This window comes from Sinorhizobium sp. M4_45, assembly GCF_002885915.1.
GTDB lineage: Bacteria > Pseudomonadota > Alphaproteobacteria > Rhizobiales > Rhizobiaceae > Sinorhizobium > Sinorhizobium meliloti_A.
Genome location: NZ_NWVE01000011.1, coordinates 171,035 through 225,490 on the forward strand (window position 1 = coordinate 171,035; position 54,456 = coordinate 225,490).

Sequence of the window (54,456 nt, forward strand, 5' to 3'; positions counted from 1 at the left end):
TCTTCTTCGATTCGAGCCGTTCCCGCTCGAGCATGTTGAGAAAGTCGGTATTGCCGCCGAAATTGAGCTGGTAGGTCCGATCTATGCGCACCCCCCGGTCGCGAAAGAGGTTGGCAAGCAACCGATGCACGATGGTCGCGCCGACCTGGCTCTTTATGTCGTCGCCGATGAGCGGCAGGCCGCGCTCGGCGAATTTGCGCTGCCACGCCTTGTCCGAGGCGATGAAAACGGGAATGCAGTTGACGAAACCGCAGCCGGCGGCAAGCGCCTGCTCCGCATACCAGCGCGTGGCGACTTCGGAACCGACCGGAAGATAGGAGACGAGCACGTCCGTCTCGGTCCGCCGCAGGACCTCCGCGACGTCGGCGGCGGGCGCATCGGATTCCTCGATCTCCTCGCGCAGATAGCGGCCGATGCCGTCGAGCGTCCTGCCGCGCTCGACGAGCACGCCGGTGGCGGGAACATCCGCAAAGCGGAACGTGTTGTTGGGAGCGGCGAAGATGGCCTCCGCGACATCGCGCCCGACCTTCGAAGCGGTGACGTCGAAGGCCGCGGAGACCTCGATATCACCGACGTGGTATCCGCCGAGACTGGTATGCATCAGCCCCGGAACCGGCTCGTCCTCCTTCGCGTCGCGATAGAATGTCAGCCCTTGGACGAGGGAGGACGCGCAATTGCCGACGCCGACCAGCCCGACCCGAATGGAGTTCGATCGCATCTCACCACTACTCCTGCGCAGTATCTACAATGCTTGCCAAACCCGCGCGCAACCGATTGGTTCCTTCTTCTTTCTCCCGTTTCTCGCGCATCGCGGATCGAATTCAGCCGCAGCGCGTTGAAGGGGCGGACAGGAAAGTGAGCGAGACTTCATGCTCGTATATGGTGACGCAAAGCGCCTGGAGCGCGCCGACACGCTATGCGCAGAGATCGCCTCGCGCCTGCATACGGCCCAACACCAGCCGCCGGGCATCGCCCGCCACACCGAGCTCGTCGCCATCCTGCTCAGGGCCGGGGAACTGGTGCAGGGGCTTGCCGACCTGGAACTGGCGCGGATGGGAGCCGACGACATCTCCGCATCGCGCCAGACCGGCGAGTGCCTCCTCCTCGACCTTGCCGGGCTCGTCGCCCGGTCCTGGCGCCAGGGCTTCGCCGGCCCGGTGGTCGTGCCGGCCCGTGTCGCAAGGTCGCTGGCGGACAGCCAGGCACCGCTTTCCCTCAGCATTCGCGAGCCGGAAGGCTATGCCTTCTATGCTCTTTACCCGGAGAGCTATCTCGAGGCCGCGGCAGGTTCCGGGCTTGCTGCCGACACGGTGGTGATCGGCCTGCGCAGCATCGGGACCACGCTCTCGGCGATTGTCGCGGCTTCCATCGGTGCGGCGCCTCCCATCACACTGCGGCCGGTCGGCGATCCGTTCCGAAGGCGGCTTGCAGTCGCGCCGCAACTTGCGGAACGGCTGCTGCGCGACTGGGCGGCGGATTTCGCGATCGTGGACGAAGGACCCGGCCTTTCCGGCAGCTCGTTCGGATGCGTCGCGGATTGGCTGGAGGATCACGGCGTCAGCGCCAACCGCATTCACTTCTTCCCCGGCCACAAGGGCGGACTTGGGCCGCAATCCTGCGGCCGCCATCGCGAGCGCTGGGCGGAAAGGCCGCGCCATGTCATCGACGTCGACGATCTCCTGATCAAGCCGTCGCACTCTGCCCGCCACCTCGCCGATTGGGTCGCCCATCTCGTCGGCCCGCTCGAGAAGCCGCTCGAAGACGTCTCAGCCGGCCTATGGCGCAAGAAGCTTCCCGGCGATCGCTGGCCTCCCGCAGACGGCAGGTTCGAACGCCGGAAATTCCTGGCGCACACCGCCGGCGGCCCGTGGCTCGTCAAGTTTGCGGGACTCGGCGAAGCCGGGCAGCGCAAGCTCGTCAAGGCGCGTCTTCTTGCCGAGGCAGGCTTCACGCCACCGGTCGCCGGATTATGCCATGGCTTTCTGGTTCAGAAATGGGTTTCGGCGAAGCCGATGGCGCCGCCGGAATTCCGCCGGCCGGCCTTCATCGCCCATCTCGGCCGCTACCTGTCCTTCCGGGCGCACAGCCTGCCGCCGCCTGCGGCGCAAGGGGCATCCATGGCCAAACTTTGCGAGATGGCAGTGATCAACACCGAAGAGGCATTGGGCAGAGCGGCAGCGTCGCGGCTGAAGAGCCGCCTCGGCGATGCGGAACGATACGATTCGACGATCGTGCCGGTCGATACGGACAACCGGCTTCACCGGTGGGAATGGCTGGTCGCAGGAGAGCGACACATTCTCAAGACCGATGCGTTCGACCACAGCAGCGCCCATGACCTCGTCGGCTGTCAGGACATCGGCTGGGACATTGCGGGCGCGAGCATAGAATTCGACCTCACGGGCGAGGAGCGGGCGGCGCTGCGCGCGGCCGTATCCGAAGGCTGCTCGCGCATTCCGGATGCCGGGCTGCTGGAACTCTTCGAACTCTCCTATCTCGCCTTCCAGCTGGGCATGTGGATGTCGGCAAAGGCCGTGGCCACCCCCGATGAAGTCCCCCGGCTGGAGGCCGCAGCCGCCCGCTATGCAAGGTTCCTTCGGCGCCGGATCGAGGATTAGGATAGGAGCCGCAGCGGACGGCGCGCCGCCCTACCGCCCATAAATCCTGTCCAGCACATCCGCCACTGTGACCAGATATTCGTTGTCGGGATCGAAGCCCGCGCCTGCGGCCAGCCTCTCGGCCCAGCCCGCCGCCGCGCGTCCGCCCCAGGCATCGGGGGGAACCGCAAGCACCTCGCGCTGCGTGCCGCGATACCGTTCGGCCGTGAAGTCCAGATAAGAACCGTTGACGTTTCTCAGGCTGGCGCCGCCTTCGGTGCCATAGAAGTCGGCGCTGATCACCGCATCGCATCCGGCCTGCAAATGCCATGAGCATGCGATCCTGGCGAGAGCGCCGTTCGCCAGTTCGACCGTAGCGACGGCGTAATCCTCGACCTCGTCGCCGTCGCGGCGGATGGGCAGACCTTTGGCGAAGAGCCTGCTTTCCACGCGGGCGACGTCCGGGAACCCGAGGACCCAGAGAAGGAGGTCGACCAGGTGCACGCCGAGATCTATGACGCAGCCGCCGCCGGAAAGCGCCTTGTCGTAGAACCACGGCTTGCTCGGCCCGTAGGCATTGTGGAAGGTGAGGTCCACGGCGAACACGGTGCCGAGTTCGCCCGACGCGATCAGGTCGCGAATCTGCCGCATGCCGTCGGTGTAGCGATAGGAGAGATCGACGCTCAAAAGCCTGTCGACGTGCCGGGCGGTTTCGACCACCGCCGCGGTCTCGTCGCGCGTGCGGCCGAGCGGCTTCTGGCAGAAAACCGCCACGCCCTGCTCCAGTGCCACGATCGATTGGGCGGCGTGGAGCGCGCTCGGCGAGGCGATCACGATGCCGTCGAGCTCCTGGTCGAGCAGTGCCTCGAGCGAGTTCACGACGGAGGCCTCGGGGGTCAGCTCGCGGGCCGCCGCCGCCATTTCCGGCGAAGGATCGAAGATCGCGACGGTTTCGACGGATCCGGTTTCGACCACCGCCTTCATCCGGTGGAAGCCGATTCTTCCGACGCCGAGAAAGCCGACGCGGGGGCGAATGACGGCCTTCGGGCTCGTTGAAAGCTGCATTGCGTCACTCATGGCAGATCACCAGCGCTTTGATGAAACCTTCCGGCCGGTCGCGCGTCATGTCGAGCGCGGCGCCGAGTTCTTCGAGCGGAAACCGATGGGTGTAGAGCCGCGAGGGAGAAAAACCACCCGCTGCCGTCGCTTCGATCGCCTCGTTCATGCCGCGCATATAAACGGCGGGATCGCGTTCATGCGCGTTGATCACGTCCAGGCCGCGCCAGTTCCAGAGCTGCATGTTCACCTGCCGGGGGCCGTCCTGGTGGTAGCCTGCGACGACGAGCCTGCCGCGCTCCTTCGTCAGTTCGCCGGCAAGATCGAGCGGCCATTGCTTGCCGACCGCCTCGATGACGCAATCGCAGAAACGCCCGTCGGTCAGTTGCTTCACCTCTTCGATGATCCGCCAGTGATCGTCCATGGGAATCACTTCGCTTGCACCGGCCTGCTTGGCCGCGGCGAGCGAAGACGGCCTGCGCGATATCGCTATCACCCGCGCGCCGGCAGCGCTTGCGAGCTCGGTCAGAAGAATCCCGAGAAAGCCGATACCGACGATCGCCACAGTCTCTCCCGGACTGATCGCGCTGCGCCGGAAGATGTTGAAGGCACAGCCGAGCGGTTCGCCGGGAAAGGGCTGATCTGCAAGAGACGCCGGCAAGGGCGCGATCGCGCTCTGATCGGCGATGTCGTGCGTGGCATAGGCATGGTAGGAAAGTGCCGCCACGCGATCGCCCGGCGCGAAACCCTGCACGCCCTCGCCGACCGCGTCGACAATGCCCCAGCCCTCGTGTCCGAGCGCGCCGGGTTCCGTCGGAAACTGCATCCATTCCGGACCCGCCCAGGGAACGAGATTTGAGGCGCAGACGCCGCAGCCTTCGAGCCTGATCCGCACCTGGCCGCGACCCGGTTGCGGCAACGGCAACGTCTCTATGCGCACCGCGCCCGGCCCGGTGACGATAGCGGCGGACATCGTGTCCGTCCGCTGAGATATGCTGATGTTCATGTCAGCTCCTTCCCTCGGTGGCGACCTGTCCGGCAGCCCGAAAAGGGTGTCGCGAGGTCCGCCGGACCCGCCCCTGCCCCCGGCCCAAGAAAGCTCTGAGCAATGTTCAAGAGCCTCCCGCCCTTAACTTGATGTTGCAGCTTTTGTTCCTGATGCCCGCAGTTCGCGTGGAACACTCCCGCGAAAGAGAGGTTTGTACCTTGGCACGGGGCGACGCCCCCGGGGGATCAAAGAAGAACATCAAAGAAGAAGAAGTCAAAGAAGAAGGAACATTTGCGACGCACGTTTGTTGGAGGTTTGTCTCTATCTCTGATTGGTCATCATCAGGTGCATTATGACAAAAGTACTTGTTACCGGCGGCTGCGGCTTCATAGGGCGGCATGTTGTCGAAGAGCTTCTTTCAAGGAACTACGACCTGCGCGTCCTCGATGCGTTGAACGATCAGGTCCATGCGGATGCGCAGGTCACGCTGCCACCGGAAGTAGACATGCGGCGCGCCGACATATGCGACGCAGACGCGGTGAAAAGCGCGCTGAAGGACGTCGATCACGTCATTCATCTCGCCGCGGAAGTCGGCGTCGGCCAATCGATGTACGAGATTTCCCGCTATGTCGGCGTCAACGACCTGGGCACCGCCGTCCTGCTCGAGGCGATGATCGGCATGCCGATCCGGCGGATCGTCGTCGCCTCTTCCATGAGCGTTTACGGCGAAGGCTTGTACGAGACGACGGCCGGCGAGCGTCGTGCACATATCCGGCGATCCCCCGCCGAGATCAAAGCCGGTGCCTGGAACCCGTCCGGTCCTGCCGGCGAACGCCTGAGGCCAATCGCCACCGACGAGAACAAGCCGGTCGACCTCGCTTCCATCTACGCGCTCACCAAATATGCACAGGAGCGTCAGGTCCTTATATTCGGGGAAGCCTATGGGACGGACGCGGTGGCGCTGCGGCTCTTCAACGTCTACGGCGCCGGCCAGGCGCTTTCCAACCCTTATACGGGCGTGCTTGCCAACTTCGCCTCCCGCCTTGCCAACGCGCAATCGCCGATGGTCTTCGAGGACGGCCGGCAGAAACGCGACTTCGTGCATGTCCGCGATGTGGCGCGTGCCTTCCGGCTGGCGCTCGAACAGCCGCACGCCGCCGGCCACGTCATCAATATAGGCAGCGGCAACGCCTACGCCATTGCGGACATCGCCTCGCTGCTTGCCGAAGCGATGGATGTACCGGAGATCGAGCCGGAGATCATGAACAAGGCCCGCTCAGGCGATATCCGCAATTGCTTCGCCGATATCGCCAAGGCACGCGACCTTCTCGGCTTCGAACCGGCCCACCGGCTCGAGGATTCTCTTGCGGACTTCGCCCAATGGGTCCGCAGCGCCGGCGCGATCGACCGCGGCGCCGAGATGAAACGCCATCTGGAAGCACGGGGGCTGGTCCTATGAGCGGCCGGACGGTCGGTACGGACCGGCATCTGGCGGCGCCCGCTCTTTCCGGCAAGACGGCGCCGATCCTGGTCGTTGGCGGCAGCGGCTTTCTCGGCAGCAATCTGGCCGACAGCTTTCTGCGCGACGGCGAGCACGTGATCGTTCTCGACAATCTCAGCCGTCCCGGCGTCGAGCGAAACCTCGAATGGCTGGTGGACGGCCACGGCCGTGCCGTCGAGGCATTGATCGCGGATATCCGCGACCTCGGCGCGATCGAACCCGCCTTCAGAGAAGCCAAGGCAGTGTTTCACTTTGCGGCCCAGACGGCGGTTACCACCAGCCTCGAGCAGCCGACGGACGATTTCGAGACGAATGCCCGCGGCACGCTCAACGTGCTCGAAGCCGCACGCCTGGCCGGGCGCCGTGCGCCCGTCATCTTCGCCAGCACAAACAAGGTCTATGGCGCGCTCGGGCACATGGCGATGCAGGAGATGCGGGGCCGTTACATGCCGGCCGACGAGGCGACACGCGAGCATGGCGTCGGCGAGGCCCAACCGCTGGATTTCTGTACGCCCTACGGCTGCTCGAAGGGCGTCGCCGACCAGTATGTGCTGGATTATGCCCGCTCCTTTGGCTTGCCGACGGCCGTGCTCAGGATGAGCTGCGTCTATGGGCCGAGGCAGTTCGGCACCGAAGACCAGGGCTGGGTCGCCCATTTCCTCATTCGCGCACTCGCCGGCGAGCCTGTTTCGATCTATGGCGACGGCAAGCAGGTCCGCGACATTCTTCATGTCACCGATGCGGTCGCGGCCTATAGGGCGCTCCTGAATTCGATCGACCGCCTGAAGGGGCGCGCTTTCAATCTTGGAGGCGGACCCGCCAATGCCGTCAGCATTATGGACGTGCTGAGCGAGATCGAGCTTTTGACCGGCCGCACGCTCTCGAAGGCAAAAAGCGATTGGCGCGCAGGCGACCAATTGTACTTCGTCGCCGATACGCGCGCGATCGCCGATGCGCTTGGCTGGAAGGCCGCAATGCCCTGGCGCGAGGGCTTGCGCGACCTCTACGCCTGGCTTCACGACGATCGGGGTGCGGTCAGCAGGATCCGGCGCCAACCGCGGAGGGTCACCGCATGAGCCTTCCCGCCGTTTCCGCCGCTCGATTTGACGGCCGCCGCAGGGCCCCGGGCCCACTGCCGCGGCGGGTGTTGATGACCGTCGATGCCGTCGGCGGCGTCTGGCGCTATGCGATGGATCTCGCCGCGGCCATGCGCGATTGCGGCGTGGAGCCGCTGATCGTCGGCCTCGGCCCGCAACCTTCCCCGGAGCAACGGCGCGAGGCAAACGGCATCGGCCGGCTCGAATGGACGGCTCAGCCGCTCGACTGGATGGTCGAAGACGAGAGCGAGCTCGACCGCGTGCCGCACCTCCTGTCCGAACTCGCGCTCAGGCATTCCGTCGATCTCCTCCATTTCAACCTGCCGTCCCAGGCGGCGCGAATGACGGCGGAACTACCGCTCGTCACCATGTCGCATTCCTGCGTCGCCTCCTGGTTCGCTGCGGTGCGCGGGTCCGGTTTGCCGGAAGCCTGGGCCTGGCAGAAGCGATTGAACCGGTTGGGATTCGACCGCGCCGACCTGGTGCTCGCGCCGAGCCGAAGCCATGCCGCGACCCTGACGCGCACTTACGGCGCAATCCCCGATCTCGCAGTCGTCTACAATGCGAGCCGGAATGCATGCTCCGTCAGCACCAAGGAAAACTTCGTCTTTGCCGCCGGTCGCTGGTGGGACGAAGGCAAGAACGGCGCCGTGCTCGACAGGGCCGCCGCCGACATAGGCTGGCCGGTCGTGATGGCCGGCGCCTGCGAAGGCCCTAACGGGCAGCACCTGGCGATCATGCATGCCGATCACGAAGGTGAACTCAGCCACGACCGGACGATGAGGCTGATGTCGAAGGCCGCTATCGTCGTCTCTCCATCGGTCTATGAACCCTTCGGCCTGGTGGCGCTGGAAGCCGCGCGTGCGGGCGCCGCACTGGTCCTCGCCGACATCGAAACCTATCGCGAGCTCTGGGAGGGCGTCGCCCTGTTCGCCGACCCCGGTGATCCCGCCGCCTTCGCCGAAGCCGTCAACCGGCTGACGGAGGATGAAGGGCTCAGGGCCGACCTTGGCCGGCGGGCGCAGCTGCGCTCAGCCGATTTCACGGTCGAGGCTCAGCGCGACGCGGTGCTCGCCGCCTACCGGCGGGTGATGAGCGGGTCCGATCAATTGACGGCAGCGGAGTGAGCGGATGCGATTTCTCTTCTACACCCACTCATTGGTGTCCGACTGGAACCACGGCAATGCGCATTTTCTGCGCGGTGTCATGCGCGAACTCATCCGGCGAGGCCACGAGGCCGTAGCGCTCGAGCCCGGCGATTCCTGGAGCCGGCTCAATCTCGTCGCAGATCAGGGTAACGGAGCGATCGCTGCCTTCCGCAAGACCTTCCCCGATTTGAGGGTCGGTATCTACGGTTCCGATTTCGAGCATGAAGCGGCGGCCTGCGAGGCCGACATGGTCATCGTGCATGAGTGGACCGATCCCGCCCTCGTCGCCGAGCTCGGCCGTATTCGCCTGAAGGGCGGCCGCTTCACGCTCGCTTTCCACGATACCCATCACCGCGCCGTCAGCGCCGAGCGGGACATCGCCCGGCTCGACCTTTCCGGATACGACTTCGTTCTGGCCTTCGGTGAGGCGCTGCGGGAGCGTTATCTGCAGGCGGGCTGGGGAAGGCATGTCCATACCTGGCACGAGGCTGCGGATACTTCGCTGTTCCACCCGATGCCGGACGTGGAAAAGCGGGGCGAGCTCATCTGGATCGGCAATTGGGGCGACGACGAGCGCAGCAGCGAGATCATGTCCTTCCTGGTCGAACCGGCGAAAAAGCTGAAGCTCAGGACCACCGTCCGCGGCGTGCGATATCCCGAGACCGCGCTCAGGGCTTTACGGTCCGCGAAAATCGACTATGGCGGCTGGCTCGCCAATGCCGCTGTTCCGCGGGCTTTCGCCGAGCATCGGGTCACCGTGCACATTCCGCGCCGGCCTTATGTCGAGGCCCTGCCGGGCATACCGACGATCCGCGTCTTCGAGGCGCTTGCCTGCGGCATTCCGCTGATTTCGGCGCCTTGGACCGATGCCGAAGGACTTTTCCGGCCGGGCAGGGATTTTTGCATTGCCAAGGACGGCAAGGAGATGACGCGCCTTCTGCGCCAGTTGCTCGCCGAACCGGACTTCGCCGCGGAGATGACCGCCGCCGGGTTGGAGACGATCCGGGCGCGCCACACATGCAGCCATCGCGTCGACGAGCTGCTCGCCATCGTGGCCTCCTACAGGCCGCGCTCCGGCGCGCGACAGATCATTTCGGAGGAGGTCGAGGTATGAGGCTGGCATTTTACGGATCGAGTCTCGTTTCGGCCTACTGGAACGGCGCGGCCACCTACTATCGCGGCCTGCTCCGGGCGCTTGCCGAACGGGGATATCAAATCACCTTCTACGAGCCCGATGTCTACGATCGGCAAAAGCACCGCGATATCGATCCGCCCTCTTGGTGCAGGGTCGTCGTCTATGACGGGACCGTCGAGGCGTTGAAGCGAGTGGCGCGGGAAGCAGCCAAAGCGGACATCGTCGTCAAGGCAAGCGGCGTCGGCTTCGAGGACGACCTGCTGCTCGCCGAGGTGATGGCCGCGGCGGACCCGGCGGCGCTGAAAATCTTCTGGGATGTCGATGCACCCGCCACTCTGGCCGATCTCAGGGCCGCGCCCGACCACCCGCTTCGCCGCGCGCTTTCCTCCCTGGATCTCGTGCTGACCTATGGCGGCGGCGATCCCGTGGTCGAAGCCTATCGCGCGCTGGGCGCCCGCGATTGCGTTCCGATCTACAATGCCGTCGATCCCGAGACACACCACCCGGTGCCGCCGGATCCGCGCTTTGCCGCCGATCTCGCCTTTCTCGGCAACCGCCTGCCGGACCGGGAGGAGCGCGTGGAGGCCTTCTTCCTCGAGCCGGCGCAAAAGCTCTGGCAAGGGCGTTTCCTGCTCGGCGGATCCGGATGGCACGATAAGTCTCTGTCCCCGAATGTCGCCTATATCGGGCACGTACCGACCGCCGACCACAATGCCTTCAACACGACGCCGAATGCCGTCCTGAATATTTCACGCGCCAGCATGGCCGAAAACGGCTTCTCGCCGGCAACCCGCGTCTTCGAGGCCGCGGGCGCCGGCGCCTGCCTGATCACCGACTACTGGGAGGGCATCGAGCTCTTCCTGAAACCCGGAGAAGAAGTGCTGGTCGCCAGAGACGGCCGCGACGTCGCCGAACTGATGCAGCAGCTGACGGCGGCCGGCGCCCGTGAGATCGGCGAGCGGGCGCTCCGCCGCGTTCTCGCCGAGCATACCTATGCGCATCGTGCCGAGGAGGTGGACCGCGTCCTGCGGCAGGCGCGCCGCATGGAGGCTGCCGAATGAAGCGACCGCTCGACATCGTCATTCTCGGTCTCTCGCTGTCCTCCTCGTGGGGCAACGGTCATGCGACGACCTATCGCGCTTTGCTTCGCGCGCTCGACGCTGCCGGGCACAAGGTGACGTTCCTGGAACGGGACGTGCCCTGGTATGCGAGCAACCGCGATCTGGCCGCGCCGGATTTCTGCGACCTCGTGTTCTACTCGAACCCGGACGAACTCGTCTCCAGGCATGCGCACCGGCTGGCCGGCGCGGATGCCGTCGTCATCGGCTCCTACGTGCCTGATGGCGTGGAGGTCATCGACGCGGTTGCGGATCTCGCACCGAAACGTCTGTTCTTCTACGACATCGACACGCCTGTGACGCTCGCCAAGCTCGAGCGCGGCGACGAGGAGTTTCTGGCGCGAAGACAGGTTGCGGCCTTTGACATTTATTTTTCCTTCTCCGGCGGCAGAACGCTCGACCGGCTGCGGGACGAGTTCGCGGCGCGGCGGCCGGTGCCCCTCTATTGCGCCGTCGACCTCGACGCCTATCGCGATACCGGTGCGGCCACCGAGTGGGACCTCGGCTATCTCGGCACCTTCAGCCACGACAGGCAACCCGCGCTCGAACGCCTGTTGATCGAGCCGGCGCGGCGCTTGCCGCACATGCGCTTCGTCGTGGCCGGGCCGAGCTATCCTGAGGACATCGACTGGCCGGAAAACGTCGCGCGCATCGAACATCTGCCGCCCGGCCAACATGCCGAGTTCTACAGCCGCCAGCGATTCACCCTGAACGTAACGCGGGCCGACATGGTGGCCGCCGGCTGGTCCCCGAGCGTTCGCCTCTTCGAGGCCGCCGCGTGCCGCACGCCACTCATCAGCGACTGGTGGGAGGGGATCGAAAGCTTCTTCCCGGCCGGCGAGGCCGTGATCATCGCGCGAAACAGCAGCGATGTCGTCACGGCATTGACGCGGCTCGACGAAGAACAACGCAAAGCACTTGCCGATTGCGCCTATCGACGCGTCGCCGCCGCGCACAGTTCCGCGGCGCGCGCACGGACCTTTGTCGAGGCAATCGAAAGCGTCGCCGCCAGGGCCGGTCTCGCCACAAGGCGTTCCGAGCGGCGGCTTCCGGTTTAACCCGAAAGGAGAACGGCCGATGGCTAAAAGAAACAAAGCAAGCCGAGGAAAGATCATCCTGGTTGCCGGCGGCGCCGGCTTTGTCGGGTCGCACCTTTGTACAGCACTTCTAGGCTCCGGCAACCGGGTGATCTGCCTCGACAGCTATCTCACCGGCTCCCCTGCCAATCTCGTCGGCCTGCAGGACGACCCCTATTTCGCAATGGTTGAACAGGACGTCTGCGAGGAAATCGACATAGATGAACCGATCGACCAGATCTACAATCTGGCCTGCCCCGCCTCGCCGCCCTCCTACCAGGCCGATCCCATCCACACGATGATGACAAGCGTGACCGGGACGGGAAACCTCCTCCGGCTTGCCGAAAGGCACGGGGCCACGTTGCTGCAGGCCTCCACGAGCGAGATCTACGGCGATCCCGAGGAGCATCCGCAGCAGGAGAACTACTGGGGCCACGTCAATTGCACCGGGCCGCGGGCCTGCTACGACGAAGGCAAACGCGCGGCCGAAGCCCTCTGCTTCGACAGTCTGAGGGCGGGAAGCGTCGACACGCGGGTCGCCCGCATCTTCAATACCTACGGTCCGCATATGCGCCCCAATGACGGCCGGATCGTATCGAACTTCATCGTCCAGGCGCTGAGGAACGAGCCGCTCACCGTTTACGGCAGTGGCGAGCAGACGCGCTCCTTCTGCTACGTGTCCGATCTCGTGGACGGACTGATCCGGCTGATGAACCGCGAGGAGAATCCTGCCGTGCCGGTGAACCTCGGCAATCCCGGAGAATTCACCGTCATCGAACTGGCGGAACTGGTCCTCTCCAGGATCGAGACGGCCTCGACGATCGTCCATGAGCCGCTGCCGGCGGACGATCCGCAGCGTCGCCGTCCCGATATCGCGCGCGCCAGGAAGCTTCTCGGCTGGGAGCCGAAAGTTCCTCTGGAGGACGGGTTGACCCATACGATCGCCTGGTTCCAGAGCGCACTTGCCGAAAGCCGCGCTGAACGCCGGTCCGGCCGCACCCGGCGCCGGCCGCAACTTTCCGTCGTCACTCAGGATCTGTGATCATGGTTCAGCAGACGAAAGACCGAACGGTCATCGCGCAAGAGATTGCGGCGCTCGGTCCCTGGTTCCACAACATGCGGATCGGAGGCATCGAGACGGCGCCCGGTCACTTCCTAGGCGACTATCCCGCGGTGAAATGGAAGGCCTTCAGGCATGTGGTGCCGGAGGACCTCGAAGGAAGGAGCGTCCTCGACATCGGCTGCAATGCAGGGTTCTACGCGCAGGAGATGAAACGCCGCAATGCCGGACGCGTACTCGGCATCGACTCGGACCCGCACTATCTGCGGCAGGCGAAGTTTGCCGCGGAGCAAGCGGGGGTCGACATCGAGTACAGGCTGATGTCGGTCTACGACGCAGCACGGCTGCGCGAGAGATTCGATCTGGTCATCTTCATGGGCGTTCTCTATCACCTGCGCCATCCGCTGCTGGCACTCGACCTCCTCTACGAGCATGTCGTCGGCGACCAGATGCTCTTCCAGTGTATGCAGCGCGGGTCGGAATCCGTGGCAACTCTCAAGGGTGATTACGATTTCCGGGAGTGGGAGATCTTCGACCGGCCCGACTATCCGAAGCTGTTCTTCGTGGAACACCGCTTCGCGGATGACCCCACCAACTGGTTCATCCCCAACCGCGCCGGCGTCGAAGCGATGCTGCGAAGCGCCGGCTTCGTCATCGAAGCCAATCCCGAGCGGGAAGTCTATCTCCTGCGGCGCGGCGAGCGCCCGTATCTGGACGAGCCGACCTTGAGGATCCTCGGAAATTCAGCAGATATCGGGAACTAGTGGCTGCGGCGAACCTCCGGCCTGCAGGCCAGAGGGGCAATTCACCGTCGCCTTGGCGTTGACGGTCCGTCGCTCACGGACCTCATCCGAAGCGGCGCAGCTGCGCAGCTTCCTTCTCGAGCAGGTCGGCGACTTCCTGAAGCGTCATGTGCGTCACGCAGAGATGAATCGCACATTCGAGAAAGCGCGTCGACGAGCGCCGCAAATACATGGCTTCTTCGCGAGCGGCGAGTTCCGATAGAGGATCTTTCGATGGGCGTCGGCGGTCAGGCATTTGGAGACTCCTTCGATTCGCTTGTTTGAAGAACCGCTTTCACGGCGAGAGAAGCCCGCCGGCGTAGATCAAGGCGCCTATCACGACGGCCATGGCTATGATGGCCAGGCTCAGCCCCAGCCGTTGCCTGTTCGGTGCGGCGGTCTCCGCCGCTGCAAGCGGCCGCATCGCGTCGTTGTACTCGGTAGAGGTATCGGCCGGCCTCCCCGCGGCCTGCCCGGCCCTGGCGTTTCGAACCGCTTCACTGCCGGGCGGCATACCGCCTGCTTCGTCGTCGGTCTCGAGCGGCGCCGCCGCGGGGTCGAAGCCGCGCCTCTTGTCGCCCGTCCTTCCATGCTGGATGTCGCCGCGCACCTGCGCAGAATTGCTTGCCGGCTTGGACATGGTCGCTCCTTTCCGCTTCGCGACTCAACCGGCTTTCAGGATATTTGTTCCCTGCTCCTCCGCGGCGTCGGGGCTGACGTGATCGTCGCCTTCCGCTACGGCGATGCGAAGCGTTCCGGACGAAATGTGGCGAGCATCGGATGCTCAGCACCGGTTGCGATCTCATAAGCCAGAAGCTCACCAACGATAAGGCCAAGCGTCGCACCGCTGTGGCTGAAGGCGACGTAGTAGCCGGGAATGGCCTTGAGCGCTCCCAGCACCGGTTCGCCGTCGCCTGGGATGGGTTTGCCGCCAACGCCGATGGAGGCGATCTCGAGCTTCGGATTCCCCTCCATCACCTTTGACGCCTCGGCCAGGAGGGCATCTACGACCGCCGCATCGATGTCGCGACAACCGTCCTCGTGCATCTTCACGCCTTCATCCGCCGCCCAATCGGCATCCAGCGAGAAGGTGCCGCCCGGCGCGGGGCGGACGGCGACACGCGGCGTGTTCAAGACGGCGCGCAAAGGATGGGCAAGCGGCTTCGTTCGCACCAGAAGCGCGACCGGCGTTGCATCGTCGATGGTCTCGCCGGCTTGCTCCACCATCTTCGGCACGGCTGAGCCGGTGGCCAGCAGAACGGCATCCCCCAGGAAGCGATTGCCCGCGGCCGTTTCGGTGCCGACCGCCCTACCGCCTTCGACAACAACCCTTGCCGCACCCTCATCGGTCACGAGCGTGCCGCCGAGCTTGGCAAACTCTTCGATAAGCAGGTTGATCAGGATCGGCAGATCGACCCACCCTTCACCCGGATTGAAGATCGCGCCCTGAGGCGTGATCGCGCGCGCGTCGAGACCTGGCGTCACTGCCGCGACTTCGCCCGGCGCGAGGCGCTTTGCATCATAGCCGAGCGAGACTTCATGGCGATAGGCTGCGTCGATGCCGTTGCTCGAGTCATCGGCATCCCAGGTCAGGCCACCGTCGAAGCGAAGCCAGTCCGCATCGGGGAAGCGAGCCGAGAGCGTGCGGTAGCGATCGATGCCCGCCATGCGCAGCCGGTGATAGGGTTCGGAGCGAATACGCGACGAGTTCAACCAGGAGAGCGACCGGCCGGAAGCGCCGCCGGCCGGCGGGCCATCGTTCAGGATGGTCACGCGAATGCCCCGCCGGGCAAGCTGCACGCCCGTTGAGACGCCGAAAATGCCGGCCCCGATGATGATCGCCGAAGTGATGATGTTATCCGTCATGGTTAATTGTCTTTCGATCCGTTGGACAGGTCAGGTGATGCGAGGATGGGCCCTCATCGTCGTCTTCTCCCCTTGCCTTCAGAGCACTTCGGCAAGGAAACGCTGAAGGCGTGGGCTCTGCGGATAGTCGAAGATCGCCTCGGGCGTGCCTGCCTCGACGATGCGCCCCTCGTCCATGAAAACGACCTGGTCGGCGACACGTCGGGCAAAGCCCATCTCGTGCGTGACAACGACCATGGTCATGCCGCCTTTACCGAGATCGGCCATGAGGTTGAGCACACCCTTAACGAGCTCGGGGTCCAGCGCACTCGTCACCTCGTCGAATAGGATGACTTCGGGTTCCATGGCCAGCGCCCGGGCTATCGCGACGCGCTGCTGCTGTCCGCCGGAGAGACCACCGGGGCGATGATGCTGGCGGCTGGCGAGACCGACATCGGCAAGCCGCACCTTGGCGATGCGTTCCGCTTCGGCCCTCGGCAGACCCTTTATCTTCGTCAGCGACAGCATGACGTTTTCGAGAGCCGTGTGATCCGGAAAGAGATTGAAGTGCTGGAAGACCATACCCACCCGGCGGCGGAGCCGCTCCGGCTTCATTGTGAGAATGCTGTCGCCGTCGAGCAGGATGTCGCCGCACTTCGGCTCCACCAGACGGTTGAGGCAGCGCAGAAGCGTCGACTTGCCCGAACCGGAAGGGCCGATGATGCAGGTGACGCTGCCGGACCTCACCGAGAGGTCGACGCCCTTCAGCACGTCGAGCTCGCCATAGGCCATGCCGAGATCGCGGACTTCCAAACTGCCGCCCTTGAAGGCGATCTGCGAGGCGTGATCGGCGCGATCGAGTTCGCTAACCTCCTCCAGCCCGCTCGTAATGGCCGCCGATTGCTGCTTGCCAAGCCTGAGACGGCTGTCGATGGCGTTGACGAAATGCGTGAGCGGCACCGTGACGAAGAGATAGAAGACGCCCGCGAGAAGGAGCGGCGAGAGATTGCCGGTCACCACGGCCTGATCCTGGCCAACGCGGAAAATCTCGCGTTCGGAAGCCAGCAGGCCGAGGAAATAGACGAGGCTCGAATCTTTCACGTTGCCGATGAATTGGTTTACCAGTGCTGGGAGGACCCGACGCACGCCCTGCGGCACGACGATAAGGCGCATGCCCTGGCCGTAGCTCATACTGAGCGCCCGGCACGCCTCCATCTGGCCGCGTTCGACGCTCTGGATGCCTGAACGGAAGATCTCGCCGATATAGGCGCCCGCTATGAGGCTGAGCGCGAGAACGCCGAGAGGATAAGGCGACGGGCCGAACAGTTCGCGGCCGATGCGCGCAAAGCCCTGTCCGATCAGCAGGATGGTGACGATGGCCGGCAGACCGCGGAAGATGTCCGTATAGATGCGGGCCGGGATACGCAGCCAGGGCGACCGCGAAATGCCCATGATGGCGAGCACCATGCCGATGACGATGCCCAGTACCGTCGAGGCGGCCGCCAGGATCAACGTGTTTTTCAGCCCGACCGTGATCATGGTCGGCAGGACTTCGGCCATCGCGCCCCAATCGAGGAAGCTGCGGCGAAGGTTTTCAAGCCAGTTCATCAGGCGGCCCCCTGAAGGAAAGGCCGGTCCGACCGACGACGATCGGACCGGAAAGCGGGATTAGGGCTTCGGGAGATAATCGGCTGGCATCGGCGTGCCGGGGAACCATTTTTCGTGCAGGGTCTTCCAGGTTCCATCCTGCATCGCGGCCTGCAAAGCCTTGTTCAGTGCCTCCCGCAGGGCATCGTTGCCCTTGCGGATGACGAAACCGGCCGGCGCGTCGAAGCTTGGTATATTCACCGCCACTTTCAGGTTCTCATACCGGCCGGCATAGTCTTTTGCCGCCTCGTAATCGAGGAAATGCGCATCGATCGTGCCGTTGTTCAGTCCGGATACGGCAGAGTTATTGTCTGGGAATTTGACAAGATCGGTGCCCGTGAAGTTCTTCTGTGCATAGATCTCCTGGAGCGTGCCTTGCACGACCCCAAGCCGCTTGCCCTTTAGGCCTTCGGCGCCGGTGATATCCGCGTCCGCGGTGAGCACGGAAAGGTAGCCTGCCAGATAGCCGTCGGAAAAGTCGACCGTTTCCTTTCGCTTTTCTGTCGTTCCGATCGCGGCCGCCGCCACGTCGAATCGGCCGTTGGCGACCGAGGGCATGAGGGCCGAGAAATCCTGTCCGGTGAAGATCACCTGTTCCCTCTCGAAGCCGATCCGCTTGGCCACGTCGAGCAGGAGTTCGATGTCGAAGCCGGTGAAATTGCCGTCAGCAGTTGAGAACGCGTATGGCTTGGCATCACCCATCGTACCGACGCTGATGGTTGTCGGGTCGATCAGACCAAAGGGATTGTCCTGAGCGGCGGCCGGTGCCAGGGCACCTGCCGCAAGGCCAAAGACTATCGCAGCGATGGCCGCGCCCAATCTGGCGAGCGGCACATACAAGACTTGGAATGAGTTCATCGGTTTTTCTCCTCTGGTGGTGTTTTTGCAATGTTGAAAGGACAAGGCCCTCCCCGCACGGCCGGATCACCCGCGCGTTCGGTAGCTGCCATCGCATGCCCCTATTAGGAGCTTTTTGTTCTTGGAGACCGGTCTCACTCCCGCTGAGACCGGTCTCATTTCTTGTTGCAATTGTTATCTTCGTGTTTGCCAGTCGTCAATATGTCTTGTAAGGCTAGCGATTATGGACCAGAATCCGTCCCGACCCACCTCCGTCACCGTTGCCGACGTCGCGCGTCGAGCCGGCGTCTCAAAGGCGACGGCAGCACGCGTTCTGGGCGGCTACGGAACGGTCAGCGATCGGGTGCGCGAAGCCGTGACCGCCGCCGCCCGTTCGCTCGATTACCGGCCGAACGAGCTTGCCCGAAGCATGACGACGGGCCGATCGGGCACGATCGGCGTCGTGGTCGGCGACATCGAAAACCCGTTCTTCAGCCTGGCCGTGCGGGGCATCGCCGACGTCGCCCGGCAAGCGGGCTTTACCGTCATCCTAATAAACTCGGGCGAGGACGTCGCCGCGGAGAAGGCGGCGATCCGTACCCTGCTTGCCAAACGGGTGGACGGCCTGATCGTGTCACCCGCCAAGGAAGGTGAACTTGACCACCTGCAGGAAGTGGCGCGCTCGGGCCGCCCGCTGGCACTGCTCGACCGCGGCAGCGAGACACTCGACGTCGATACCGTTATCGCCGACGACAGAGACGCTGCCGAGGGCGTCACGCGTAGGCTTCTTGCGCTCGGCCACCGACGGATCGCCTATCTCACCGCCTGCGACACGCCCGATCATCTATTCCGCACGCCGGCCGATATCAATACTGGCTCGGTAAGGCGGCGTATCGAAGGATTTCTCGCTGTTTGCCGAGAGGCGAGCCTGGGCGAGATGGAAAGGTGGGTGCATGTCGGCGCATCCTCGCCGGAGCATACGCGCCGTATCGCCACCGACATGTTGCGGGCGAGCGTGCGTCCGACGGCGATCATAGCCTCCGATAGCTTGATCGGACTCGAGGTCTTCAAGGCAAGCCGCGCGATCGGCCTTGATATTCCCAGCGACCTGTCGCTCGTCTCGTTTCATGACGCTGACTGGACGTCCGTGACATCGCCGCCTGTCACGGTGGTCAGGCAACCGGTCTACCGGTTGGGCGAAAGGGCCGCCCAATTGCTTGTTGAGCGCCTCAACGGGAACGACATGGAGGCCCGCCTCGTCGTTCTGCAAACGGAAATCGTCGAACGTGCCTCGGTCGCTGAAGCGCCGGCGTAATCCTTTCGACGCTTGGCTGGGGAAGTTCCGCGTTCAACGACGGGCGGAACTTCCAGGGAGGTTACTCCCGAACCGACTGCTGCAGGCGATCCTTGGCCGCGTCGTGCGCTTCCAGCGCCGCATCGCCGGCCTTCTCGAGGATTTCCTGCCCGGCCTCCATGGCTTGCGCCACGCCGGCATTCGCCCTGGCCGCGAGATTGGACCGCACATCTTCCGCCATTTCGCCCAGTGCCTCGTCCTCGGCTTCGCTGTGGGGCAGCGCCGCCCCGATTGCTGCACCGACGGCAAAGGCGAGCGCTCCGCCGACAAGCGGCTGGTCGCGGAAATGCCTCAAGATGGCGGCGTTGAGCTGCGCGCCCTGTTCTTCGAGTGACCGGCCGGCACCCTGCATGCTGCCGGCGAGAGATCTGCCGGCTCCCGTCACCGAATCGGACATACGGCCCGCCGCGGCGCTCACCTGTCTCCAGGTCCGGGACGCCCAGCCGGACGCCTCGTCGAACAGGGCGCCGGTCTCGTCCCTGATATCTTCGATCTGCTTGCCTGCCGCGTCGGTAAAGCCGCGATAGATCTTCCCGGCCGGGTCGACGAAGTGCCCGGCCCGCCGGCCGGCATCGTCCGTCAGGGCGCGGAAGCGGCTGCCGCTTTCATCCGTGAAGTGACTGTAGCGCTCGCCGAAGCTCGCCTCCACCGGACCCACTCTCCGGACGGAGCCCGTTACGGGTGCAAGCGGGTAATCATCCGCATCGTCATTTCCCTCCCCGTGGCGCGGCGCGCGCGAGGCGGGGTTGGCGATCAGCCAAGCGAGGCTTACCCCCATCAGGGCAACCGGGATCGGGTTTGACTTGAGCGCCACGCCGAGATTGCTCAGATATTCGGATCCGCCGCTCGTTTTTGCATATTCGAGCAGTTCGTCCATTAGTTCTCCCGGCGACATGCGCTCCTGAATTTCGTGGAGCTTTTCCTCGATTCGCTGGCGATCGGCCTCTATTTCGCGCTGCAGTTCGGCAGCGGAGTGGGTGTGTGCGGAATCGTTCATTGCAGTCTCTCCTTCACCACGTTCGCGTCGCGCTGCAGGGAGGCGGCCGTCCGATCGAACTGGATGCTGCTGCCCTTGAGCGCCGAGAGGCCGCGCGAAATCATCACCCAGGCAAGCAAGGCGACAACCACGCCGACGATGGCCGCCGACAACGCATCGGCATTCGCTTCGGTCATGCCCTGAGCCACGAGGAAGGCGCCCAGACCCTGGACGACGGCACTCAGCAGCACGCCGACTGCGCCTATGGCAAAGATCAGCCCGACGAGGAGAGTCTCGAGGCTGCCGACCGCCCGATTCAGATTCTCGGATGCCTCGGCTTTCGCGAGGTCGATTTCCTTCCGGAAAAGACCGGATATATCCGCCACCAGACCGGTCATCAGTTCCGTCAGGGGGCGCTCGTCCCGATGATTAGCCATTATAGCGTTCCTTCTCGCTTGATTGACGGGTCCGTCCCGAAGCATCCCGTCCGTCGCGGCGTGGAGGCGAAGCGGTGAGGAACCGACTTGCGGCCAGTCCTGCGATCGCGGCCATGCCGAGGAAGGCGAGTGGCTGCTTTCGGCCGAAATCTTCAACCATTCCGGCGATCTCGCCGAGATTGCGGCCCTCTGCCTTGCGTGCGAAACCCTGGAGCGACGTGCCGATCTGCTTTGCATAGCGGCCGATGGCCCGTTGATCCGATTGTTCGAGTTCGTTTCCGACCTTCTCGAGTGCGTCAGCAACACCGCTCAACTGGCGTGCTGCCACGTTTTTCTCATCTTCGACGGCGCGGCCGACCGCCGCCTTTGCCTGTTCCGTCTGTTCACTGGCGAACTCTTTGAACTCGTTCACGTCTTCACGCACGGCGTTCTCGAGGCTGCGGTCACCCGCCTCCCCCTGTCCGCCGGTGTCACCGGCTTGCACGCCGCTCACGCGCTCGATGCCTTGCGCGGACGTCAAAGGCCTGCCCAAGGGATCGCCGGACCCGCGGCCGCTTGTGTCATTGGTCATTGTCGGTTCCTCCCATGCATAACGGGGATCGTTATCGTCTACGCAATCAAACGAGCCATTTGGAGCCTTGTTCCCTGCAAAGCACCGCAGGCCTTCCCCTTGCGTGCTTCGCTCGTTCAGGAAGCCTCCGTTGCAGCCATCTCGCCGCCCGGCGATCAGCGGGGTCGGTTCTCCGGCGACTGTTCGTAAAGTTCCTCGACCTTCCGCTTCTGCGCCTGCTTTTCGGCACGCGAGAGTGGCCTCTGCTTCAAGATGGCATAGGCGACCGCACCGCCGAGTATGAAGGCGCCACCGCCGGTGACAAAAAGCCAGAAATAGTTCGTCAACATCGTCGTATCTCCTCAAATGCAGCCAACTGTGTCGGCCGCCGAAGGTTCCGGGCGGTCCTGTTTCCGCGGCATGCCCGGGCCTGTGCCGGAGCGCTCATTGCGCCGGAACCGAGTGTCTGCTCGCGGGTTTGACCGACGTCGACGAACCAAGTCAAGGAGGAGATCATGGCCAGGAACAGGAGATGGAGCCGCGACGTCTACGAGAGCTATCCCGAATCGGACCGGCGCCGGCGCGGCCAATCCTACGAGGACGAGAGGCGCCGCGCCTTGACTGCCGGTCCGCGGCTTACGGACTACGAGAGCTCGGCGTATTTTGCCGGTAACGAGCCGGGCCGCTCCGGCACATATCGCGGGCGCGATGACAGCTGGGAACGGGAACGCGCATACGGTCCAGGTCACTTCGGCGGTGGAGGCTTTTACCGCGACGACGACTACGGCGAGGAGTATCCCCGTCTTGGCAGGGGCTACGGAGAGCGCGGCTTTATCGAACGCGCCAGCGACGAAGTCGCGTCCTGGTTGGGCGACAAGGGCGCCGAGCGCAGACGCGAAGCGGACCAGTATCGCGGCAAAGGTCCCAAGGGCTACATCCGGTCGGACACCCGCATCCAGGAAGATGTGAGCGATCGCCTGAGCGACGACGGAATGCTCGACGCCTCCGATATCGCGGTCTCGGTCACCAATGGCGAAGTCCAACTGAGCGGTTTGGTCGATTCCAAATGGGCCAAACGCCGCGCCGAGGACTGCGCCGAGGCCGTCTCCGGCGTGAAGCATGTCCAGAACAGCCTTCGCATCCGACCGTCCGGAGGATCACCCGGCTGGAATGCCGGCAACACCGACCGAAACATCGCTTGAGAGGCGGGCATCCGTGAAAAAGGGCTCAAGCGCTTCCAGGAGAAGTGTGTAACGTTTTTCCGTCCGGGAGTGCGCCAGCTCAAGCCCGTCGGGAACGCTCACTGAGATGTCATGGACTGAATCTGGAGCAAATGGGTTCTGACGGTCGGATAAGTGGATTCGGCAAAGGCTTTCAACGCGCCGGCATCGCCCTCCTCCGCGTATTTCTTGAGAAGCTCCAGAGCATCTTCATGCGCAGTGACTTGGGAGGACAGATAGGCCGGATCGAAGGCGGCACCGCTCAGCGCCCGCAGCGCGGCAAGCTTCTCTTCGCCGGCCTTGTCGAGCGACTGGGAAAGTTCAACGCCATCCTTGCCTGCGGCTTCGGCCAGTTCCTTGCCGGCTCGCGCGTGATCCGCAAGCATCCGCTCGGCGAATTCCAGTACCTCGCGCCCTTTGCCGCGCTGCCGCGCGAGTTCTGCCGCCTCCATCTCGAAGAGGTTCGACATCGACATTTTCCGCGCGAACTCCTGGCGCTGCGAAGGCTCGCCCTGAGCGGCGGCGGCCTGCAACAGCGCGAGGAACAACACTATCGCGGCGAGGGTGGCGTTGATGGCTCTCATGGGGATACCTCCGGAGGCCACCTAACCTGCGGCCTGAGTGAATCGTTCCGCACAACCGGATCAACGAACAAGGCGCCCAACAGTTCCTGGCGTGAAAGGTTCCCCATCTGCTCGCATCGAAGATTTCGCAGCCGCCCCGGCAGGCATGTGCACTGCAAGGAACTTTCTTAGAACCATCCGGTTGTAAGAATCGATAAGCCGCAGAACGGCCGGTAGGAGCGGTCACCCGCGTGACCGACAAAGCTTATGCAAACGGCATTGTTCATCGCGATCCCCGCCCTCCCGCTCGGAACGGCGCTCGTGCTTCTGTGGTTCGGTCCGTTGTGGCGCCAGCAAGCGAGCCCATGGAACCGCTCGTCGATCTGGTGCCCCGGATCGACCATCCTCGACCGCCAGGCGCCGCGGCGGAGCCTCGATCGGATTTGATGCAGGCGGGGCCGACCAATAGCGTGGCCATCGTCGGCGTCGTGCGGCGAAGGCCCACACCTTCGCCGCAGACACATGCCGTTACAAAAGTCCCGCCCGGCCGACACATCGTCAATACACGCGGTCGTTCAAATAACCGCACTGGCATCGAGGACGAGCCTCTGCCAATGCGGAAAGGATGACCTCTATGAAGAAGACGTCTCGGATACTGGCGGCCGCGCTGCTGGTCGTTGGAAGCGGATTGGCATTGCAAGCGGCCAAAGCGCAACAGGCGGGACTTCACCGCACCGATCTCTTGCAGCACGATCTCGGCCAGCCGGGCCGCGAAACGATCCAGGTGCGCGTCGATTTCGATCCCGGTGCCGTCTCCATCAAGCACTCCCATCCGGGCGAAGAGGTGGCCTATGTGCTCGAAGGCTCGCTGGAATATCAGCTCGAAGGGAGAGCGCCGGTCACGCTTCATGCCGGCGATGCCCTGTTCATTCCGGCCGGGGTGGCTCATCTCGCGAAGAATGTCGGCAGCGGCAAGGCATCGGAACTCGCGACATACATCGTCGAAAAAGGCTCCCCGCTTGTCGTTCCGGCCAAGTGAGCGTCCGTCATGGATGCCGAGAACCGCGGCGCGACAACAAACCGGCGGCTCCGTGCTCCCGCCGGTCTTAACCGCGTGGACAGAGGCGGACATTTCGCCGCGTGGGGAGGGCCGGATCTCTTCGGCGCCGAGCTGCGTGCCGCTTTCCGGTCCTTGCGTTGACCCCCGCATTACGGCACAGGCATGAGCCGGTGAATACTGCTGTCACGGTATTCTCGTTCTGATAAGAAATGGCGGTCAAAGGGGTGTCTTGCCATGGAGCACATCGATCACATCCTGATCGTCGATGACGACCGGGAAATCCGCGAGCTTGTGTCGGCTTACCTGAAGAAGAACGGTTTGCGGGTGACCCCCGTCGCCGACGGGCGGCAGATGCGGACCTTCCTGGAGGCGAATACGGTCGATCTGATCATTCTCGATCTGATGATGCCGGGCGACGACGGCCTCGTCTTGAGCCGCGAACTGCGTGTCGGCAGACACAAGGCGACGCCCATCGTCATGCTGACCGCCCGCTCGGACGAGATGGACCGCATCATCGGGCTGGAAATGGGCGCCGACGACTATATCGCCAAACCGTTCTCGGCGCGCGAACTGCTCGCCCGCATCAAGGCGGTCCTGCGGCGCGCGCGAATGCTGCCGGCGAACCTGCAGGTCTCGGAGGCGGGTCAGCTGTTGCGTTTCGGCCAATGGAGGCTCGACACGACGGCAAGGCATCTCATCGATGCGGGCGGTACTGCGATCGCGCTCAGCGGCGCCGAATACCGGCTGCTGCGCGTCTTCGTTGATCACCCCCAGCGCGTCCTCAACCGCGATCAGCTCCTCAACCTCACACAGGGGCGCGAGGCCGAACTCTTCGACCGATCGATTGATCTCCTGGTCAGCCGGGTTCGCCAGCGGCTCGGCGACGATGCCCGGGAGCCGACCTATATCAAGACCGTCCGCAGCGAAGGCTATGTTTTTTCGGTGCCGGTCGAGATCGTGGAGCTCCGCTGATGGCGGCGCGGTCGACTCTCCATGGTATTCACCTGTGGCCGCGCACACTGAGGGCGCGGCTTTTCGTTATCCTTCTCGCCGGCTTGGCGGTCGCCCACGCCATGTCCTTTGCGGTTCTGTTCTCGGAACGCTACATCGCCGCCAGGTCGGTGATGTTCAATACGCTCGAAACCGACGTCGCGACGTCTATCGCCATTCTCGACCGGCTCCCCGCGAGCGAACGCGCCGCCTGGCTGGGCCGGCTCGCTCGCGGATCCTACCGCTTCGTCCTGGGGCCGGGCATGCCCGGCAGTCCCGTGCTCAATGAGGCCGACGCCGAGGTCGCCGACAAGGTCCGGGCTGCAATCGGTGCGAAATATCCGATCGAGGTCGAATCCATCCCCGGCGGCGTCCGCCGTCTTCAGGCGCATCTTCGCTTGAGCGACGGCGAGCCGCTGACGATAGACGTCACGCCAAGGGGCGTCATGCCGGTTGCCGACTGGCTGCCTTACGTGCTCGTCGCTCAGCTTTCCCTTCTGGTCCTGTGCAGCTGGTTGGCAGTGCGGCAGGCCACCCGCCCGCTCGCGGATCTGGCGAAGGCCGCCGACACGCTCGATCCGAACAGCAAGACGCCGCGCCTCAGCGAGACCGGACCGAGGGAAGTCGCCTATGCGGCGACGGCATTTAATGCGATGCGGGATCGCATCGCGCAGTATCTGGAGGAGCGCGTGCAGATACTGGCCGCGATCTCGCATGACCTGCAAACACCGATCACACGGATGAAACTCCGAGCGGAAATGGCCGAAGCGTCCATCGAGAGAGACAAGCTGATGAGGGATCTGGACGAGGTCGAACGTCTCGTCAGGGAAGGTGTCGCCTATGCACGCAGCGCCCACGGCAAGGACGAAAAGGCTACCCGCATCGATCTCGCCTCGTTCATCGAGAGTTTGGCCTATGATTATCAGGATACCGGCAAGGCCGTCACTTTCGGCAAATTGGCGGACGGCGCAATCGTGACCCGGCCGCACGCCTTGAGACGGATTCTCACCAACCTGATCGACAATGCGCTGAAGTTCGGGGGCAGCGCCGAGATCGAGGTTCAGCGCCGCCCCGAGGGCACAGTGACCATAAACGTCCTCGATCGCGGTCCCGGCATCCCGGAAGACCAGCTCGAAGCGGTTCTGCAGCCCTTCTTCCGCCTGGAGCAATCACGCAGCCGGGATACCGGCGGGACCGGGCTCGGCCTCGCAATCGCCCAACAGCTCGCGACGGTCATCGGCGGCTCCCTGACCTTGCGCAACCGCGACGGCGGCGGCCTTGCCGCGGAGCTTTCCCTGGAGCGTTTCACTGTTTCATCAAAACAGTGAAACGCTCTAATCTTTGAAGCGACGCACGTCCGGACGGAAAACCGTTACGCACTTTTCCCCGGAAGTGCTCCAAGCGCTGCCTGAGGAGCTATCGACCGTGTCTGGTCCGCAGACGGGCAGCTTACCAAACGAACGGGGCGGTCTGGACCGCCCCGTTATGCATGATCGTTTCAGGTTGCAGTGTCTCAGGCCGGCTGCGGCTCGCCGGACTGCTCCCGGACAATGTAATCGGCGTACCAGATGGGCCAGTCTTCGTCCCGGTGTCCGAGCTGCTTTTCGTACTCGCCGTGGGCTGCTTCGGCGCGGCGGAACGCGGCTGCGAGATCTGCGGCCGAACCGAACGCCGTCGCGTCCGCGTCGACGCGGCCGGGCAATCGAGCGGTGACCTCCTGGAAAAGCCAGCCATTGCCGTCCGGATCGCGGAACGAAGCGTAGGAGCGATAGCTGCGGCGCTCGGGATCAGGGCCGTCGACACGATGCGTTCCGAACAGATACGGTTCGTCGCTCCCGGCATTCACGTCGCCCGCATGGAACACCTCGCTGATATCGACGCCGCGGCCGCGCAACTCCTCGCGGGCGGCCTCGATGTCGGAAACGATGAGGTACAATCCCTGCGCAGATCCCGGTTCCGCATCGGTCACATGCCTTCCGAAGATGACCGAGGCACCCGATCCGGGCGGGGTAAACTGTATCACGCGGTAGTCGTCGGCACCGGCAAAGTCGGCGTCGAGCCTCCAGCCGAGGCTCGCGTAGAATTCCTTTGCCCGATCGACATCCGACACGGGCACGACGATAACTTCGAGCTTCATATCGACCGGCCGGGCTCTTTCGCTGTTGATTGTGGTGGTCATGTCATTCTCCTCTTGTCTGGGAGGCGCAAGGCGCCATGTGCCTTCTCGGTTGACGATCCGGGACGGAAGCTGCACGCCTCGTCCGACTGTCGAGACACATATGCCGCCCCGCACGTGTATGGGATGTTTCGCAAGGGGCGGAATTTGTAAGCCAATCCGCACGGGACCGCCGGCGGATACAGTTCGATACGAGACATTGCTGCGCAGGCGAAAGCGATCAGAAACGATCGACGTCGACGACCGCCTGGGCAAAAGCCTGTGGGGCTTCCTGCGGCAGGTTGTGACCGATACCGCCCGAGATCAGCCGGTGCTCGTACTTGCCGGAGAACTTCTTGGCATAGGCCGCGGGCTCCGGATGCGGAGCGCCATTGGCATCGCCTTCCAGGGTGATCGTCGGAACACCGATCACCGGCAGTTCGGCGAGCCGGGCTTCCAGCCCATCATATTTGCGCTCGCCGTCGGCAAGGCCGATCCGCCAGCGGTAATTATTGATGGTGATGTCGACATGATCCGGGTTGTCCAAGGCCTCAGCGCTTCGATTGAAGGTGGCGTCGTCGAAACCCCATTTCGGCGATGCGAGCTGCCAGATGAGCTTCGCGAAGTCCTTCCGGTACTGTTCGTAGCCCGCGCGCCCGCGCTCCGTGGCGAAGTAGAACTGGTACCACCAGGCAAGCTCCGCCTTCGGGGGCAAAGGCTTTTTATTGGTTTCACGGCTGCCGATCAGATAGCCGCTCACCGAAACCAATGCCTTGCAGCGCTCCGGCCAGAGTGCGGCGACGATATTGGCGGTGCGTGCGCCCCAATCGCAGCCGGCGATGACGGCCATCTCGATGCCGAGCGCATCCATAAGGGCAACGATGTCGGCGGCGATCGCCGCCTGCTGGCCGTTGCGCGGTGTGTCGGGGGATAAAAATCGCGTCGTGCCGTAGCCACGCAGATAAGGAACGACCACCCGGTAGCCCGCGTTCGCGAGCAGGGGCGCCACATCGACATAGGTGTGGATGTCATAGGGCCAGCCATGCAGCAGGATGACCACGGGCGCATCGCTCTCGCCCGCCTCGGCATACCCGATGTTGAGGACACCCGCGTCGATCTGCCTGATCTTAGCGAAAGATGTATTGGTCCCCGGCGTTGTCGCCGGAATGCGAGCCTCGCTCGTTGATTTTGCGAGGGCGCCGCGTCCAACGCCGAAATGCGCCGCAGCGACGGTCAATGCCGCCACTCCCATGAACCGCCGCCGCCGCAGATTGAATTCCCCTGTCATCGAACTTCTCCGGATAGTGTGAACCACAGCCGTGAAATGCGATGGTGATGTATCTCGAATGTGAGCCCGCCCGACCGCAATTGAAAGCCCGTGTACCGTTTCACGGCCGTCGATACAGTAGGCTACAATTCACACGCGCCAGACCTCACGGCACCGACGCGCGCTCTCTTCTTTCATCCGAATGTAAAAACGAAGGCTTCGACGCCGGGATCGAGAAAGCGTATCTCGAACGTCCGTTCCCGCACTTCTCCCGACTGCCTTACGAGCTGATAGAGGCGCGTCTCGCCCACCGTTCCATTGCCGTCGGAATTGATGTCCGAACCGTGATCCGGGCCTGGTGCTGCACCGTCGACTTTCACCTGAAAGCGCACCCTGCCGCCGTTTTTCGCAGGGCCGAGGACAAGGTGCAGATCGCGCGCGCTGAACCTGTAGGTGATTGCGCCCCCGGCCCGATTGAGTGTCGCCTGCTCTGCACCAACCGTCCAGTTGCCGGCGAGACTCCATTGATTGAGCCGAGGCTTGCCGGCGGTATAATCGCGCGCCGCATCGGCCGCGACACGCTCCGGCGACACGAAGTTCGAAGCGCGCATGTAGCCGACATAATCCTCGCCCGACTGGAGGTGGGCGAGATCGGGCGCGGCTTCGGCGCCCGTCGCATCCGGCCGCACGAAACCACTGTCGCTCCGGTTACTCCCTGCCGCTTCCGCGAGCAGCTCCTGTATGACGCGCTCCGACCGCGCATAATCGCCCTCACCGAAGTGATGGTGTCTGATCCGCCCTTCTGCATCGATGAAATAGTGCGCCGGCCAGTAGCTGTTGCCGAAGGCGCGCCAGATCGCGAAATCGTTGTCGATCGCAACGGGATAGCGGATATCGAAGTCCGTCACTGAGCGCTTGACGTTGTCGATGCGCTTTTCGAAGGCGAATTCGGGCGCATGCACGCCGATCACCACCAGCCCCTGGTCCCGGTACTTCTCGGCCCAGGCGCGGACATAGGGGATCGTACGGATGCAATTGATGCAGGAGTAGGTCCAGAAATCGACGAGCACGACCTTGCCGCGCAGCTGTTCCACGCTCAAAGGCTTCGAGTTGACCCACTCGACGGCGCCGTCCAGCGGCGGGAACATGCCTTCCACCGGCAAGTCGCTTCGGTAGGCCGGTCGTTCGCCGTCGGCGGCCGTTGACGCGCTCGCCCTCTCCTCGGCGGGATCGTCCCGTACACGGTCGAGGAGCGACTGCTCCAGGGCTGCGGTGCTTGCATAGGAGAGGCGCGCAAGCTGCCCCGTATCGAGCCCCAGCGCGATTGCGGCAACGCCGGCAAGTACGGCAATGCCGAGGCCCTGCCGGAGCCGCTCGCCAAGGCCGAGTGAGCGCTTCATCGCCGCGAACACTCTCCCCCCGACAAGAACGGCCAAGGCGAGCGAAGTCGCCGCGCCGGCAGCATAGGCCGCCAGCAGAAGCGTGGTCTCGACATTGGCACCATGAAGGGCGGCGCCGGTCAGCACCAGGCCCAGAATTGGGCCCGCGCAGGGCGCCCAAAGAAGTCCGGTTGCAACACCGAGAAGGAGAGACGCTCCGACGCTCGGCTGCTGACCGGCCACCCTTTGTGAGAGCCGGCTGCCGAGTGCGACGGCCGGACGAGTGAACAGGGCCGCGGCCCGCGCCGAAAGCACGGTCACGCCGAAACCGGCGAGCACTGCGATCGCCGCATACCGCCCCGCCACATTCGCGTTCACCGCCCAGTCCCCGCCGAGCGCGGCGAGCGTGGCCACGCCCGAGAATGTGAGAACCATGCCGACGAGCATCGGTAGAACGCTCCTGGCGAAGGGCTGGCCGGCCCGCGAAAACACGAAGGGCAAGACCGGGAGGATGCAGGGGCTGAGGATGGTCAGCACACCTGCAAGATAAGCTATCGTGAAAAGGATCATTTTCGTCCCTCTGCATTGGACCTGCGCCTCTCGCGGCGGCGGTCGCGCTTGACACGCGGAGCATGGGACCAGAGCGAGGTATCCCGATTGTGTCTCGTAACGAGGGGATCTGTATCGAAGTGCAGAAAGCCTCACGGGCCTTCTGCAGCATCATGCCAGCCGGCAAGGATGACTACTGTAGAAGCTTCAGTAGTTCTCTGGCGGCGGATGTGGACGACGACGGGTTCTGGCCGGTGACCAGCCTGCCGTCCACAACCGTGAAGTCGGCCCAATCCTCAGCCTTCTCGTAGCGCCCGCCGAGGCGCTTCAATTCGTCTTCGACCAGGAAGGGCACGACATCGGTCAGTTGAACGGCCTCCTCTTCGGAATTGGTGAAGCCCGTGACGCGCCTTCCCTTGACGATGGGCTCGCCGCGATGCGTGACCTGCGTCAGGACGGCCGGGCCGTGGCAGACGGCGGCGACCGGCTTGCCCGCGTCGTAGAAGCCTTCGATAAGGGCGATGGAATTCCTGTCGTTGACGAGGTCCCACATCGGACCGTGTCCGCCCGGATAGAACACCGCGTCGTAGTCCTCCTGGTTGACTTCACCGAGCTTCAGAGTATTTGCCAATGCTTCCCTGGCTGCGGGGTCCTCCTTGAAGCGCTCCATCGCTGCAGTCCGGCTGGCTGGCTCATCGCTCTTGGGATCGATCGGCGGCTGGCCCCCCTTGGGCGACGCGATCGTGACCTCCGCCCCGGCGTCCTTGAACACGTAATAGGGCGCAGCAAACTCCTCCAGCCAGAAGCCGGTCGGCTTGCCTGTATTGCCGAGCCGGTCATGCGAAGTCAGAACCATCAGGATCTTCATGGTCATTCTCCTTCGTTGAAGCGCTTCCAAGCGCAGGATCGCGCGGATACGCAGCCTATTCTCGAGCCGTGACCGTATGTTGGCGAGGCTCTCGCAGGTCTGCCGGCCAGTGCAGCCTTGCCACCATCATTTGCGTATTGCCGTCTTCGGGTGAATACTCGCTTTGTGGCAGTCACTGTACCGGGGAACGGCAGAATAATGGACCGCATCGATGCAATGAAAGTTTTCGTCGCCGCGATCGACGAAGGCAGCCTGGCCGGGGCGGCCCGCCGGCTGAAGCGCTCGCCCACGGCGGTGAGTCGCGCCTTGAGCTTCCTGGAAGCGCATGTCGGCGTCGAACTTCTGCATCGAACCACCCGCACCCTCAAACTGAGTGAAGCAGGCCAACGCTATGCGGCCGCCTGCCGACGGGTGCTAACCGACCTCGAGGAAGCCGACATGCTCGCAGGAGGCGAGCGCTCCGCACCCCGTGGGATGTTGACGATTTCGTCGCCGCCAATCCTCGGGGAGGAAATACTTCGTCCCATCCTGGATGATTTTCTCGATCTCTACCCGACCGTTTCTGTCCGGCTTCTTCTCCTCGATCGCTTCGTCAACCTGGTGGACGAAGGCGTCGACATAGCGCTGCGCATCGGCCAACTGGCAGACTCGTCGCTCATCTCTACCCGGCTCGGCGGCGATGTGCGGCGCGTCGTGGTCGCCTCGCCTCGGTACCTCGCCAATCACCCCCGCATCGAAGAACCGGCCGATCTCGCCAAGCACCAGATACTGGCCTTCACCAATTTCGGTCTGGAATCCTGGAGCTTCACACCGGCGAAGGGCTCGTCCCTCCCCAGGACGATCCAGTTTAAGCCCAGGTGCATCGTCAACAGCGTGCGCGCTGCCGCCGCTTCGGCGGCTGCCGGGCGCGGCCTGACGAGGCTTTATTCCTATCACGTCGCGGAATATGTGAAGGACGGGCGCCTGGAGATCGTGCTCTCCGACGCCGAGCATCCGCCCCTGCCGGCGCATTTGCTCGCGCCGCAGGGCCGAATGTCGGTCCCCAAGGTCCGCGCCTTTGTCGACTTTGCGGCGCCGCGTCTGCGCTCCGAATTTGCGCGCATGGCAGCGGAGGCGGGCACGCTTACCTGATTATGCCGGAATACGGTCGAGTGTCTGTCAAGTACCGGCAATTCTCCCAAAGATCGCACCGATCTAATTTCGCTTGCACCAACGCCGAGGGCGGAGGGCGGACGCAGGAAGCGGCCGCTGCGATCGAGAAAGGATCACATCAATGCGTACCGAACAGAAAGTCGTCGTCATCACCGGCGCCTCGCAAGGCATCGGCGCCGGACTGGTTCGCGCCTATCGTGACCGGAACTACCGCGTCGTCGCGACCTCCCGGTCCATCAAGCCGAGCGCCGATCCGGATATCCATACAGTCGCCGGCGACATCAGCCAGCCGGAGACCGCCGACCGGATCGTGCGCGAGGGGATCGAGCGCTTCGGCCGCATCGACTCTCTGGTGAACAATGCCGGCGTTTTCCTCGCCAAGCCGTTCGTCGAAATGACCCAGGAGGATTACGACCACAATCTCGGGGTGAATGTCGCCGGTTTCTTCCATATCACCCAGCGTGCCGCAGCGAAAATGCTGAAGCAGGGTTCAGGCCATATTGTCAGCATCACCACCAGCCTGGTCGATCAGCCGATGGTCGGCATGCCCTCCGCACTCGCGTCGCTCACCAAAGGTGGCCTGAACGCGGTGACACGGTCGCTGGCGATGGAGTTTTCCAGGAGCGGCGTCCGCGTCAACGCGGTCTCCCCAGGGGTAATCAAGACCCCGATGCATCCGGTTGAGACGCATTCGACGCTCGCCGGCCTGCACCCGGTCGGCCGGATGGGCGAAATTCGCGACGTCGTGGATGCCGTCCTCTATCTCGAAAATGCGGGATTCATCACCGGCGAGATCCTTCATGTCGACGGCGGTCAGAACGCGGGACGCTGGTAAACGGCATATCGCCCTGCGACGACACACGAACCAGATCCGCAAAGGAGACTGCAATGCCTATCGTCACCGTACAGGTTACCCGCGAGGGAAGCGCACCCGGCCGCAACTCGGTCACCGCCGAGGAGAAGGCCGCGATCATCAGGGGCGTCAGCGAAGTGCTGCTCGATGTCCTGAACAAACCGCTTGAATCCACCTATGTGGTTATCGAGGAAGTCGATCTCGACAACTGGGGCTGGGGTGGCCTCCCGACGGTGCAATACCGCCGGCAGCGCGCCGAGGCGGTACAATTCTGAAACCGGCTCATCTGCCCCGCCGCTCGTGGCACGCTTCACTTTAGAAGCGTGCCGACACTTTTAACGGTCATGCCCGGCCGCGATAATTCATGGCGACGACCGACAGCGCCGAAAGCTGTTCCACTTCAAGCGTCAGGCGATCGCGAAGCGGAGACCGGATGCAAACCGGGTCCGTTGCGCTCGCGTCCCCGGCAAGCGCCATCGCCTGGCAGCGGCACCCACCGAAATCCACCTTCTTGCGCTCGCAGCTCCGACAGAGCTCCGGCATCCAGTCCTCGCCGCGATAGGCATTGAACGCATTGCTCTCGTACCAGATGCTGGAAAGTGATTTTTCGCGCACGTTCTCGAAGGAGAGGCCCGGAATGGTTTCCGCGGCATGGCATGGAAGCACCCGCCCCGACGGAGTGACGTTCAAGCCGACGCGTCCCCAGCCGCCCATGCAAGCCTTCGGATACTTCGAATAATAATCGGCGGGCACATAGTCGATCACCAATAGGCCTTGATATTTCTCGCGTGCTTCGGCGACGGTTCGCGTAGCGCGCTCGACCTGCTCGCGGGTCGGCATGAGAACCTCTTTGTTGCGCTCGGCCCAGCCGTGGAACTGCACGGTGGCGACTTCGATGCGTCGCGCCTTCAGCCGGATCGCCAGCTCGATCATCTCATCGATCTCGCCCATGTTCTGCCTGTGGCAGACGGCGTTCAGCGTCAGCGGTATAGCGGCATCGGCCGCCCAGCCTGCAACCGCCATTTTCCGTTCATAGCCGCCTTTGTACCCGCCGATCCGATCGGCGCTTTCGGGAGAAACGCCCTGAATGGAAAGTTGAATATGGTCGAGCCCCACCTCGGCGAGACTGTTCATCCTCGCCTCCGTCAGTCCCACGCCCGAGGTGATCAGGTTGGTGTAAAGGCCTAGCGAACTCGCCGCCTGCGTCAATTCGACGAGGTCCCGGCGCGCGGCAGGCTCCCCGCCGGACAGGTGCAGATGCAGAACGCCGAGATCGGCGGCTTGCGCGAAGACGCCTGTCCATTCCTCGGTCGACAGTTCTTCCTTGGCTTGCGTCAGGGCGATCGGGTTGGAGCAATAGGGACAGGCGAGCGGGCAGCGATGCGTCAGTTCCGCCAGCATGGCCATCGGTGGGGGAACACGCGGGACGGCGCGCACAATATCGGCTGGTCGGGCGATGGTGTCGCTCATTGGACGATCTCCAGCATGCGGCGGACCGAGAGCTCCTGGACGAAAGTCCTGACATCCTCCGCGATCTCTTCGACCGGGGCGTCGAACTTCTCGGCAAAGTCGGCGGCGATCCGGTCAAGGTTCCGTTCGCCATCGAGCGCCTGAACGATGGCGACGGCGATGTCGTCCACGGCCATGGCACGCTCCGGAGCCAGAAGCACAGTCTGGCCGCGAACCGGATCCTCATGCAGCCGGACCCCTCGTGCCAGCTTGACGACACTCGACCCTGAAATCCCCGGCGCGTCGGCCGTCATTCCGCCGCCTCCCTTGCTCTCGGCTCACGGATCACCCCCTCCCGGCCGTCCCAGGCCCCCGGCGGAATGCGCCCCGGCGTGACATAGGCCGAATAAAGTGCATCGAGCTGGGCCCAAAGAACATCCGTCTTGAAGGTGAGAGCCTGAGCGGCAGCGTCCTGCTTTTCCCGCGTGTCGGCATGGTCGAGGACATAAGCGAGGCCGAACTCGACATCCCGGGGCGCCTCCGCCAGCCTCTGGCGGAAGTAGGCGAGCGCCACGTCATCCGCGAAGGCGTAGTGCTCCAGCAGCCCGGCAATGCGCTCCGAGTGGATCTTCGGCGCAAAAAGCTCCGTCAACGAGGAGGCCACCGCCTCGAGGAGCGGCTTCTCACGCACGAAGGAAACATAGGCGTCCACGGCAAACCGGGTCGACGGCAGAACGCCCCTTGCCGAGCCGACATAGGCTGGATCGAGTCCGACGGCCTCGGCCAGACGCAGCCAGCGCCGGATGCCGCCGCCCTCTTCGACGCCGCCGTCGTGATCTTCGATGCGGGAGCGCCAGGCCCGGCGCATATCAGGATCGTCGCAACGCGACAGAAAGGCCGCATCCTTCATGGGGATGCGGCTCTGGTAATAGAAGCGGTTGATCACCCAGGCGCGGACCTGCGTCGTCGTGCAACCGCCGCCATGGAGCATCGCATGAAACGGATGCTTGTCATGATAGCGCTCCTTGCCGATCTCCAGCAGGCGGGCATGGAAAGCTTGTCTGTCAGTTGCCGTCGTCACAGCCGGACCTCCATCCCGTCATAGCCGATCTCGAAGCCGCGGGCCTCGACGCGCTCGCGCTCGGTGCCGGCCCGCCAGATCGGGTTGGTGTTGTTGATATGGACATAGATCTTTCTGCGGATGTTCAAGAGATCGAGCGCCTCGAGACTGCCGCCCTCCCCGTCGATCGGCATGTGGCCCATGCGACGGCCTGTCTTGCGGCCGGTCCCTGTCAGGATCATCTCGTCATCGGAGAAGAGCGTGCCGTCGAAGAAGACGGCATCGGCATCGCGCAGGCGCGCGGCGAGGCTATCCGTCATCACGGCGCAGCCCGGAACATAATAGACCCGCCTGTCGCCGGCCTTCAGTTCGACACCGACCGTGTGCTCGCCCTCAATACCCAGATCGGGCTCGCCGTCCTCGAGAAAGAGCGGCACTTTGCCCGGAACGGCGAAGAGCCGTGCAACGAGGCCCGGCAGCGGAGAGAACGCCTCATCGATTTCGATGGTTTCTCTTGAAACCAGTTCCGGGTCGAGGACCTGGAAGACCGGATTGTCGGCGACGATCCGGCCGACCGCGCCGGTCGAAAACAGGGTGAATGCCTGCTTCTCGCGCAAGACGAGAAGCCCTGCCAGATGGTCGATGTCGCCATTCGTCAGCACCACGCTCTCGATGGGGCTGTGACGAAGGCGGCGCGGCTGAAGCGGCCTATTGTTTTGAACCTGCTGGCGGATGTCGGGGGAGGCGTTGAAGACGGCCCAGCTCTCACCGTCGAGACTCACCGCGAGCGACGACTGCGTTTGCGGTCTGAGGCCGGAGGCCGGATCGCGCGCCATCGCGCAGTTGCGACAGCCGCAATTCCATTGCGGGAGACCGCCGCCGGCGGCGGCCCCCAAGACGATGATGCGAAGATCGGACGTTTTGTTCACCGGGATACCTGATGCCTTACCGATCCTCGTCAAGCTGGCCTTCAGAAGAGGATCGGTTCATCCCCGTCCGCAGGAGCATAGCGGGTGATTTCCATAGCGCAGCTGACTTCGATGAATTTCGGTTTATGCCAGGCCATACTTCCTCCATTCGCCCGTGGGGTCGTTGTGCTCGCTCCCGTTCCGGCAGGCGCCCTTGCGGTCGGGGCGGGCATGAAACCAGGCAGGACCTATAGCAGTCGCTGCCCGGGTCAAGGGCCGGAACGGCAGTCCGCTGCTCCGGCAGAGCCCGGCGGCGCCGTAGCCGGGCTTTTAGGCATCGTAAAGTCTCCTCTTGGGGCGCATGGTAGCAAGCGATGTGGTGCCCCACAATTACGACCTAGGTGTCGGTCGCCGCCGCCTTCCGCCCACATGAAGCTCACCTCTAGCCGAATGCGTTGGCTGGATAAGGCTTGCTGACCACAGGCAAATAGCGCGCTCCGGACGCCAGCACGAACCGCTCGAAAGCCTGCATGGCCGGAGTGGCGGCACGGTCCAGGCGCGACACGGTAAACCACTGCCGGCGGATCGGCGTGTCGACCACGTCGAGGATCACGAGCCTGCCGAGCTTTACCTCCTGTTCTATCGTATGGGCCGAGATGAAGGCGATTCCGAGACCGGCGATTACGGCCTGCTTGATCGTCTCGTTCGAGGCGATCTCGGTGCCGAGCTCCTCGAGCTCGTGCGGCGTGTCGCTCAGGAAGATCTCGAGGGAGATACGCGTTCCCGATCCTTTTTCGCGCACCAGGAACTGTTCCTGGGCGATCCGCTCCCGTGAAACCTCCAGCACGCCCGCGAGCGGGTGACCGGCGGGGGCGATGAAGACCAGTGGATGATCGCCGAACACCTGCGCCCGCACCTCGAAATCGCGCGGCGGCCGCCCCATCAGAGCGATGTCGATCTCGTGGTCCCGCAGCTTGGCGATGATCTCGGCCCGGTTGCCGATGAACAGATTTATCTCCACGGCAGGAACCTGATCGCGAAAGGCGGCAATCAGCTGCGGCGCGAAATATTTCCCGGTCGACACGACTCCGAGGCGCAACCGTCCGGTTCTGAGCCCCTTGATGGCATCTATCGAGTCCTCGAGGGCAATGAGGCTGTCCTCGATCGCCCGCGCCGCTTCGAGAAAGGCAAGGCCGTAAGCCGTCGGCACCATGCCGCCGCGCGTGCGGTCGAAGAGCGCAATGCCGGCATCCCGTTCCAGATGCTGGATCTGCAGGGTGAGCGCCGGTCCGGTCAGTCCCAAGGCTTCGGCGGCGAGGTTGATCTTCCCCAACCGGCAAACGGCTTCGACGGTGCGGAGCTGGCGAAAGGTCACATTGCGCATGGGGTAGAGTAAGTAAATTTAACTTATGAAGTCAAATGAATAAATTTTACAAACTCCCCTTTTACGCCATCCTTCCCTCGACAGCGTGCGGAGGAGACATCATGTCAGGCGCAACTCTCGAAGCTTACCTCGCTTCATGCACGGCCCGTGGTGACGACCTTACGCGGGACGTGGCCGCCGTGATCCAGAGGCTGGCGAAGGCCGCTCTCGACATCCGCAAGCTCGTCGGCCAGGGAGCGCTCGGCACCGCTTTCAACGGCACCCACGGCAGCAGCAACACGGATGGCGATCTGCAGAAGGACCTCGACATCCTGTGCGACGACCAGTTCCTGTCGTCGCTGCAAGGCGCGCCCGTCGCATGCTACGCCTCGGAAGAACTGGAAAATCCCGTTCTGCTCGACCCGGCTGCGCGCCTCGCGGTTGCCATCGACCCGCTCGACGGCTCTTCGAACATCGATAACAACGTTTCCATCGGCACGATCTTCTCGGTGCTTCCCGCCGCCAAGGGGCCGGACGTGGACCCCTCCCAGTCCTTCCTGCAACCTGGAAACCGGCAACTGGCGGCGGGCTTCTTCATCTACGGGCCGCAGACCGCTCTGGTGCTGTCGCTCGGCAAGGGGACGGAGATCTTCGTCTTCTCCAGCAGGCTCGGATGTTTCGTCGAGGCCTGCAAGTCGGCCAGCATCCCGGAGCGCGCGCACGAATTCGCCATCAACATGTCGAACTACCGGCACTGGGAAGAAGCCATCCGGCTCTATGTCGACGACTGCCTGGCAGGCTCCGAGGGGCCCCGGGAGCGGGATTTCAACATGCGCTGGATCGCCTCGCTCGTCGCGGAAACCTATCGCATCCTCATCCGCGGCGGGATCTTTCTCTATCCCGCCGACGGCCGGAAGGGATATAGCCAGGGCCGGCTGCGGCTGGTCTACGAGGCGAACCCCATCGCCTTCATCATCGAGAATGCCGGCGGCGCGGCCACCACGTCCATCGACCGCATTCTCGATCTCGTTCCGGAAAATCTGCACCAGCGCGTGCCTCTGGTTTTCGGCTCCCGCCGCGAGGTGGCGCGCATCACCCGCTATCACGTCGACCCGAACATGATTGGCGAACGCGCTCCGCTCTTCGGCAAGCGCGGTCTGTTCCGGGCCTGAGGAGAAAAATATGTCGGCCAAATACCCCATCATCTCCATCACAGGATCGTCCGGCGCCGGCACCACGACCGTCAAGGACACTTTCGAGAAGATATTCAAGCGCGAGAACATCTCGGCGTCCTTCATCGAAGGCGATGCCTTTCATCGCTTCGACCGGGAAACCATGCGCAGCAAGATCGCGGAGGAAAAAGCCCGAGGCGTCGACTTCACGCATTTCTCCGCCGAGGCGAACGAACTGGAGATCCTCGAAAGCGTCTTTGCCGAATATGGCCGGCGCGGGGTCGGGCGCACCCGTCACTACGTGCACGACGAAGCCGAGGCCGCGAAATTCGGCTCGGACCCAGGCACCTTCACCGACTGGGAAGAATTCCGCGACAGCGATCTTCTCTTCTACGAGGGGCTGCATGGCTGCGCCGTCACCGAGACGGTCAATCTCGCCCAGCATTGCGACCTGAAGATCGGCGTCGTGCCCGTCATCAATCTCGAATGGATTCAGAAGATCCATCGCGACAAGGCGACCCGCGGCTACTCCACCGAGGCCGTGACCGACACCATCCTGCGGCGCATGCCCGACTATGTGAACTATATCTGCCCGCAGTTCTCCCTGACGGACATCAATTTCCAGCGCGTGCCGATCGTCGACACGTCCAATCCCTTCATCGCCCGCTGGATACCGACGCCGGCCGAATCCATCCTGGTCATCCGCTTCGCCAAGCCGCAAAGCATCGATTTCCCCTACCTGCTGTCGATGCTGCACAACAGCTACATGTCGCGCGCCAATTCCATCGTGGTGCCGGGCGACAAGCTCGATCTCGCCATGCAGCTGATCTTCACCCCGCTCATCCACAAGCTGCTCGAGCGCAAGCACCGCATGTCGTGAGGAGGACATCATGAATGTTTCGCAGCAGATCGGACCCCGCGCCGCCGCCTCGGAGCGCAGCATGGCCGATGCCATCCGGTTTCTTTCCATGGACGCCGTCGAAAAGGCCAACTCCGGCCACCCCGGCATGCCGATGGGAATGGCCGACGCGGTGACGGTCCTCTTCAACCGCTTCATCAGGATCGATCCGTCACGCCCCGACTGGCCGGACCGCGACCGTTTCGTGCTTTCGGCCGGCCATGGCTCGATGCTGCTCTATTCGCTCCATCACCTCATCGGCTTTGCCGATATGCCGATGGCCGAGCTTTCATCCTTCCGCCAGCTCGGCTCGAAAACGGCCGGCCACCCCGAATACGGCCATGCCCTCGGTATCGAGACCACCACCGGACCGCTGGGCCAGGGGATCTCGACCGCTGTCGGCATGGCGATCGCCGAACAGATGATGGCCGCCCGCTTCGGCAGTGCGCTCTGCAACCACTTCACCTACGTGGTAGCCGGAGACGGCTGTCTGCAGGAGGGGATCAGCCACGAGGCGATCGACCTTGCCGGACATTTGAAATTGCGCAAGCTCATCGTGCTGTGGGACGACAACCGGATATCGATCGACGGCTCCACCGATCTCTCCACCTCGATGAACCAGCTTGCGCGTTTCCGCGCCGCCGGCTGGGATGCGCAATCCGTCGACGGCCACGACCCCGGCGCGGTGGCAAAAGCGATCGAGCGGGCGCGCCGGACCCGAAAGCCGTCGCTGATCGCGTGCCGCACCCGCATCGGCAAGGGTGCCGCCAGCATGGAGGGCTCGCACAAGACCCACGGCGCGGCGCTCGGCGAAAAGGAGATCGCTGCCACACGCGAAAACCTCGGCTGGCCGCATCCGCCCTTCTTCGTTCCATCTGAGATCAAGGGTGCCTGGGAAAAGGTGGCGGCGCGGGGCCGCTCGGCCCGCGAGGCCTGGGAAATCCGCCTCGACTCTTCGCGCTCGAAAAAGCGCTACGAGCAGACCATAGGGAGGCTGCTCGACGGCGAGGTCGGCGATCTGCTTGCAAGATTCCGGGACGCGCATCGTACAAGGGCTACGAAGGTCGCGACGCGTCAGGCCTCGCAGATGGCTCTGGAAGTCATCAACGGCGCCACCGCGTTGACGATCGGCGGCTCGGCGGACCTGACCGGCTCCAACCTGACGCTGACCTCGCAGACCCAGCCCATTTCGTCGGGCAATTTCAAAGGCCGCTACCTGCATTACGGCATCCGCGAGCACGGCATGGCGGCCGCCATGAACGGCATCGCACTCCATGGCGGCTTCATCCCCTATGGGGGCACTTTCCTGGTCTTTTCCGACTATGCTCGCGGTGCGCTGCGCCTTTCGGCCCTGATGGGCCTGCCCGTCATCTATGTGCTGACGCATGATTCCATCGGGCTCGGCGAAGACGGACCGACGCACCAGCCGGTCGAGCATCTGGCCATGCTGCGCGCCACGCCCAACCTCAATGTCTTCCGGCCGGCCGACATCATCGAGACGGCAGAATGCTGGGAGATCGCGCTTGGCGAGAAGAACACGCCGAGCGTCCTCGCCCTTTCGCGGCAGGCCCTGCCGATGCTGCGCCGGACAAACGGAAACGAGAACCTGTCGGCGCTCGGGGCCTATGTCCTGAGGGAAGCGCGCGGCGACCGGGACATCACGCTTCTTGCCACGGGATCCGAAGTCGAGATCGCCGTAGCCGTAGCGGAGCGCCTGCAGGCCGAAGAAGGCATAGCAGCGGCAGTGGTCTCTATGCCGTGCTGGGAGAAGTTCGAGGCTCAGGACGCGGCCTATCACCGGCAGGTCCTCGGAGATGCACCGCGCATCGCCATCGAGGCGGCGGGCCGCCTCGGCTGGGACCGTTGGATGGGCCCCGACAGTGCCTTCGTCGGCATGACGGGCTTTGGTGCCTCGGCACCGGCCGGAGACCTCTACCGCCATTTCGGCATCACCGCCGACCATGTCGTCGCAGAAGCCCTGGAGCTTCTCCGCCGGGCTTACCCGCAAACGCCGCCAGCAGATGCCCGGACCGGCAATCCGATCGCCCACATCGTCAGATCATCCGAGGAGGCATGACAATGGCCCGCATCACGCTTCGCCAGTTGCTCGATCACGCTGCCGAACGCAGCTATGGCGTGCCGGCATTCAACATCAACAATATGGAGCAGGGGCTTGCGATCATGGAGGCGGCGCGTGCCTGCGACGCTCCCGTGATCCTCCAGGTCTCGCGTGGTGCCCGCTCCTACGCGAACGACGTCATGCTCGCCAAGATGATGGAAGCTTTGGAAGAGATGTATCCGGACATTCCGCTCTGCATCCACCAGGATCACGGAAACAATGTCGCGACCTGCCTCACGGCGATCCAGCACGGCTTCACCTCGGTGATGATGGACGGCTCGCTGAAGGAAGATGCCAAGACCCCTGCCGATTACGACTATAACGTCTCGATCACGGCAGAGGTGAGCCGCCTCGCGCACATGGTCGGCGCCTCGGTCGAAGGCGAGCTCGGCTGTCTCGGTTCGCTCGAGACCGGCCATGGCGAGGCCGAGGACGGCCACGGCTTCGAAGGCGCGCTCGACCGTTCGCAACTGCTTACCGATCCGGACGAAGCCGCCCGCTTCGTCGCCGAGACCGGCGTCGATGCGCTGGCCGTCGCCATCGGCACCTCGCACGGGGCCTATAAGTTTACCCGCAAGCCGACCGGCGAGGTCCTCGCTATGGACGTGATCGAGAAGATCCATGAGCGGCTGCCGAACACCCATATCGTCATGCACGGCTCCTCCTCCGTACCGCAGGAATGGCAGGACGTTTTCAACGCCCATGGCGGCCAGATGCGCGAGACCTACGGCGTCCCCGTCGAGGAGATCGTCCGTGGCATCCGCTTCGGCGTGCGCAAGGTCAATATCGACACCGACCTGCGCCTTGCCGCAGCCGCCGCCTTTCGCCGCGTCGCCGACACGAGCCGCACCGAATTCGATCCCCGCAAATTCCTGAAAGCCGCCATGGAAGCCATGTCGTCGGTCTGTAAGGCCCGTTTCGACGCCTTCGGTACCGCCGGAAACGCATCCCGCATCAAGGTCGTGCCGATGCCGGAGATGGCCCGCCGCTACGCAAGCGGCTCCCTGAAACCCCAGCCTGCGCGGTCGGAAGCCGCCTGATCGCATCCATTCAGAGGAAAGGACCCAACCATGAACGCCGACGCAAAGACAGAGATCAAGGGCCGCGAACGTTACAAGGCCGGCGTGCTGAAATACGCCCAGATGGGCTATTGGAACGGAGACTACGAGCCGAAGGACACCGATCTGATCGCGCTCTTCCGCATCACGCCGCAGGACGGCGTCGATCCGATCGAAGCGGCCGCCGCCGTCGCCGGCGAAAGCTCGACGGCCACATGGACGGTCGTGTGGACCGACCGCCTGACGGCCTGCGATCAATACCGCGCCAAGGCCTACCGGGTCGATCCGGTGCCGGGAACGCCGGGGCAATATTTCTGCTATGTCGCCTACGACCTCATCCTCTTCGAGGAGGGGTCTATCGCGAACCTGACCGCATCGATCATCGGCAACGTCTTCTCGTTCAAACCGCTGAAGGCGGCAAGGCTCGAGGACATGCGCCTGCCTGTCGCCTATGTGAAGACCTTCAGGGGCCCGCCGACCGGCATCGTCGTGGAGCGCGAACGGCTCGACAAGTTCGGCAAGCCGCTGCTGGGTGCCACGACCAAACCGAAGCTCGGCCTGTCGGGCAAGAACTATGGCCGCGTCGTCTATGAGGGGCTGAAGGGCGGCCTCGATTTCATGAAGGACGACGAGAACATCAATTCGCAGCCCTTCATGCATTGGCGCGACCGGTATCTCTACTGCATGGAGGCCGTCAACCACGCTTCCGCGGTCACCGGCGAGGTAAAGGGGCACTATCTCAACATCACTGCCGGCACGATGGAGGAAATGTACCGCCGAGCCGAATTCGCCAAGGAGCTCGGCTCGGTCATCGTCATGGTCGATCTCATCGTCGGCTGGACTGCGATCCAGTCCATATCGGAATGGTGCCGGCAGAACGACATGATCCTGCACATGCACCGGGCCGGTCACGGCACCTATACGCGGCAGAAGAACCACGGCATCTCCTTCCGCGTGATCGCCAAATGGCTGCGGCTCGCCGGTGTCGACCACCTGCATGCGGGCACGGCCGTCGGCAAGCTCGAGGGCGACCCGCCGACGGTGCAGGGCTACTACAATGTCTGCCGCGAAATGAAGAACGAGGTCGACCTTCCGCGCGGTCTGTTCTTCGACCAGGACTGGGCGGACCTCAAGAAGGTCATGCCGGTCGCCTCGGGCGGCATCCATGCCGGCCAGATGCACCAGCTGCTCGATCTTTTCGGCGACGATGTCGTACTGCAATTCGGCGGCGGCACGATCGGTCATCCGATGGGCATCCAGGCAGGGGCCACCGCCAATCGCGTCGCCCTGGAAGCCATGGTGCTTGCCCGCAACGAGGGGCGCGACATCGCCCACGAAGGTCCCGAGATCCTGCGGGCGGCGGCGAAGTGGTGCAAGCCGCTGGAAGCGGCCCTCGATATCTGGGGCAATATCAGCTTCAACTACACCCCGACCGATACGTCGGATTTCGTGCCGAGCGTAACCGCGGCCTGACAGACACGAGGGCCTGACAGACCCGAACTGACGGACAAGAAGAGAAGGAGAGACGACATGCGTATCACCCAGGGATGCTTCTCGTTCCTGCCGGACCTGACCGATGAGCAGATCACGGCGCAGGTGGAATATTGCCTCGGAAAGGCTTGGGCTATCGGCGTCGAATATACCGACGACCCGCACCCCAGAAACACCTATTGGGAAATGTGGGGCAATCCGATGTTCGACCTCAAGGACGCCAAAGGCGTGATGATGGAGCTTGAGGATTGCCGCAAGGCCCACCCGCAGGACTATATCCGCCTCAACGCTTTCGATTCCAGCCGCGGCCTGGAGACGGTGACGATGTCGTTCATCGTCAACCGCCCCGAAAACGAGCCGAGCCTCAGAATGACCCGGACGGAGAGCAACGGCCGCAGCCAGCATTATATGTGGGAAACGCAGCGATAGGAGGAGCGACAATGCTGATGCCGGATGCTCCATCGAACACCGAAAGCCTGCCGACCTCGGTCGACCTCGCTGAGGAATACCAAGCCTCCGGCGTCGCCGAGATCCTTGACGAACTGGACCGGGAACTCGTGGGCTTGAAACCCGTGAAGCAGCGTATCCGCGAGACGGCGGCGCTGCTTCTCGTCGAGCGCGCCCGCCGTGCAATGGGCCTCAGCCATGAGCCGCCGTCGCTGCATATGAGCTTCACCGGCAATCCCGGCACCGGCAAGACCACGGTGGCGCTGCGCATGGCCAACCTGCTGCACAGGCTCGGCTATATCCGCAAGGGCCATCTGGTCTCGGTGACGCGCGACGACCTGGTCGGGCAATATATCGGCCACACCGCACCCAAGACCAAGGAGATCCTGAAGAAGGCAATGGGGGGCGTGCTTTTCATCGACGAGGCCTATTACCTCTACCGTCCCGACAACGAACGCGATTACGGCCAGGAGGCAATCGAGATCCTGCTGCAGGTGATGGAGAACAATCGCGACGACCTGGTCGTGATCCTCGCCGGCTACGCCGACCGCATGGACCGGTTTTTCGAGAGCAATCCCGGCTTCCGATCGCGCATCGCCCATCACATAGACTTCCCCGACTATGATAACGGGGAGCTTCTGTCGATCGCCGAGAGCATGCTCAGCCGGCAGGGGTACCGCTTCGACAGCAAGGCGTCTGCGGTGATGAGCGACTACATCGCGCGCCGCCGGCGAAAGCCGCATTTCGCCAATGCGCGCTCCATCCGAAACGCGCTCGACCGAGCCCGGCTGCGGCAGGCGAACCGCCTTTTCGAGGAAAGCGCCGGACCGGTCGATGCCGAACAACTGTCGACCATCACGGCTCGTGATATCGCCGCGAGCCGCGTGTTCGCCACGGTCGAACCCAGTCATACGGAGACATCGCCATGAATGAGAAGACCATCATAGCGCCTTCGGTTCTGTCGGCCGATTTCTCACGGCTCGGCGAAGAGGTCGAGGCCGTGTGCCGGGCCGGTGCGGACTGGATCCATCTCGACGTGATGGACGGCCATTTCGTGCCCAACATCACCTTCGGCCCCCCGGTCATCAAGGCGCTGCGGGACCGCACGGACAAGGTGTTCGACTGCCATCTGATGATCGCACCGCCCACGCCCTATCTCGGCGCTTTCGCCTGTGCCGGCTGCGACATCATCACCGTGCATGCGGAGGCGACGACGCATCTCGATCGCTCGCTGCAGGCCATCCGCGACGTCGGCTGCAAGGCGGGCGTATCGCTCAATCCCTCGACGCCGGAGAGCGTCATCGAATATGTGCTGGACCGACTGGACCTCGTCCTCCTGATGACGGTCAATCCGGGCTTCGGCGGCCAGGACTTCATTCCGGCCGTGGTCGACAAGGTGCGGCGGGTGAAGGCGATGATCGGCGGCCGTCCGATCCACATAGAGATCGACGGCGGCGTGACGGCGGAGACCGCACCGCTGGTTGCCGCCGCAGGCGCCGATGTGCTGGTTGCCGGCTCGGCGGTATTCAAAGGCGGCAGCGAGGAGCACTACGCCAGGAACATCGCGGCCATCCGCTCCGCCTCCGATGGCGCTATCAGGAAGGCAGCGTGAGCCATGGCCGCTACACCACCCCTTTGTGATTTCGGCTGGCCAGCGATCGACGCCACGCTTCCCGGCGTCGATGGCTTCACCCGCACCATATTCGGCCAGGCCGGCCCGAAAGGGCTGGTCGTTGCCTTCATATGCAATCACTGCCCCTATGTGAAAGCGGTCATCGGCCGGATCGTCCGGGACGCCATCGACCTCAGGGCTCACGGGATCGGCTTCGTGGCTGTTAACTCCAATGACGCCGGTAATTACCCGCAGGACTCGTTCGAAAACATGAAGCGCTTCGCTTCGCAAAACGCCCTACCCTTTCCCTATCTCCACGACGAGGACCAATCCGTCGCCAAAGCCTACCGCGCCGTCTGCACGCCCGACTTCTTCGGCTTCAACAAGGACATGAAGCTGCAATATCGCGGGCGGCTGGACGCATCGCGCAAGGAGATCGGTCCCGCCGATCTGAGACGCGATCTCTACGAGGCCATGGTCATGGTCGCTATGTTCGGCAAGGGCCCGGCCGAGCAGCAGCCTTCCATAGGCTGTACCATCAAGTGGAAGATTTCGGCTTTTCAGGTTTGATGGAGCCGTCTACCATCGCGCCACGCGCCTTCTGACATGCCACGATGCACGACAGCCGACCAAAGACTTGCCGCTCCGTCTTCACTGACCGCACGAACCCTGTCGAGGAACTGCATCGGTCCCTCCTTTCACCTCATCCTGTGCTCGTCGCAGAGATCCAGCAGCGCCGCGTCGGCGGCGCGCGGAAGCGTTCTTTCAGCCCAAGGACTTGGTCTGGCTGGTTTCCTGTGACAGGCACACAAGGGGCCGGGGATGTGCGGCTCCTCAAATGCGGACGCGGAAACGCCTCAGCCCCCGCCCGTCGAAATGCCTCTGCAATAAGAGGCGACGGGCGGGGTCCGAGGGAGGAGACGGTCGGCTGGTGGAGCGGAGTCCCCAATGTTCAACAGGTCAGGCCGGCAGGGCGCCGGTCTGTTTGGCGATATGCGTGGCGATCGCGTCCATCAGCGGCGGAGACAGGCAATCATAGGGCTGCAGGCCGAGTTCGGTCAGCCTTGCGCGTATCTCCGGCATGCTCTCCGGGTTCACACCGCTTTCGATGATCGAAGAAACGAAGGCCGCGAATTCGGGCGGCGACCAGCCCGTTTCGTCGCTGAGTTCGGTATGGACGAAATCGAGGCCATAGAAGGGATGCTTGGTGTTTTCGATCCGGCCATACATGTGCGTGCCGCAATCGCGGCAGGCGTAACGCTGGATCGTCGCGCTCGGATCGACGACCTGCAGTCTCTCCGCACCTGAGGTGACGTTCACGTTGTCGCGGCCGACGACGGCGATCTGGGCGAAGATCGCACCCTCGGGCTTCCAGCATTTGGTGCAGCCGCAAGCATGATTGTGCGCCGTCTGCGAGCCGATCCGCACGGTCACCGGATTTGTGGCGCATTTGCATTTCAGCGTACCGCCGGCAAAGCCCGGACTGGCAGGCGGAAAGCCGTTGTCGATGGACGGATGTAGCTTGAGCATTGGTTCCTCCTCGGCTTTGAACGTCCTTCGTTCACAAGCAGGATCAGTTGAAATGCGGCTCGCGGCAATATAGCGGAAAGTGTCGGTTTTCGGCGCCGAACACCCGAGCAAGGGCAGGGTTCAGCCTTTCGACCGGAGCATGGCGCGGGCCGGATTATAGCCCCAAAGGGCGGCGAGCATGAACAGGACGAAGCACGCGCCGACCCAGGCGAGAGCCGTCAGGTTGAGTTCGCCGTAAAGCGCGAAGCGTATCAGTTCGACCGCGTAGGTGAACGGATTGAGGGCGCAGATGTCGCGCAGCAGCGGCGAACTTTCGGCCATCTTCCAGAGCGGATAAAGTGCCGACGAAAGGAAGAACATCGGAAAGATCACGAAGTTCATGACGCCGGCAAAGTTCTCGAGTTGCCGGACGGTCGAGGATATCAGCAGACCGAAGGCGCCGAGCATCAATCCGCTGATGAGGAGGGCGGGCAGCACCGCGACGTAGCCGACGGGCGGCACGGTGATGCCGGTCAGCGCAGCGATGGCCAGGAACACCGCCACTTGCAGGATGGAGACGATCACACCGGCGAGAAGCTTCGAGAACAGCAGCCACCAGCGCGGCAGGGGCGAGGTCAGCAGGAGGCGCATGGATCCCATCTCCTGGTCATAGACCAGCGCCAGCGACGACTGCATGCCGTTGAAAAGCTGGATCATGCCGCAAAGCCCCGGAAGGATATAGACCTCATAGGTGATATAGGTCTGGTAGGGCGGGATGATCGACACGCCGAGCGCCGCGCGGAAGCCGGCGGCAAAGACGATCAGCCAGACGAGCGGGCGGACGAGTGCCGCCAGAAACCGCCCGCGCTGGCGGACGAAGCGCAGGTTTTCGCGGGTGACGATTGCGCAAAGCGCGACCAGCCATGCCTTCATGCCGGAACCTCCCGGTTCTCGGCCGTCATCGACAGGAACGCCTTGGCGAGCCCCTGACCGCCCGCAAGTTCCGCGGCGGTGCCGTCGCTCAGCACCTTGCCGCGATGCAGAACGACGATCTGATCCTCCGGCCGGATCTCGTCGACCAGATGGGTCGCCCAGAGGACCGCAAGGCCGCTCGCGGCAAGCAGATGAACATGGTCGGTGATCGCCTGCCGGGAGGCAGCGTCCAGTCCGACCGTCGGCTCGTCGAGCAGCAATATCTGCGGCTTGTGGATCAAGGCCCGCGCGATCTCCATGCGCCGCCGGTGACCGCCGTTGAGCGCACGCACCTGCTCGTCGGCCCGCTCGGCCATGCCGAGCCGTGTCAGCGCCGCTTCGATCGCCACAGCGGCCTGCCGCCCCGACAAGCCATGAAGCCCGGCGAAATAGCGCAGGTTTCGGCGCACCGACATGTCGAGATCGAGCGTAGGCTGCTGAAACACCACCCCGATGCGCGCGAGCGCCGCACGCGGCTCGCGCGCAATGTCGAAGCCGGCCACGCCGATCGTGCCGGCCCTTGTCGCGAGCAGCCGCGTCAGAAGGGCGAACAGCGTCGATTTGCCGGCGCCGTTCGGCCCGAGCAGCGCGCAGAACCGACCGGTCGTGACGGAGAAGCTGACATCGTCCAGCGCCCGTGACTTTCCGTAGCTGTAGCTGACATGGCTGATGTCGAGCCCGTTCATGATGCCCTTCCCGGCGCGGCCGCAAACTCTTCTATAATCGTCGCCGGTTTTCCGGCAAGGCGGAGGCAGCGCCGGGCAAGCCGCCGCGCCTCGGCTTCCGAATGGGTCACGAGAATGACGGCAGGTGCGGTTTCCGCGATCAGCGCCTCGGTCAGGGCCAGCATGTCCTCGGCCATCGCAGGATCGAGCGACACATAGGGCTCGTCCAGGACGAGAAGCTCCGGCCGACCGGCAAAGGCCCGCGCCAGCGCCAGCCGCCGCTGCTGGCCGAGCGACAGCTGGCCGGGAAAGAGCGCGGCTCTGTCGGCGATGCCGGTCCGCTCCAGCGCTGAGAGTGCAGCTTGCATCCCGAGTTGCGGATGCACCAATGTCAGATTCTCGATGACGCTTCTCCACGGCAGAAGAACAGGCTCCTGAAAAACCATGGCAATGTTTTCCGGCCGGGTGATCTCGCCGTCGAAAGCGGTGTCGATGCCGGCGACGAGCCGAAGCAGCGTCGATTTGCCGATGCCCGACGGACCGAGGATGGCGACCGTCTCGCCGATCTCCATCTCGAAGCGGATGTCGCGCAGGATCTCCTCTTCGCCGAATGCCTTTCGTCTGACATCGATCCTGATCACGCCGTCCTCCAGCGCCGCACCCGGCGTTCGGCCGGCTGCAGGAAGAATGCCTCCACCAGCAGCATCACGCCGATGAAGGAAAGCGCATAGACCAGCACCATGGCAACGTTGAAAAGCTGGAAATAGAAATGGATCTGGAACCCTATCCCGCTGGAGCGGCCGAGAAACTCGACCACCAGCACGATCTTCCATATCACCGCAATGCCGGATCGGGCGGCAGCGGCAATGAAAGGCGCAAGCTGCGGCATGATCACATGTCGCAGCCGCGCCAGCGGACGCATGCGGTAAACCGCCGCCATGGAGTCGAGATCCGGGTCAAGCGCCCGCGCGCCTTCGCGCAGAAGCGTTGCGACATTGGGGATCTTGTTGAGCACCACCGCGGTGATGGCGGCCGTCTCGTTGAGACCGATCCAGATGTAGCACAACACGATGAGCACCAGTGCCGGCAGATTGAGAAACACGACGAGCCATGGGTCGAGCCATCGATCGACCGCGGCAACGCGCCCCATCAGAAAGCCGATCGCCACGCCGATCACCATGGCCGGCACGAATGCGCAGATCACGCGCCAGAGCGTCATGCCCAGGTGATAGGGCAAGGCGCCGGAACTGACCGCTTGCACGAAGGGTGCCCAGAGCGTCCAGGGCTGGGGCAGGACCGACGCGTCATCCGTGAAGCCGGCGGCCGCTATCCACAAGAGCAACAGCAGCCCCAGCGACAATGCGCGCACCAAGGCAGGATGTTGCAGCGTTCTATTCAAGGTGCAGAAACAATCCACTAGGCAGGCTTGTCGCCTTGCCGACGAGCTCTTCTCCACCAAGTTCCGCCATCAGCCGCAGAAAACGGTCGGCGGCCGCCTCGTCGATCGGCTTGCCGCTTGGGATGCCGGCGCGATAGCCGTCGCGTAGCGCAATGAATTCAGCGTCGTCGGCCGCATTCATCTTGTCCCGCAATTCCTCCCACACCTCGTCGTTCTCGCGCAGCAGATCCTTGGCCGCGCGCGAGGCCTTGTAAAGCCCTTTCACGATTTCCGGATGGGTCGCGGCATATTCGCCCTTCAACACGTAGCCGAGGAGCGGCGTATCGGGATCGAGCTTGAGCGCCGCCGCCGCATCCGAGACGGAGACCAGTTCATGCATGCCCTTGGCCCTCATCTTCGCGAGGAAATGCCAGAAATTGATGGTACCCGCCGTCTCGCCGGCAAGCGCCGACTTGAAGATCAACGGCGGAGCGCCGAACACCTGCTCGGTTTCGGCTGCGAGATCCATGCCATGCTGCTGCTTGGCATAGGCGCGCAGAATCAGCCAGCTCTTGTCGAGCGGACCTCCGGCAATGCCGATCTTCTCGCCTGCAAGGTCCGGCAGCGCCTTGATGCCGCTTTCATCCTTGACCATCAGGCCGCCGACTGCGCGCGAATAGGGAATGAAAACATAATCCTTGCCGGAGGCACGCTGGTTGGCCACCCAGATCCAGTCGGCCACCATCGTGTCGGCCTCGCCGCCCTCGAAGGCGACCCGCGTCGCGCCGTTGTCCGCATAGTCCTGAACGGCCAGTTCGAAGCCGTTCTTGCGGTCGAATTCGTGGGTCTTGATGGTCGATATTTCCCAGTTGACGGTTCCCGATGCCAGCATGGCCGCCCGCAATTGCGGCAACTCGTCGGCCGAGGCCGCAGCCGGTCCGAACGCGAACAGGCAAGCGGCCATGAACAGTCGAATAACTTTCATCTCTTCCTCCCCGGAACCGCCGCCTTCGGGCACCCTGTCCCGCGGACTTTCTCGGGCACCGTTTCACTGTATGGAAATCGACACTTTCTGGCTGTCGCCGGAGGATTCCGGAATCTTCACTTCGTAGCTGCCCGGTTTGACGGCGATGAAAGACAGCGTTGCAGTTCCGGCCTCGTCGAATTCCAGGCTGTCGATCGCCATGGGGCGCACCTCGATGCCGTTGACGACGATCTCGTTCATCCAGATCGCACGGAAGAACGGCGCACCGGTGATCGCCAGCTCCGCCGATCCGTCCGCCGTGATCTGCATTTCGTAGTATGCGCCTGACTGGAGCGTAATGGCACCCTTGCCGAGCGGCTTTCCGGACGCAAGCGTGATCTCGATCGGCTCTCCCCGATTGCATTTGGCCAGCAGCCCGGCAAAGCCGAGGTCGCTGCAAAGCGGCGCGGCAACGGCCGGACTCGCCAGAAAGAGCGCGGCGAGCGCCGCAAGAACCGATTTATGCACGATGAATCCTCCCCATTGGTATTTACCCATTGCTCCGCTTCAATCCGGCGCGACCACGACGCCCCAGGGCTGCTCGCCCACCTGAACCGAGCGGATCACCTTTTCCGCCTTCACGTCGATGATGCTGATATCATTGGAATTGCCATTGGTGGTGATCAGGAATTCCTCGCCCGGCGTGAATGCCATCTGCCAGACCCGCTGCCCGACGAGCAGATAGTCGAGCACTTCGTCCGTCGCTCCGTCGATCACTGCAACCCGGTTTGCCGGTCCAAGCGCCACAAAGATGCGCGAGCCGTCCTTGGTGGCCTTGACGCCGACCGGCTGCAGCCATTCCGGCAGGACGCCCGGGACTTCGAACGTGATCTTCTTGGTGATTTTCGGTTCGGCCGCCGACACGTCGATCACCGAAACGGTACCGCCGATCTCGGCGCTGACGTAGAGCTTCTTGCCGTCTGCCGTGAACTCCGCATAACGCGGCCTCTGATCCACCAGCACGTTGTGCACGATCTTGTAGGTCGAGGCGTCGATGAAATGCGCCATATTGGTGGTTTCGGACGTATTGATGATCGTCTTGGCATCCGGGCTGACCGCGACGCCTTCCGGCTCGACCCCGACCGGCACCTCAGCCAGTACCTGGCGCGTCTTGACATCCACGACGGTCACGAGATTGTCGTCCTCATTGGCGATGTAGAGCGGATTGCCGGAAGGATCGAGGGCGAAAAGTTCCGGATCCGGACCCGACGGCAGTGTGTGCAGTTCCCTATAGGTCTCGGGATCGAAGACCCTGACGGTGTCGTCATCCGACGCGCAGACGTAGAGTTCCTTGCCGTCCGGACTGATGGTGATGCCGCGCGGCCTGTTTCCGGCCGGAAACGTGGCGATCACTTCCCAGCTTTCACTGTCGAGCACGGTTATGTTGTTGCCGCGCTCGTTGCTCACGAAGACCTTGTTGGCCTCGGCCGAACCGGCAGACAGCAGAACGGCGGACACAATCGCCAGTGCGGGTCTGAGCATCTTATCCTCCAAATGCGTGACAGGCTGTCTCGGGCGCATCGATGCCCAGCGTGTCGAGCGGCGAATGCTGGTGCAGGTAGCCGTCCTGCGGCGATACGGAAACGGTCACCCGGCCCTCGGTCAAAAGGACCGGCTGCCGCAACTGCCCGTTCCAGGTGCGGAAGGTCAATTTCTGGCCCTTGAACGCGGCCAGTTCGAAATCATTGGAAAGGGCATAGGCCCGCACGCTCCCCGGGTCGGCCTTGCCGGACCGCGTCACCGCCTCTCCGATCACACGCATTGCAAGCCATGCCTGGTAATCTTCCTCGCGCATGTAGCGGCCGGTGAGTTTTTCGAAGCGGCGCTGGAACTGGGTCGCACCCCAGGCCTCGTGGGCGGGATGCCAGGAGACCGGACGCAGGCCCGCAGAGCCCGCAACCGGCCTCGGGTCCCAGCTGTGATAGGGCAGATAGGGCGCGAAAACGCCAGCCTCGTCGGCCGCGACGATCACGTCATATTCCTCGGCCTCCTGGGTGAAGACGGGAATCTGCTTTTGCACCAAGACATGACCGGTATCCGTGCGCCGGCTGCCGCCGGTGTCGACGAACTCCCG

Annotated in this window: 59 protein-coding genes (2 of these 59 only partly in view); 27 read left to right on the top strand and 32 right to left on the bottom strand. The window is 63.7% G+C overall.

Annotated elements, in window-relative coordinates; translation table 11 throughout:
* A protein-coding gene (locus CN933_RS26065) for an inositol-3-phosphate synthase (RefSeq protein ID WP_102762867.1) crosses the window boundary here: on the bottom strand, positions 1-718 show its 5' portion. The gene continues 386 nt to the left of window position 1, outside the view; the window shows 718 of its 1,104 coding nt (coding positions 1-718); it begins with the start codon at positions 716-718; the stop codon falls past the left edge of the window.
* Positions 719-869: 151 nt separating this feature from the next.
* Between CN933_RS26065 and CN933_RS26070 the strand changes: the two genes are divergently transcribed.
* A complete protein-coding gene (locus CN933_RS26070) occupies positions 870-2,615 on the top strand; it encodes a protein kinase family protein (RefSeq protein WP_102762868.1) in 1,746 nt (581 codons plus the stop codon).
* Between the two features lie 30 nt (positions 2,616-2,645).
* Here CN933_RS26070 and CN933_RS26075 read toward each other — a convergent pair whose 3' ends face one another.
* Both CN933_RS26075 and CN933_RS26080 read right to left on the bottom strand, forming a co-directional pair.
* Positions 2,646-3,671 carry a Gfo/Idh/MocA family protein gene (locus CN933_RS26075; protein WP_102762869.1) on the bottom strand — a complete coding sequence of 342 codons (1,026 nt, stop codon included), beginning with the start codon at positions 3,669-3,671 and terminating at the stop codon, positions 2,646-2,648.
* Positions 3,664-4,656 (bottom strand): MDR/zinc-dependent alcohol dehydrogenase-like family protein, encoded by a 993-nt coding sequence (locus tag CN933_RS26080; RefSeq protein ID WP_102762870.1) that lies wholly within the window; start codon positions 4,654-4,656, stop codon positions 3,664-3,666. Before CN933_RS26080 ends, CN933_RS26075 begins: the two co-directional genes overlap by 8 nt.
* Before the next feature lie 334 nt (positions 4,657-4,990).
* Between CN933_RS26080 and CN933_RS26085 the strand changes: the two genes are divergently transcribed.
* From CN933_RS26085 to CN933_RS26120, 8 genes are read left to right on the top strand one after another with little or no spacing between them, the layout of a single operon-like run.
* On the top strand, positions 4,991-6,097 hold the full coding sequence (locus CN933_RS26085) for an NAD-dependent epimerase/dehydratase family protein (protein ID WP_102762871.1): 1,107 nt from the start codon (positions 4,991-4,993) through the stop codon (positions 6,095-6,097).
* Positions 6,094-7,215, top strand: coding sequence for an NAD-dependent epimerase/dehydratase family protein (locus CN933_RS26090; protein ID WP_102762872.1), 1,122 nt, complete (start codon positions 6,094-6,096; stop codon positions 7,213-7,215). Before CN933_RS26085 ends, CN933_RS26090 begins: the two co-directional genes overlap by 4 nt.
* The gene (locus tag CN933_RS26095) at positions 7,212-8,363 is read left to right on the top strand and encodes a glycosyltransferase family 4 protein (protein ID WP_102762873.1); all 1,152 of its coding nucleotides are present in this window, start codon (positions 7,212-7,214) and stop codon (positions 8,361-8,363) included. Before CN933_RS26090 ends, CN933_RS26095 begins: the two co-directional genes overlap by 4 nt.
* Positions 8,364-8,367: 4 nt before the next feature.
* The gene (locus CN933_RS26100) at positions 8,368-9,498 is read left to right on the top strand and encodes a CgeB family protein (protein ID WP_102762874.1); all 1,131 of its coding nucleotides are present in this window, start codon (positions 8,368-8,370) and stop codon (positions 9,496-9,498) included.
* Positions 9,495-10,580: a CgeB family protein gene (locus CN933_RS26105; RefSeq protein WP_102762875.1), complete on the top strand. Its 1,086-nt coding sequence runs from the start codon at positions 9,495-9,497 to the stop codon at positions 10,578-10,580. Before CN933_RS26100 ends, CN933_RS26105 begins: the two co-directional genes overlap by 4 nt.
* Complete coding sequence (locus tag CN933_RS26110) at positions 10,577-11,695, top strand: CgeB family protein (protein WP_018098019.1); 1,119 nt, start codon at positions 10,577-10,579, stop codon at positions 11,693-11,695. Before CN933_RS26105 ends, CN933_RS26110 begins: the two co-directional genes overlap by 4 nt.
* Before the next feature lie 19 nt (positions 11,696-11,714).
* Positions 11,715-12,755: a UDP-glucuronic acid decarboxylase family protein gene (locus CN933_RS26115; RefSeq protein ID WP_102762876.1), complete on the top strand. Its 1,041-nt coding sequence runs from the start codon at positions 11,715-11,717 to the stop codon at positions 12,753-12,755.
* A gap of 2 nt (positions 12,756-12,757) precedes the next feature.
* Positions 12,758-13,537: a TIGR04290 family methyltransferase gene (locus CN933_RS26120; protein WP_026168915.1), complete on the top strand. Its 780-nt coding sequence runs from the start codon at positions 12,758-12,760 to the stop codon at positions 13,535-13,537.
* Positions 13,538-13,619: 82 nt separating this feature from the next.
* Here CN933_RS26120 and CN933_RS26125 read toward each other — a convergent pair whose 3' ends face one another.
* The 5 genes from CN933_RS26125 to CN933_RS26145 all read right to left on the bottom strand — a co-directional run bounded on the left by CN933_RS26125 (position 13,620) and on the right by CN933_RS26145 (position 17,905).
* Positions 13,620-13,811 carry a hypothetical protein gene (locus tag CN933_RS26125; RefSeq protein WP_033046178.1) on the bottom strand — a complete coding sequence of 64 codons (192 nt, stop codon included), beginning with the start codon at positions 13,809-13,811 and terminating at the stop codon, positions 13,620-13,622.
* A gap of 39 nt (positions 13,812-13,850) precedes the next feature.
* Positions 13,851-14,195 (bottom strand): hypothetical protein, encoded by a 345-nt coding sequence (locus tag CN933_RS26130; protein WP_018098023.1) that lies wholly within the window; start codon positions 14,193-14,195, stop codon positions 13,851-13,853.
* A 95-nt stretch (positions 14,196-14,290) separates the two neighbouring features.
* Positions 14,291-15,421, bottom strand: coding sequence for an NAD(P)/FAD-dependent oxidoreductase (locus tag CN933_RS26135; RefSeq protein WP_018098024.1), 1,131 nt, complete (start codon positions 15,419-15,421; stop codon positions 14,291-14,293).
* A 78-nt stretch (positions 15,422-15,499) separates the two neighbouring features.
* Positions 15,500-17,008 carry an amino acid ABC transporter permease/ATP-binding protein gene (locus tag CN933_RS32290; RefSeq protein ID WP_102762877.1) on the bottom strand — a complete coding sequence of 503 codons (1,509 nt, stop codon included), beginning with the start codon at positions 17,006-17,008 and terminating at the stop codon, positions 15,500-15,502.
* Positions 17,009-17,068: 60 nt separating this feature from the next.
* On the bottom strand, positions 17,069-17,905 hold the full coding sequence (locus CN933_RS26145; RefSeq protein ID WP_018098025.1) for an ABC transporter substrate-binding protein: 837 nt from the start codon (positions 17,903-17,905) through the stop codon (positions 17,069-17,071).
* A 223-nt stretch (positions 17,906-18,128) separates the two neighbouring features.
* Between CN933_RS26145 and CN933_RS26150 the strand changes: the two genes are divergently transcribed.
* On the top strand, positions 18,129-19,199 hold the full coding sequence (locus tag CN933_RS26150; protein WP_102762878.1) for a LacI family DNA-binding transcriptional regulator: 1,071 nt from the start codon (positions 18,129-18,131) through the stop codon (positions 19,197-19,199).
* Between the two features lie 61 nt (positions 19,200-19,260).
* Here CN933_RS26150 and CN933_RS26155 read toward each other — a convergent pair whose 3' ends face one another.
* The 4 genes from CN933_RS26155 to CN933_RS26170 all read right to left on the bottom strand — a co-directional run bounded on the left by CN933_RS26155 (position 19,261) and on the right by CN933_RS26170 (position 21,551).
* Positions 19,261-20,235, bottom strand: coding sequence for a DUF3618 domain-containing protein (locus tag CN933_RS26155; RefSeq protein ID WP_102762879.1), 975 nt, complete (start codon positions 20,233-20,235; stop codon positions 19,261-19,263).
* Complete coding sequence (locus CN933_RS26160) at positions 20,232-20,651, bottom strand: phage holin family protein (protein ID WP_018098028.1); 420 nt, start codon at positions 20,649-20,651, stop codon at positions 20,232-20,234. The genes CN933_RS26155 and CN933_RS26160 overlap by 4 nt, the downstream gene beginning before the upstream one ends.
* Entirely contained in the window at positions 20,644-21,222 is a 579-nt protein-coding gene (locus CN933_RS26165; protein ID WP_018098029.1) for a hypothetical protein, read from the bottom strand. Before CN933_RS26165 ends, CN933_RS26160 begins: the two co-directional genes overlap by 8 nt.
* A gap of 155 nt (positions 21,223-21,377) precedes the next feature.
* Complete coding sequence (locus tag CN933_RS26170) at positions 21,378-21,551, bottom strand: hypothetical protein (protein ID WP_018098030.1); 174 nt, start codon at positions 21,549-21,551, stop codon at positions 21,378-21,380.
* Between the two features lie 165 nt (positions 21,552-21,716).
* Between CN933_RS26170 and CN933_RS26175 the strand changes: the two genes are divergently transcribed.
* Positions 21,717-22,403: a BON domain-containing protein gene (locus CN933_RS26175; RefSeq protein WP_102762880.1), complete on the top strand. Its 687-nt coding sequence runs from the start codon at positions 21,717-21,719 to the stop codon at positions 22,401-22,403.
* 98 nt (positions 22,404-22,501) lie between these two features.
* Here CN933_RS26175 and CN933_RS26180 read toward each other — a convergent pair whose 3' ends face one another.
* Positions 22,502-23,005, bottom strand: a complete 504-nt coding sequence (locus CN933_RS26180) for a DUF4142 domain-containing protein (RefSeq protein WP_102762881.1) — start codon at positions 23,003-23,005, stop codon at positions 22,502-22,504.
* Positions 23,006-23,251: 246 nt separating this feature from the next.
* Here CN933_RS26180 and CN933_RS26185 point away from each other — a divergent pair, with 246 nt between their 5' ends.
* The 4 genes from CN933_RS26185 to CN933_RS26200 all read left to right on the top strand — a co-directional run bounded on the left by CN933_RS26185 (position 23,252) and on the right by CN933_RS26200 (position 26,362).
* On the top strand, positions 23,252-23,431 hold the full coding sequence (locus CN933_RS26185) for a hypothetical protein (protein ID WP_018098033.1): 180 nt from the start codon (positions 23,252-23,254) through the stop codon (positions 23,429-23,431).
* 187 nt (positions 23,432-23,618) lie between these two features.
* The gene (locus CN933_RS26190) at positions 23,619-24,023 is read left to right on the top strand and encodes a cupin domain-containing protein (protein WP_018098034.1); all 405 of its coding nucleotides are present in this window, start codon (positions 23,619-23,621) and stop codon (positions 24,021-24,023) included.
* Positions 24,024-24,278: 255 nt separating this feature from the next.
* A complete protein-coding gene (locus tag CN933_RS26195; protein WP_102762882.1) occupies positions 24,279-25,016 on the top strand; it encodes a response regulator in 738 nt (245 codons plus the stop codon).
* Positions 25,016-26,362: an ATP-binding protein gene (locus tag CN933_RS26200; RefSeq protein ID WP_102762883.1), complete on the top strand. Its 1,347-nt coding sequence runs from the start codon at positions 25,016-25,018 to the stop codon at positions 26,360-26,362. The genes CN933_RS26195 and CN933_RS26200 overlap by 1 nt, the downstream gene beginning before the upstream one ends.
* A 185-nt stretch (positions 26,363-26,547) precedes the next feature.
* On the opposite strand, the gene CN933_RS26205 is transcribed toward CN933_RS26200, so the two are convergent.
* From CN933_RS26205 to CN933_RS26220, 4 genes are all read right to left on the bottom strand, one after another.
* Positions 26,548-27,288: a VOC family protein gene (locus tag CN933_RS26205; protein WP_026168918.1), complete on the bottom strand. Its 741-nt coding sequence runs from the start codon at positions 27,286-27,288 to the stop codon at positions 26,548-26,550.
* 142 nt (positions 27,289-27,430) lie between these two features.
* Entirely contained in the window at positions 27,431-28,477 is a 1,047-nt protein-coding gene (locus CN933_RS26210) for an alpha/beta fold hydrolase (RefSeq protein WP_018098037.1), read from the bottom strand.
* 173 nt (positions 28,478-28,650) lie between these two features.
* Positions 28,651-30,405, bottom strand: a complete 1,755-nt coding sequence (locus tag CN933_RS26215) for a cytochrome c biogenesis protein DipZ (protein WP_180980823.1) — start codon at positions 30,403-30,405, stop codon at positions 28,651-28,653.
* A gap of 172 nt (positions 30,406-30,577) precedes the next feature.
* Positions 30,578-31,252 carry a type 1 glutamine amidotransferase domain-containing protein gene (locus tag CN933_RS26220; RefSeq protein WP_180980824.1) on the bottom strand — a complete coding sequence of 225 codons (675 nt, stop codon included), beginning with the start codon at positions 31,250-31,252 and terminating at the stop codon, positions 30,578-30,580.
* 198 nt (positions 31,253-31,450) lie between these two features.
* On the opposite strand from CN933_RS26220, the gene CN933_RS26225 reads away from it, so the two are divergent.
* The 3 genes from CN933_RS26225 (at position 31,451) to CN933_RS26235 (ending at position 33,532) form a co-directional block, all read left to right on the top strand.
* Positions 31,451-32,383: a LysR family transcriptional regulator gene (locus CN933_RS26225; protein WP_018098040.1), complete on the top strand. Its 933-nt coding sequence runs from the start codon at positions 31,451-31,453 to the stop codon at positions 32,381-32,383.
* 142 nt (positions 32,384-32,525) lie between these two features.
* Complete coding sequence (locus tag CN933_RS26230) at positions 32,526-33,239, top strand: SDR family NAD(P)-dependent oxidoreductase (protein WP_018098041.1); 714 nt, start codon at positions 32,526-32,528, stop codon at positions 33,237-33,239.
* A 53-nt stretch (positions 33,240-33,292) separates the two neighbouring features.
* Positions 33,293-33,532 carry a tautomerase family protein gene (locus CN933_RS26235; RefSeq protein ID WP_102762886.1) on the top strand — a complete coding sequence of 80 codons (240 nt, stop codon included), beginning with the start codon at positions 33,293-33,295 and terminating at the stop codon, positions 33,530-33,532.
* A 67-nt stretch (positions 33,533-33,599) separates the two neighbouring features.
* Here CN933_RS26235 and pqqE read toward each other — a convergent pair whose 3' ends face one another.
* The 6 genes from pqqE to CN933_RS26265 all read right to left on the bottom strand — a co-directional run bounded on the left by pqqE (position 33,600) and on the right by CN933_RS26265 (position 38,058).
* Positions 33,600-34,727, bottom strand: coding sequence for a pyrroloquinoline quinone biosynthesis protein PqqE (pqqE, locus tag CN933_RS26240; RefSeq protein WP_102762887.1), 1,128 nt, complete (start codon positions 34,725-34,727; stop codon positions 33,600-33,602).
* Positions 34,724-35,020 carry a pyrroloquinoline quinone biosynthesis peptide chaperone PqqD gene (pqqD, locus tag CN933_RS26245; protein WP_102762888.1) on the bottom strand — a complete coding sequence of 99 codons (297 nt, stop codon included), beginning with the start codon at positions 35,018-35,020 and terminating at the stop codon, positions 34,724-34,726. The genes pqqE and pqqD overlap by 4 nt, the downstream gene beginning before the upstream one ends.
* The gene (gene pqqC / locus CN933_RS26250; protein WP_102762889.1) at positions 35,017-35,787 is read right to left on the bottom strand and encodes a pyrroloquinoline-quinone synthase PqqC; all 771 of its coding nucleotides are present in this window, start codon (positions 35,785-35,787) and stop codon (positions 35,017-35,019) included. Before pqqC ends, pqqD begins: the two co-directional genes overlap by 4 nt.
* Positions 35,784-36,695, bottom strand: a complete 912-nt coding sequence (gene pqqB / locus CN933_RS26255; RefSeq protein ID WP_102762890.1) for a pyrroloquinoline quinone biosynthesis protein PqqB — start codon at positions 36,693-36,695, stop codon at positions 35,784-35,786. The genes pqqC and pqqB overlap by 4 nt, the downstream gene beginning before the upstream one ends.
* A gap of 41 nt (positions 36,696-36,736) precedes the next feature.
* Complete coding sequence (gene pqqA / locus CN933_RS26260; protein WP_003528714.1) at positions 36,737-36,832, bottom strand: pyrroloquinoline quinone precursor peptide PqqA; 96 nt, start codon at positions 36,830-36,832, stop codon at positions 36,737-36,739.
* A 284-nt stretch (positions 36,833-37,116) separates the two neighbouring features.
* On the bottom strand, positions 37,117-38,058 hold the full coding sequence (locus CN933_RS26265; RefSeq protein ID WP_102762891.1) for a LysR family transcriptional regulator: 942 nt from the start codon (positions 38,056-38,058) through the stop codon (positions 37,117-37,119).
* Between the two features lie 101 nt (positions 38,059-38,159).
* Here CN933_RS26265 and CN933_RS26270 point away from each other — a divergent pair, with 101 nt between their 5' ends.
* From CN933_RS26270 to CN933_RS26310, 9 genes are read left to right on the top strand one after another with little or no spacing between them, the layout of a single operon-like run.
* Entirely contained in the window at positions 38,160-39,209 is a 1,050-nt protein-coding gene (locus CN933_RS26270) for a class 1 fructose-bisphosphatase (protein WP_100672547.1), read from the top strand.
* A gap of 10 nt (positions 39,210-39,219) precedes the next feature.
* A complete protein-coding gene (locus tag CN933_RS26275) occupies positions 39,220-40,089 on the top strand; it encodes a phosphoribulokinase (RefSeq protein ID WP_102762892.1) in 870 nt (289 codons plus the stop codon).
* A 10-nt stretch (positions 40,090-40,099) separates the two neighbouring features.
* Complete coding sequence (gene tkt / locus CN933_RS26280; RefSeq protein ID WP_102762893.1) at positions 40,100-42,184, top strand: transketolase; 2,085 nt, start codon at positions 40,100-40,102, stop codon at positions 42,182-42,184.
* 2 nt (positions 42,185-42,186) lie between these two features.
* Positions 42,187-43,266 carry a class II fructose-bisphosphate aldolase gene (gene fba / locus CN933_RS26285; protein ID WP_102762894.1) on the top strand — a complete coding sequence of 360 codons (1,080 nt, stop codon included), beginning with the start codon at positions 42,187-42,189 and terminating at the stop codon, positions 43,264-43,266.
* A 30-nt stretch (positions 43,267-43,296) separates the two neighbouring features.
* Complete coding sequence (locus tag CN933_RS26290) at positions 43,297-44,757, top strand: form I ribulose bisphosphate carboxylase large subunit (protein ID WP_018098052.1); 1,461 nt, start codon at positions 43,297-43,299, stop codon at positions 44,755-44,757.
* A 57-nt stretch (positions 44,758-44,814) separates the two neighbouring features.
* Positions 44,815-45,204 carry a ribulose bisphosphate carboxylase small subunit gene (locus CN933_RS26295; RefSeq protein ID WP_018098053.1) on the top strand — a complete coding sequence of 130 codons (390 nt, stop codon included), beginning with the start codon at positions 44,815-44,817 and terminating at the stop codon, positions 45,202-45,204.
* Positions 45,205-45,215: 11 nt separating this feature from the next.
* On the top strand, positions 45,216-46,151 hold the full coding sequence (gene cbbX, locus CN933_RS26300; RefSeq protein WP_102762895.1) for a CbbX protein: 936 nt from the start codon (positions 45,216-45,218) through the stop codon (positions 46,149-46,151).
* Positions 46,148-46,834, top strand: a complete 687-nt coding sequence (gene rpe / locus CN933_RS26305; RefSeq protein ID WP_102762896.1) for a ribulose-phosphate 3-epimerase — start codon at positions 46,148-46,150, stop codon at positions 46,832-46,834. The genes cbbX and rpe overlap by 4 nt, the downstream gene beginning before the upstream one ends.
* 3 nt (positions 46,835-46,837) lie before the next feature.
* Positions 46,838-47,404 carry a thioredoxin family protein gene (locus CN933_RS26310; RefSeq protein WP_102762897.1) on the top strand — a complete coding sequence of 189 codons (567 nt, stop codon included), beginning with the start codon at positions 46,838-46,840 and terminating at the stop codon, positions 47,402-47,404.
* A gap of 390 nt (positions 47,405-47,794) precedes the next feature.
* On the opposite strand, the gene gfa is transcribed toward CN933_RS26310, so the two are convergent.
* From gfa to pedA1, 9 genes are all read right to left on the bottom strand, one after another.
* Positions 47,795-48,364 carry an S-(hydroxymethyl)glutathione synthase gene (gene gfa / locus CN933_RS26320; protein ID WP_102762899.1) on the bottom strand — a complete coding sequence of 190 codons (570 nt, stop codon included), beginning with the start codon at positions 48,362-48,364 and terminating at the stop codon, positions 47,795-47,797.
* Between the two features lie 120 nt (positions 48,365-48,484).
* A complete protein-coding gene (gene pedC / locus CN933_RS26325) occupies positions 48,485-49,276 on the bottom strand; it encodes a lanthanide ABC transporter permease protein PedC (protein ID WP_018098056.1) in 792 nt (263 codons plus the stop codon).
* On the bottom strand, positions 49,273-50,001 hold the full coding sequence (gene pedB / locus CN933_RS26330) for a lanthanide ABC transporter ATP-binding protein PedB/LutE (RefSeq protein ID WP_102762900.1): 729 nt from the start codon (positions 49,999-50,001) through the stop codon (positions 49,273-49,275). Before pedB ends, pedC begins: the two co-directional genes overlap by 4 nt.
* On the bottom strand, positions 49,998-50,621 hold the full coding sequence (locus tag CN933_RS26335; RefSeq protein WP_018098058.1) for an ABC transporter ATP-binding protein: 624 nt from the start codon (positions 50,619-50,621) through the stop codon (positions 49,998-50,000). The genes pedB and CN933_RS26335 overlap by 4 nt, the downstream gene beginning before the upstream one ends.
* Complete coding sequence (locus tag CN933_RS26340; RefSeq protein WP_164866750.1) at positions 50,618-51,379, bottom strand: ABC transporter permease; 762 nt, start codon at positions 51,377-51,379, stop codon at positions 50,618-50,620. The genes CN933_RS26335 and CN933_RS26340 overlap by 4 nt, the downstream gene beginning before the upstream one ends.
* Positions 51,372-52,343 (bottom strand): ABC transporter substrate-binding protein, encoded by a 972-nt coding sequence (locus CN933_RS26345; protein ID WP_018098060.1) that lies wholly within the window; start codon positions 52,341-52,343, stop codon positions 51,372-51,374. The genes CN933_RS26340 and CN933_RS26345 overlap by 8 nt, the downstream gene beginning before the upstream one ends.
* A gap of 63 nt (positions 52,344-52,406) precedes the next feature.
* Positions 52,407-52,850, bottom strand: a complete 444-nt coding sequence (locus tag CN933_RS26350; protein ID WP_033047678.1) for a cupredoxin domain-containing protein — start codon at positions 52,848-52,850, stop codon at positions 52,407-52,409.
* A gap of 39 nt (positions 52,851-52,889) precedes the next feature.
* A complete protein-coding gene (locus CN933_RS26355; protein ID WP_018098062.1) occupies positions 52,890-53,864 on the bottom strand; it encodes a YVTN family beta-propeller repeat protein in 975 nt (324 codons plus the stop codon).
* A gap of 1 nt (position 53,865) precedes the next feature.
* Positions 53,866-54,456, bottom strand: partial view of a lanthanide ABC transporter ABC transporter substrate-binding protein PedA1 gene (gene pedA1, locus CN933_RS26360; protein WP_102762902.1) — the 3' end only. 597 nt of this gene lie beyond the right edge of the window; 591 of the gene's 1,188 nt are visible here — the last part of the coding sequence; the start codon falls outside the window, past its right edge — the gene reads right to left on this strand; it ends in the stop codon at positions 53,866-53,868.

What these genes read in the sequence shown, in the direction of transcription:
- CN933_RS26070 (WP_102762868.1), top strand. Translation starts at nt 870, where the DNA reads ATGCTCGTATATGGTGACGCAAAGCGCCTGGAGCGCGCCGACACGCTA.
- CN933_RS26075 (WP_102762869.1), bottom strand. Translation starts at nt 3,671, where the DNA reads ATGAGTGACGCAATGCAGCTTTCAACGAGCCCGAAGGCCGTCATTCGC.
- CN933_RS26080 (WP_102762870.1), bottom strand. Translation starts at nt 4,656, where the DNA reads ATGAACATCAGCATATCTCAGCGGACGGACACGATGTCCGCCGCTATC.
- CN933_RS26085 (WP_102762871.1), top strand. Translation starts at nt 4,991, where the DNA reads ATGACAAAAGTACTTGTTACCGGCGGCTGCGGCTTCATAGGGCGGCAT.
- CN933_RS26090 (WP_102762872.1), top strand. Translation starts at nt 6,094, where the DNA reads ATGAGCGGCCGGACGGTCGGTACGGACCGGCATCTGGCGGCGCCCGCT.
- CN933_RS26095 (WP_102762873.1), top strand. Translation starts at nt 7,212, where the DNA reads ATGAGCCTTCCCGCCGTTTCCGCCGCTCGATTTGACGGCCGCCGCAGG.
- CN933_RS26100 (WP_102762874.1), top strand. Translation starts at nt 8,368, where the DNA reads ATGCGATTTCTCTTCTACACCCACTCATTGGTGTCCGACTGGAACCAC.
- CN933_RS26105 (WP_102762875.1), top strand. Translation starts at nt 9,495, where the DNA reads ATGAGGCTGGCATTTTACGGATCGAGTCTCGTTTCGGCCTACTGGAAC.
- CN933_RS26110 (WP_018098019.1), top strand. Translation starts at nt 10,577, where the DNA reads ATGAAGCGACCGCTCGACATCGTCATTCTCGGTCTCTCGCTGTCCTCC.
- CN933_RS26115 (WP_102762876.1), top strand. Translation starts at nt 11,715, where the DNA reads ATGGCTAAAAGAAACAAAGCAAGCCGAGGAAAGATCATCCTGGTTGCC.
- CN933_RS26120 (WP_026168915.1), top strand. Translation starts at nt 12,758, where the DNA reads ATGGTTCAGCAGACGAAAGACCGAACGGTCATCGCGCAAGAGATTGCG.
- CN933_RS26125 (WP_033046178.1), bottom strand. Translation starts at nt 13,811, where the DNA reads ATGCCTGACCGCCGACGCCCATCGAAAGATCCTCTATCGGAACTCGCC.
- CN933_RS26130 (WP_018098023.1), bottom strand. Translation starts at nt 14,195, where the DNA reads ATGTCCAAGCCGGCAAGCAATTCTGCGCAGGTGCGCGGCGACATCCAG.
- CN933_RS26135 (WP_018098024.1), bottom strand. Translation starts at nt 15,421, where the DNA reads ATGACGGATAACATCATCACTTCGGCGATCATCATCGGGGCCGGCATT.
- CN933_RS32290 (WP_102762877.1), bottom strand. Translation starts at nt 17,008, where the DNA reads ATGAACTGGCTTGAAAACCTTCGCCGCAGCTTCCTCGATTGGGGCGCG.
- CN933_RS26145 (WP_018098025.1), bottom strand. Translation starts at nt 17,905, where the DNA reads ATGAACTCATTCCAAGTCTTGTATGTGCCGCTCGCCAGATTGGGCGCG.
- CN933_RS26150 (WP_102762878.1), top strand. Translation starts at nt 18,129, where the DNA reads ATGGACCAGAATCCGTCCCGACCCACCTCCGTCACCGTTGCCGACGTC.
- CN933_RS26155 (WP_102762879.1), bottom strand. Translation starts at nt 20,235, where the DNA reads ATGAACGATTCCGCACACACCCACTCCGCTGCCGAACTGCAGCGCGAA.
- CN933_RS26160 (WP_018098028.1), bottom strand. Translation starts at nt 20,651, where the DNA reads ATGGCTAATCATCGGGACGAGCGCCCCCTGACGGAACTGATGACCGGT.
- CN933_RS26165 (WP_018098029.1), bottom strand. Translation starts at nt 21,222, where the DNA reads ATGACCAATGACACAAGCGGCCGCGGGTCCGGCGATCCCTTGGGCAGG.
- CN933_RS26170 (WP_018098030.1), bottom strand. Translation starts at nt 21,551, where the DNA reads ATGTTGACGAACTATTTCTGGCTTTTTGTCACCGGCGGTGGCGCCTTC.
- CN933_RS26175 (WP_102762880.1), top strand. Translation starts at nt 21,717, where the DNA reads ATGGCCAGGAACAGGAGATGGAGCCGCGACGTCTACGAGAGCTATCCC.
- CN933_RS26180 (WP_102762881.1), bottom strand. Translation starts at nt 23,005, where the DNA reads ATGAGAGCCATCAACGCCACCCTCGCCGCGATAGTGTTGTTCCTCGCG.
- CN933_RS26185 (WP_018098033.1), top strand. Translation starts at nt 23,252, where the DNA reads ATGCAAACGGCATTGTTCATCGCGATCCCCGCCCTCCCGCTCGGAACG.
- CN933_RS26190 (WP_018098034.1), top strand. Translation starts at nt 23,619, where the DNA reads ATGAAGAAGACGTCTCGGATACTGGCGGCCGCGCTGCTGGTCGTTGGA.
- CN933_RS26195 (WP_102762882.1), top strand. Translation starts at nt 24,279, where the DNA reads ATGGAGCACATCGATCACATCCTGATCGTCGATGACGACCGGGAAATC.
- CN933_RS26200 (WP_102762883.1), top strand. Translation starts at nt 25,016, where the DNA reads ATGGCGGCGCGGTCGACTCTCCATGGTATTCACCTGTGGCCGCGCACA.
- CN933_RS26210 (WP_018098037.1), bottom strand. Translation starts at nt 28,477, where the DNA reads ATGACAGGGGAATTCAATCTGCGGCGGCGGCGGTTCATGGGAGTGGCG.
- CN933_RS26215 (WP_180980823.1), bottom strand. Translation starts at nt 30,405, where the DNA reads ATGATCCTTTTCACGATAGCTTATCTTGCAGGTGTGCTGACCATCCTC.
- CN933_RS26220 (WP_180980824.1), bottom strand. Translation starts at nt 31,252, where the DNA reads ATGAAGATCCTGATGGTTCTGACTTCGCATGACCGGCTCGGCAATACA.
- CN933_RS26225 (WP_018098040.1), top strand. Translation starts at nt 31,451, where the DNA reads ATGGACCGCATCGATGCAATGAAAGTTTTCGTCGCCGCGATCGACGAA.
- CN933_RS26230 (WP_018098041.1), top strand. Translation starts at nt 32,526, where the DNA reads ATGCGTACCGAACAGAAAGTCGTCGTCATCACCGGCGCCTCGCAAGGC.
- CN933_RS26235 (WP_102762886.1), top strand. Translation starts at nt 33,293, where the DNA reads ATGCCTATCGTCACCGTACAGGTTACCCGCGAGGGAAGCGCACCCGGC.
- pqqE (WP_102762887.1), bottom strand. Translation starts at nt 34,727, where the DNA reads ATGAGCGACACCATCGCCCGACCAGCCGATATTGTGCGCGCCGTCCCG.
- pqqD (WP_102762888.1), bottom strand. Translation starts at nt 35,020, where the DNA reads ATGACGGCCGACGCGCCGGGGATTTCAGGGTCGAGTGTCGTCAAGCTG.
- pqqA (WP_003528714.1), bottom strand. Translation starts at nt 36,832, where the DNA reads ATGGCCTGGCATAAACCGAAATTCATCGAAGTCAGCTGCGCTATGGAA.
- CN933_RS26265 (WP_102762891.1), bottom strand. Translation starts at nt 38,058, where the DNA reads ATGCGCAATGTGACCTTTCGCCAGCTCCGCACCGTCGAAGCCGTTTGC.
- CN933_RS26270 (WP_100672547.1), top strand. Translation starts at nt 38,160, where the DNA reads ATGTCAGGCGCAACTCTCGAAGCTTACCTCGCTTCATGCACGGCCCGT.
- CN933_RS26275 (WP_102762892.1), top strand. Translation starts at nt 39,220, where the DNA reads ATGTCGGCCAAATACCCCATCATCTCCATCACAGGATCGTCCGGCGCC.
- tkt (WP_102762893.1), top strand. Translation starts at nt 40,100, where the DNA reads ATGAATGTTTCGCAGCAGATCGGACCCCGCGCCGCCGCCTCGGAGCGC.
- fba (WP_102762894.1), top strand. Translation starts at nt 42,187, where the DNA reads ATGGCCCGCATCACGCTTCGCCAGTTGCTCGATCACGCTGCCGAACGC.
- CN933_RS26290 (WP_018098052.1), top strand. Translation starts at nt 43,297, where the DNA reads ATGAACGCCGACGCAAAGACAGAGATCAAGGGCCGCGAACGTTACAAG.
- CN933_RS26295 (WP_018098053.1), top strand. Translation starts at nt 44,815, where the DNA reads ATGCGTATCACCCAGGGATGCTTCTCGTTCCTGCCGGACCTGACCGAT.
- cbbX (WP_102762895.1), top strand. Translation starts at nt 45,216, where the DNA reads ATGCTGATGCCGGATGCTCCATCGAACACCGAAAGCCTGCCGACCTCG.
- rpe (WP_102762896.1), top strand. Translation starts at nt 46,148, where the DNA reads ATGAATGAGAAGACCATCATAGCGCCTTCGGTTCTGTCGGCCGATTTC.
- CN933_RS26310 (WP_102762897.1), top strand. Translation starts at nt 46,838, where the DNA reads ATGGCCGCTACACCACCCCTTTGTGATTTCGGCTGGCCAGCGATCGAC.
- gfa (WP_102762899.1), bottom strand. Translation starts at nt 48,364, where the DNA reads ATGCTCAAGCTACATCCGTCCATCGACAACGGCTTTCCGCCTGCCAGT.
- pedC (WP_018098056.1), bottom strand. Translation starts at nt 49,276, where the DNA reads ATGAAGGCATGGCTGGTCGCGCTTTGCGCAATCGTCACCCGCGAAAAC.
- pedB (WP_102762900.1), bottom strand. Translation starts at nt 50,001, where the DNA reads ATGAACGGGCTCGACATCAGCCATGTCAGCTACAGCTACGGAAAGTCA.
- CN933_RS26345 (WP_018098060.1), bottom strand. Translation starts at nt 52,343, where the DNA reads ATGAAAGTTATTCGACTGTTCATGGCCGCTTGCCTGTTCGCGTTCGGA.
- CN933_RS26355 (WP_018098062.1), bottom strand. Translation starts at nt 53,864, where the DNA reads ATGCTCAGACCCGCACTGGCGATTGTGTCCGCCGTTCTGCTGTCTGCC.